Raw genomic sequence first — 56069 nt, forward strand, 5'->3', positions numbered from 1 at the left:
GGCGGCGGACAAGATCCCCAAGGCCAAGGCGGACGCCTGGGCCGCGGTCCGGGGCATGCTCGTGGTGGGCGTGGTCGTGCTGATCTTCTTCGCGGTGGTCGTGAACGCGCTCCGGTACGGCTGAGCGCCCCGGCCGGGAACGGGCCGGGGCGGCGCGTGTCACGGCTGTCCGGCGATCCCGTTCCGCCGGATCACGTCGCGGTACCACAGGGCGCTGTCCTTGAGGGTCCGCCGCTGGGTGGCGAAGTCGACGTGCACGATCCCGAACCTCGGGCGGTAGCCCTCGGCCCACTCGAAGTTGTCCAGCAGCGACCACACGAGATAGCCGCGCAGGTCCGCGCCGCCCTCGATCGCGGCGTGCACGGCGCGCAGGTGGCCGTCCAGGTAGGCGGTCCGGCGGGTGTCGCGGACCCGGCCGTCCTCCTCCACGGTGTCGTCGAAGGCCGCGCCGTTCTCGGTGACGATCAGGCCGACCTCGGGGTAGTCCGCCGCGAGCCGGAGCAGGAGCCGGGAGAGCCCGGTCGGCACGATCGGCCAGCCCATCGCGGTCAGCGGCCCCTCGGCCGGGCAGAACCGCACGTCCTCGGTGCCCGGCCAGGCCGGGTTCGCCGGCTCGCCGGGGCCCGACTCCACCACGCAGGGGTTGTAGTAGTTGATCCCGACCAGGTCGATCGGCTGGCGGATGGTCTCCAGGTCGCCGTCGGCGAGGTGCGCGAGCCCGCCGTGCCGTTCGGCGATCCGGAGCACCTCGGCGGGGTACTCCCCGCGCAGCACCGGGTCGAGGAACTGCCGGGTGAGCAGCGTGTCCACCCGGTGCACCGCCTCGGCGTCCGCCTCGGTGACCGGGGCCGAGGGGTCGTCCACCTGCGCGGGTGTCAGGACCGGCGCGGAGTTGATCACCAGGGCGATCTCCCGGGCCCCGGCCGCGCGCAGCGCCCGCGCCGCCAGGCCGTGGCCGAGCAGCAGGTGGTGGGCGGCGCGGAAGGCGGCGGCCGGGTCCTGCTCGCCGGGTGCGTGCACGCCGGAGGCGTAGCCGAGGAAGGCCGAGACCCACGGCTCGTTCAGCGTGGTCCAGTGCGCGACGCGGTCGCCCAGCCGGGCGTGCACGAGCTCGGCGTACTCGGCGAACCGGTACGCGGTGTCGCGGTCGGCCCAGCCGCCGCGCTCCTGCAGCGCCTGCGGCAGGTCCCAGTGGTAGAGCGTGGTGTACGGCGTGATCCCGGCCGCGAGCAGATCGTCGACGAGCCGGTCGTAGAAGGCGAGTCCCCGCGGGTCGGCCGGGCCCGTGCCGTCGGCCTGGATCCGGGGCCAGGCCACCGAGAAGCGGTAGGCGTGCAGCCCCAGGTCGGCCATGAGCCGCACGTCCTCGGCATGGCGGTGGTAGTGGTCGCAGGCGACGTCGCCGGTGTCGCCGCCGGCCACCTTGCCGGGCGTGTGGGAGAAGACGTCCCAGATGGACGGCCCGCGGCCGTCCTCGGCCACCGCGCCCTCGATCTGGTAGGAGGCCGTCGCGGCGCCCCAGACGAAGCCCGCGGGGAAGTCCGCCCGCCCTTCGGTGAGGTGGGACGGCGCGGTCCCCCGCGCGTTGACGATGGTCATCCCTTGACGGCTCCTTGCATGATTCCTCCGATGATCTGTTTGCCGAGCAGGCTGAAGACCACGACCAGCGGCAGCGTGCCGAGCGCGGTGCCGGCCAGGCCGAGCACGTAGTCGTTGACGTAGCCGGCGGCCAGCGTGGACAGGGCCACCTGGACCGTCGGGTTCTCCGGGGTCAGGACGACCAGCGGCCAGAAGTAGTCGTTCCAGGCCGACATGAAGGTGAGCATGCCGAGGACGGCCGCGGCGGGGCGGGCGACGGGGATCACCACGTGCCAGAACAGGCCCCAGGTGGTGCAGCCGTCGACCCGGCCGGCCTCCAGCAGCTCGGTCGGCAGGGCCCGCGACAGGTACTGCGTCATGAAGAAGACGCCGAACGCGCTGACCAGCGCGGGCACGATCAGCGCGTACAGCGTGCCGGTCCACTCCAGCTTCACCATGAGCATGTAGAGCGGGATGATGCCGAGCTGGGTCGGGACCGTCATGGTCGCCACGGTGAGCAGCAGCAGCGCGTTCCTGCCGCGGAAGCGCAGCTTGGCGAAGGCGAACCCGGCCAGGGTGGAGAAGAACATCACCGCCAGGGCGATGGACCCGGCCACGATGACGGAGTTGGTGATCGCCAGGGCGAAGGGCACGGTGTCGAAGACGCGGGCGACGTTGGCGAAGAAGTTCCCGCCCGGCAGCAGCGGGGGCGGGACCTCCGCCAGCGCCGCGTTGTCGCGGGAGGCCACCACGACGCTGTAGTAGAGCGGGAGCGCGGAGAAGAACGCCACCGCCAGCAGCGTGAGGTAGGTGAGCCGGCGGGCGCCGTCGAGGCGGCGCCGGCCCGTGCCGGCTCGGGTGGGCGCCCCGGGCGCCGGGGGTGCGGCGGACATCGGCCGGGCGGTCACGTGAGGCTTCCCTTCGCGCGGCGGGTGAGCAGGTAGTTGACGCCGGCGATCACGATGATGAAGAGGAACATCATCCAGGAGATGGCCGAGGCGTAACCGAAGTCGAGCCGGGTGAAGTTCTCGTAGATGAACAGCGCGAGCGTCTGGTACTGCCGGTCCACGCCGCCGGTGACCATGTAGGAGCCGAACAGCAGCGGCTCGGCCATGACCTGCATGGCGCCGATGGTCGAGGTGATGACGACGAAGACGATCGTCGGCCGGATCATCGGGATGGTGATCTTCCGGAGCTGGGTGAGCCCGCTCGCGCCGTCGAGGGTGGCCGCCTCGTACAGCTCGCGCGGCACGGCCTGCATCGCGGCCAGGAAGATCAGCGCGTTGTACCCCGTCCACCGCCACATGATCATGATGGAGATGGCGGCGTGCGAGCTGGCCACGCCCTCGTTCCAGGCGACGCCTCCCACGCCGAACCAGGAGAGCATCCAGTTGATCATGCCGAAGTCCCGGCCGAACAGCTGGCTGAAGATGACCACCACCGCGACCACGCTGGTCACGTTGGGCAGCAGCAGCGTGACGCGCAGGAAGGTCTGCGCCCGCAGCGGCCGGTTGAGCAGGTGGGCCAGCCAGATGGCCAGCAGCAGCTGCGGGACCGTGGACAGCACCCCGATGGACAGGGTGTTGAAGGCGGCGTTCCAGAAGTAGTCGTCGGCGAGCAGCGTCCTGAAGTTCTCCAGGCCGATGAAGGCGTGCTCGTCCTCCAGCAGCGTCCACTCGTGCAGGCTCACCCAGGCGGTGTAGGCCAGGGGGAAGAGCCCGAAGGCGGAGAACAGCAGGAAGAAGGGGGCCACGTAGGCGTAGGGCGAGGCCTTGGTGTCGAGCTGGTGGACCAGGTGGCGGCGGACGCCGCGGCGGGCCCGCACCGGTCTGCCCGGTGGGGCGGCCGCCGGGCGGTCCGGTGCGCGCGTGGCCATGAGGGCTCCTCTCGGAGGCTCGGGTAGGGGTTACTTGATCTTCTCGACGTCCTTGAGCGCCTGGGCCCAGGCCTCGTCGGGCTTCTGCTTGCCCTGCTCGACGCGCTGGAGGCCGTCGCCGAACGCCTTGAGGATGTCGCCGGCCTTGGGGCCGACCTTCTGCGGCTTGAGCGCCTTGGCCGCGTCGGTGAAGATCTTGCCGATGGGGGCGTTGCCGAAGTACGGGTTGACGAACTCGGCGACGGCGGGGTCGTCGTACAGCTCGGGCAGCGAGGGCAGCGCGCTGGCCTCCTTGAAGAGCGTGATCTGGCTCTCCTTGTTCGTCAGCAGGTCGATCAGCTCGGCGGCCTCCTTGGGGTGCTTGCCCTGCTTGGGCAGCATCAGGTGGGTGCCGCCCTGGTTGCCGCCGCCGCCGGGCACCGCGGCGATGTCCCAGGCGCCCTCACCGGGCTTCTGGTCCTTGATCGTGCCGGTCTTCCAGGCCGGGCAGACCATGGTGGCGAAGCTGCCCTTGACGATGCCGGTGTTCCACGGCGGGGTGAAGGCGGCGAGCTTGGCGGACAGGCCCGCGTCGATCATCTTGACGGACAGGTCGAAGGCCTTCTTCACCTCCGGGTTGGTCCCGGCGATGACGTTGTACTGCTCGTCGTAGTAGCCGGTCGGGGCCTGGTCGACGATGGCGCGGAAGTGCTCGCCGGGACCGTCGGTGAACTTGGCGCCGGGCACGTTCGCGGCGGCGAACTTCTTGCCCGCCTCGATGTACTGCTCCCAGGTCGGCCAGAGCGCCGAGACCTCCTCGCGCTCGGTGGGCAGGCCGGCCTTCTTGAACAGGTCGGGGCGGTAGCACATGGCCAGGCCGCCGACGTCGGTGCCCAGGCCCATGAGGGCGGAGCCGTCGTTGGAGACGCCCTGCTGCCACTTCCAGTCGAGGTACTCGCCCTGCCGCTTGTCGAGGCCGAACTGCTTGAGGTCGTGGAACTTGCCGGGGTTGGGGGTGAAGGCGCCGATGTAGCCGCCCTCGACGGCGACGACGTCCGCCGCCCCGGCGCCGGTGGCCAGCTGGGTGATGAGGTTGGTGTGGTGGTCGTTGAACTGCGCGCGCCGCTCCACGATCTCCACGTTGGGGTGGGTCTTCTTGAACTCCTCGTACAGCGGCGCGTAGTGGAAGTCGCTGAACAGCGCGACGGTCAGCTTGATCTTCTCGGCCGGCGCGCCGGAGCCGCCCGCGGAGGTGGTGCCGGCGTCGGTGCCACCGCTGCCGCAGGCGGCCGCGCTCACGGTCAGGGCGATCGCGGCGAGCATCGGTGCGAGGGGGCGGAGCTTGCCCATGGAACCCTCCCAGGGTCCTTATAAATGATCATGAAGAGAGCGCTCCCTGGAGAGGGTGTTCTCTTATGGGCCCGCTGTCAACGGTTCGGCGTATAACGATCGTCGTTACAGGGGGTGCCGGAGATTTCTGGTTGAGAGAGCGCTCCCTGAACTGTTTTCCGTATAAGACCAGGCAGGCCGCCGCATGGGGGAACGTCGAGGCCTCGCGGGAGCGCTCCCACGGCCACGCGGATCACTTTCGGAAGAGCGCGGACCGTCGGGAGGGCTGATCGCCGACCTTGACAGTGCCTCGGAAAAGGGGGGACGCTCTGCTGTGAGAGCGCTCCCCGATTCGTTGTCCCCGACCGGGAGGGGTCGTGCGCCCGCCCTGACCGGGGGCGCCGTTCCGCGCCGGTGCCCGGGGGTATCACCGTTGGCATGACCAGAGAAACGGACGAATTAGCTCATTTCAACCCATTCGATCTGTTCGACGCCGAGGCGGAGCGGCTGGACCTCCACTTCTCCCGTCTCGGAGCCGAGGCCTGGGACCGGGCCTCCCGGTGCCGGGGCTGGTCGGTGCGCGACGTCCTGGCCCACCTGGCGGGGGAGGAGCTCTACAACCACGCCTGCCTGGACGACGACGTCGGAGGGTTCTTCGCGATGCTCGCCCGCGAGGACGTCGAAGGCGGCCTGGAGGGCTTCAACGACTGGTGCGTGCGCCGCCGCCGCGGCCTGCCGGTGGAGGACGTGCTCGCCGAGTGGCGGCACCGCAACGGGGAGACGCGCCGCCGCATGCGCGCGCTCGGTCGCGACGCGGTGCTGCCGACCGCGGCCGGGCCGTACCCGGTGGGGCTGCAGGCCTTCCACTGCGCCTCCGAGTACGCCACCCACGCCGACGACGTGCGGGCGCCCGTGGGGGAGGACGAGGCCGACCGCCGGATCTGGTGGCGGGCCGAGGTGGGCGTGTTCGCGCTCGCCGAGCGGGACCCTGCGGTCCAGGTCGAGGTGACCGCCGAACGGATCTGGGTGTGCGCCCACGGGGTGAGCGCCCAGGTGCCGGCACGGGTCTTCGTCGAGGCGACGGTCGGCCGGCTGCCGGACGACCATCCGCTCGACCGGGTGCTGGAGGACGCGCTCGACCGCGAGCTCCGCTCCGAGCTGCGTTGCCTGGCGTGAGTCGGGGTGCGTTGCCTGGCGTGGGTCCGGGGCGCTTTGTCGAGTCTTGTCCCGCTTCGGTGGGTGGCCGGGAGGCCAGCGGGAACGAGAACGATTCCGACGACCGATCACGCGCCGGGGGATCCCGGCGGCGAGGAGGCATCCCATGGCACTCGTCGAACGAGAATGCGTCCGGCAGTTGCTGGAGTCGCCCGACCCCGACGCGGTCCTGGTCTTCGTCCGCGGGGACTGCATGGTCGTGTCCGAGGAGCGGATCGACGACGAGCACCGCAGGCTGGTCGTCGCCCGCCGCCGCGACCTGGACCGCTTCCTCGGCGGCGGCACGATCACCGAGCAGCAGGTGGACCTGCTGGCCGAGCGGCTCGACAACGCCGTCCGGGACCTCGGCGCCTGAGGACGGCGGGGGCCCGGGGGACGACCACCCCGGGGCGGGCGGGGGTGCCGACGGGGGTCCCGAAGCGCGGCGCCCGAGGGCCGGGGCGGCGGGGGAACCCGGGGGCGGCCGGCTCAGCCCGCCGTGGGCGGGGAGGCCGCCGGGGCGATCCGGCCGAGCAGGAACTCCTCCACCACGAGGGTGGCCGCGCCGAGCGCCACCGCGTCGGGGCCGAGGCGGCCCAGCACGATGGAGGCGGTCTCGTACGGCTGCGCGAGGGAGTTCTCGGCCGCGGCCCGCCTGATCCTGGTGAGCCGGTGGCGGCCCAGCAGGAGCCCGGCCCAGCCGCCGATGACGATGCGCTCGGGATTGAACAGGTTGATCAGGTTGGCCAGGCCCGCCCCGAGGTAGTCGGCGGTCTCGTCGATGACGGGGTGGTCCGAGGCGATGAGCCCGGCCAGGGCCGCCTGCTCGTCGACGGTCCCGGCGGGCAGCCCGGCGCGTGCCAGGACGCCTTCGGCCCCGATGTAGGCCTCCAGGCAGCCGCGCCCTCCGCAGCGGCAGGCCCGCCCCCGGAACTCGATCTTGGTGTGCCCCCACTCGCCGGCGCTGCTGTTGGCGCCGCGGTAGGTGATGCCGTCGGTGATGATGCCGGCCCCGGCTCCGGAGCCGACCAGCGCGACGATGGTGTGCCGGGTCCCGCGCCCGGCGCCGAACCAGAGCTCGGCCTGGCCCATCGTCTTGGCGCCGTTGTCGACGTAGAGGGGCAGGGAGGTGCCCGCGCGCAGGAGCGTGCCCAGGGGGACCGCCTCCCAGCCGAAGGTCTGCGCGTGGATGAGCGCCTCCGGCCCGCTCTGCACGATGCCGGGCACGCCGATGCCCACGCCGAGGACCCGGCCGGGGTCGACGCCGCTGCCGGCCAGGACGGCGTCGATGCCGGACAGGATGCACCCGGCGACCAGCCCGGCGTCGTGCCGGGCCGGGTGCAGGGGGTGGTCGGCCTTGGCCCGCTCGTTCATGTCCAGGTCGAACAGCTCGACCCGCACGTGGGTCTCACCGACGTCCACCCCGATGGCGTAGCCGAACTCCGGGTCGACGCGGAGCAGCACCCGGGGGCGTCCGCCGTCGGACTCGACCAGGCCGGCCTCGACGACGACGCCGTCGGCGATGAGGTCGCCGGTCACGTTGCTGACCGAGGCGGCGCTCAGGCCGGTCAGGGCGGTGAGCTCGTGGCGGCTGGTCGGCCCGGCGAAGTAGAGCGTCCGCAGCAGCACCGCCCGGTTCCCCCTGCGGAGGTCGCGTACCGTCCTGCGTTCGGGCCTGACCATGGTCTTCCTTCCCCCGGAGCTGCGGCCATGGTAGATCAGGCCGTGCGGCGATCCGCCCGGCGCACCCGGCAAAGGAGCCCGCCGACCTGGTGCGGATCGGGGGAGCCGTGATCACCCAACCGTGTCACCTCTCCCCTCCCGGGTAGGTAACCGGCGTTCCCCGCCGTGTCACGCGGATCCGGACCCGGGACGGCAGGACACGGCGGGCGTCGGGCCCGTCCCGGGCGGGGAGATTCGGGGGATCGATCCATGAGCCACGACACCAGAACCGGCCGGGAGCGGCCGGGAACCGGTACGGCGGGCGCGCCGGGCCGGGTGACGGCCTCGGACTACTCGGGTCCGGGCGTGGAGGCCGAGCTCGACCCGCGCCGCACGGCGGCCGGGGCCGGGCACGGCGGGCCCGCGCCCGGTCCGGACGGCCACGGGGAGCACACCACCCTCTACACCGCGCGGGCGTCGTCCGCGGGCGGCCGGGGCGGGCGGGTGACGACGGACGACGGGCTGCTCGACCTCGAGATGCGGGCCCCCCGCGAGCTCGGCGGTCCCGGCGGCGCCCCCAACCCCGAGCAGCTCCTGGCCGCGGCGTACGCGACCTGCTTCCACAGCTCCCTCGAACTGGTCGCCGGCCGGGGCGGCGCGGACACCGGCGGCGCCAGCGTCGACGCGGCCGTGGCGCTGCGCAAGCGCGGCAAGAGCGACGACTACGTGATCGGCGTCGAGGTGACGGTCCGGATGCCGCGGGTCGACCGGGAGACCGCCGGGCGCCTCGCCGCGCAGGCGCACCGGCACTGCCCGTATTCCAAGGCGCTGCTGGGCTCGGCGGAGGTCGCGGTGCGCGTCGCCTGACCCCGGTCCGGCCCCGGGCGGCCCCGCGCCAATCTTGTCCCAGGAAACGCCCCGGGAACGGGGCGGGCGGAGAGCTCGCGGCCGGATCCGGGTAGTCAACCCCCGGCACGGCGACGTCCCCGGCGGTGCCCGCCGGGGACGTCGCCGCAGTCCACATCCACGGCAGGATCGACGGCGGGGGAGAAGCCCATGCGGCAACGCAACACGGTCGTGCGCGCCGTGCACGACATCGGCACGGCCATCTGGTTCGGGGGCGCGCTGATGGGCGCCATCGGTTTGAACGGCGCCGCCTCCGAGGTGAGCGACAGGCGCGAGCGCACGAGGGTGGCGAACGCCGGCTGGAACCGGTGGACGCCGGTCAACGCCGCGGGCGTCGTGATGAACCTCGTCGGTTCGGCCGGTCTGCTGGCGGCCAACAGGGGCCGGGTGGCGGCCCAGCGGGGAGTGGCCGCCAACTCGCTGGCCAAGGCGGTCGTGACCGGCGCGGCGCTGGCCGCGACGGTCTACAGCAGGAGGCTCGGCGCCGAGCTCGACCGGGCCGGCGACGTGCCCGCGGAGGGCGCGGTGAAGCCGGACGAGGACACCCCCGTCGAGATCGCCCGGGTGCAGCGGCGGCTGCGCGTCATGCAGTGGGTGGTCCCCGGCCTCACCGGCGCGCTGGTCGTCCTGACCTCCCTGCACGGCGAGCAGCAGCGGCCCGCCGAGGTGCTCCGGGGCGTGGTGCGCGGCGCCTTCTCCCACTGAGCGGCGCCTTCCCACTGAGCGGCGCCTTCCCACTGAGCGGCGCCTTCCCCTGGGCGGGGGCGGGGCAGGTCGGCGAGCCGGGCGCGCGCCGCGGCGCCGTTCGCGCCGTAGGACGCGGCGAACGGGGCGGGGACGTCGATGCCGGAGGTCGGCCGTCCCCGCGCTCTCCCGGCGACGGAGAACGCCCGCCGGCCGCTCAGGGGCGGCAGACCGGCTTGCGGACCTCGGCGGGCAGTTCGGAGGAGGGCAGCCCGGAGGCGGGCAGCCCGGAGACGGTGGTGACGGGCCCGGAGGAGGCGGGGGAACGCGGCGTGCAGGGACGGTCGGGAAGCGCGAGGGTGAGGATCACCAGGACGGCCGTCAGGATGAACGTGGCGGCGACGACGCAGACGAACTCCCGGCGACTGGTGGTGTAGCCGAAGCGGTGACACACGCCCCTGGCGGGCCGCGACGCGTTCAGGGCGTCCATCCGGCAGGCGAAGGCCCGGTCCTGACTGCGGAGCGACTGCTCGATCCCCGCCAGGATCTGGCTCTCCCGCCGGGACAGGCTCACGATGCGCCGCCGGTGCGCGGGAGGCCGGCCCGGCGGGGCGCCGGGACGATCGGGTTGACGTTGCTCAGAGGTGACATGGCCGTCCAAGAGAGGAGGGGGAGCACCTACTGGCTGTTTCCTCCAGCCACTCAGGACGGATTCCCCGCCATGCCGTGATCACGCGGTACCCCTGCGGAGATCGCAGAACTTTGGCACCCGAACGCCAACGAAGACCGGAATCTCACCTTTTCGTGGCTTTTATCTTGATACATCCCGCTTACACGGGGCCGTCCGTCACGGGGCCGTCCGTCACGGGGCCGTCCGTCACGGGGCCGTCCGTCACGGGGCCGTCCGTCCGTCACGGGGCCGTCCGTCACGGGGCCGTCCGCGTCGCTCCCCGTGGAGCCGGGGAACGGCGCGGGCGGCGCGGGCCGTACTCACTCGGGCTCCACCCGCATGGCGGCCTCCTCGGCGGTGTAGCCGCCGCCGTCCGGGCCGACCTCCTCGCCGATCAGGTCGGCCTCGATGTCGGAGCGCCCGCCCTGGTCCGGGTCGACCAGCCGACCCGCGGGCCGGGGTTCGTCCCACACGGCGCCCGACGGCTCCTCCGGCTGCGCCGGGTGGCCGGGATCGAGGCCGGCGTCCGGCGCGTACCCGGTGTCGAGGTCGGCGCCCGGCCCCAGGCCGCTCTCGGCGCCCACCCCGCCGTCGAGGTCGTCCGGGACCTCCGGATCCATGGGCCGTCCTCCGGCGCCCTCGGACGGGTCGGCCCCGAACGCCGCCTGCTCCTCGGGCTCCTCGCGGGCCAGGCGGCCCTCCAGCGGCTCGCCCCGGACCTGCTCCTCGAACGTGGTCCCGAAGTCGTCGACCGCGACGGGGCGGTCGCCGGGAAGCGGCGCCTCCTGCGGATCCACCGCCCACTGCTGCTGCGGAGTGCCGTCCTGCAGGTCCGGGATGCCCTCGTCCTCGAACCGCGACCGCGGGTCGTGCTCCGGAATGTGCTCGCTCACCGCGACTCCTTCCTGCTGTTTCCCCTGCCGTCTCCCGCTGCCCCGCCCGTCCCGGCGGTAACGGGCGGGTGGCGTCAGATCTCCTCGGCGGGCTCGGTCGGGTCCAGCTGGCGCGGTTGGGACTCGGCGGCCACCTTGGGGTGGTGCAGGTCGAAGGCGGGCCGCTCGGACCGGATGGTGGGGATGGAGGTGAAGTTGTGCCGCGGCGGCGGGCAGGAGGTGGCCCACTCCAGTGAGTTGCCGTAGCCCCAGGGATCGTCCACGGTCACCCGTGGCGCGTATGTGGCGGTGTGCCAGACGTTGTAGACGAACGGGAGGGTGGACAGGCCCAGGAGGAGGGCGCCGACGGAGGAGACGACGTTCAGTTCGGTGAAGCCGTCGACGGTGCTGTAGTCGGCGTAGCGGCGCGGGAAGCCCTCCACCCCCAGCCAGTGCTGGACCAGGAAGGTGGAGTGGAAACCGATGAACAGCGTCCAGAAGTGCCACTTGCCGAGCGCGTCGTTGAGCATGCGCCCGGTCATCTTCGGCCACCAGAAGTAGAAGCCGGCGAACATCGCGAAGACCACGGTGCCGAAGACGACGTAGTGGAAGTGCGCCACCACGAAGTAGGAGTCGTGGACGTGGAAGTCCAGCGGCGGGGAGGCCAGGATGACGCCGGTCAGGCCGCCGAACAGGAAGGTGACCAGGAAGCCGATCGCGAACAGCATCGGCGACCGCAGCACGATGTGCCCCCGCCACATGGTGCCGACCCAGTTGAAGAACTTCACGCCGGTCGGGACCGCGATGAGGAACGTCATGAACGAGAAGAACGGCAGCAGCACCTGGCCGGTGGGGAACATGTGGTGGGCCCAGACGGCCATGGACAGGCCGCCGATGGCGATCGTCGCACCGACCAGGCCGACGTAACCGAAGATCGGCTTGCGGCTGAAGACCGGGATGACCTCGGTGATGATCCCGAAGAACGGCAGCGCGATGACGTACACCTCGGGGTGACCGAAGAACCAGAACAGGTGCTGCCACAGGATCGGCCCGCCCGACACCGGGTCGAAGACGTGGGTGCCGAGCTTGCGGTCGGCGAACAGGGCGAGCAGGGTGGCGGCCAGCACCGGGAAGACCATCAGCACCAGCATCGAGGTGAGCAGCGTGTTCCAGGTGAAGATCGCCATCCGGAACATCGTCAGCCCCGGCGCGCGCATGCAGATGATCGTGGTGATGAAGTTGACCGAGCCGAGGATCGTGCCCAGGCCGGCCATGGTGAGACCGGCGATCCACAGGTCGGCTCCGACCTGCGGAGTGAAGGTGCTGGTCGACAGCGTCGTGTAGGCCGTCCAGCCGAAGTCGGCGGCCCCGCCGGTGGTGAAGAAGCCGCTGACCGCGATGAGCCCGCCGAGCAGGAACAGCCAGTAGCTGACCATGTTCAGCCGGGGGAAGGCCACGTCGGGTGAGCCGATCTGCAGCGGCATGACCACGTTGGCGAACCCGGCGAACAGCGGGGTGGCGAACAGCAGCAGCATGACCGCGCCGTGCATGGTGAACAGCTGGTTGTACAGCTGCTGGTGCACGATCTGCATGCCCGGCTGGGCGAGCTCGGCACGGATGACGAGCGCCATGACCCCGCCGATCAGGAAGAACGCGAACGAGGTGATCAGATAGAGGTAGCCGATCACCTTGTGGTCGGTGGAGGTCAGCCAGTGCACGACGACGGCGCCCCTGCCGCGCTTGGCCGGGGCCGGCGGCGAGGTGAGCGGCTCTCCGGAGGGCTGTCTGTAGGTCGTCATCACTCGTCTCCACGTGGTCGGTGCCTCACCGGGGACCGGGGGAACACCGCCCCTCCGTCGCTCAGTGTGATCAACTAATTACCCCATGGAGTCACACCGAATCTCATCCCCCCTCATTCGGGACGGTCTGGACGGGTTCGGCGGGCCGCTCCGGGGCACACCTCCCGCGTCGAGGAGACCGACCGGGAGGGACCATGCCGCGACCTGATGAGGACAAGCCGCTCGCCGACCGCAGGGAGCACCCCGAGGTGCACGACGAGCCGGACATCGCCGGGGAGGCCGCGCCGTCCGCGACGGACCCGGCCAACCAGCCCGAGGATGACCCGGACCGCCGGGTCTACGGGCAGGACGAGGGATACGAGAAGCCGACCGAGGTGTGACGCCCGCCTTCCCGGCGGGACCGGGAAGGTGGGCGCAAAGGCCTCTCGGAGGTGGATCTCCCACTTACGGGACCGAGGTAATCAAACGGGCATCATGCGGAAAAGCCTTGTTCGGTGCGGTCGCGCCGCCCGTGCGCGTACCGCTCCGTTTGCGACCTTGTCGGTGGGAGAGTCCCGCCGCGGCGCCGGCCGGGGGCCACCGCGTCCGGCGACCCGTCGCCGGACGGGCCTCCGACGCCGGTCCGCGGGTGCAGAGAGGAAACCGCCGATGAGCACCGTCCAGGAGACCGATGTCGTCGCCGTGCTGACGCACGACCACCGCGAGGTCGAGCAGATGTTCACCGAGCTGGAGCGGCTGAGCCCGAGCGACACGGAGCGGCGCCGCCAGCTGACCGAGAAGGTCATCATCGAGCTGGTCCGCCACTCGGTCGCCGAGGAGGCGTACCTGTACCCGGCCGTCCGCAGGGCCGTGCCCGGCGGCGACCAGCTCGCCGACCGGGAGCTGGCCGAGCACGCCGAGGCCGAGAAGACCATGAAGAGGCTGGAGCAGACCGACGTCGCCGACCCCGGCCACGCGACCCTGCTGAAGCAGCTGATGACGGAGATCCGGACCCACATCCGGGAGGAGGAGGACGAGCTCTTCCCCCGGCTGCGCGCGCACAGCGATGTCTCCCAGCTCGCCGAGCTGGGGCGGAAGGTCCAGGCGATCAAGAAGATCGCCCCCACCCGCCCGCACCCGGGCGCGCCGGACAGGCCCCCGGCCAACATGATGGTGGGGCCGCTGACCGGGCTGGTCGACCGGATGCGCGACGCGATCACCGGCCGCGGGAAGGACTAGCGTCTCCGGCCGGGCGCGGCCTGCGCACCGCGCCCGGCCGCCGCGTCCGGCCGAACCGCGACGGGCGCGGCCGAACCGCGACGGGCGGGTCCGGTGGCCCTTCCGGCGCTCAGTCGTCGGAGGGCTCCTCCACGTCGTCGGGCGAGTCCGCCCCCGGCGCGTGCGGATCCACCCACACCCCGCCCTCGGGATCTCCCTCGGGCTGGGCGTCCGGCGACTGGGAGAGCGGGCTCTGCAGGTCACGGCTGCCGCCGGCGGACAGGGTCTCGGCGTTCTCCGTGGTGTCCCGGTCGGACATTCTCAGCTCCGGCATGGCGTCCCCCGTACGAGTCGATCGGTACGGCCGGGCGGACCCGGCCGCTGTCATTCCCCAGATCGGGATGTCAAATTCGGACATACCCCACCAATTCGGGACCATGCGCCGCTCTGGGGGGCGATCGAAGCGTGCGGTTCCGCCGAGGGCCGGGCGGCCCCGGCCGGACACCGCCCCGGCCCCGCCGAGGTGTGGATCACGGTGCCCCGGCGGAGCGCCCCGGGCCGGTTGGTACAGTGGACGGCGGTGCGCCGGGAAGTCTGGTCGGCAACGTCCGACCCGTCCCCGAAGAAACCGGAGCGCCCCATGACCGACCCCGCCCCTTCGCGTCCGTCCGCCTTGCTGGGCCGGGGATCGTGGGGCGAGGCCCGCCGCATCGCGGACATCCTGCGCAAGGAGACCGTCGGCGGCGCGCTGCTGCTGGCCGGCGCGACGGCGGCGATGATCTGGGCCAACTCCCCGTGGGCGGACGCCTACGAGACGCTGCGCGACGTCCGCGTCGGACCGGAGGCGCTGCACCTGAACCTGAGCCTGGCCGCCTGGGCGGGCGACGGCCTGCTGGCCGTCTTCTTCTTCGTGGCCGGGCTGGAGCTCAAACGCGAGTTCGTCGCCGGTGACCTGCGCGACGTGCGGCGGGCCGCGGTCCCGATCGCGGCCGCGCTCGGCGGGGTGATCGTCCCGGCCCTGCTGTACCTGCTCATCACCCGGGGCGTCGAGGGCGCGGGCCCGGGGTGGGCGATCCCCACCGCCACCGACATCGCCTTCGCGCTGGCGGTGCTGGCGGTCGTCGGCCGGTTCCTGCCGGCGGCGCTGCGCACCTTCCTGCTCACCCTGGCGGTGGTCGACGACCTGGTGGCCATCGTCATCATCGCGCTGTTCTACACCGAGCGACTGGCGCCGGTCCCGCTGCTGGCGGCGCTGGTGCCGCTGGGTCTCTTCACCGCGCTGGTGCAGCGCCGGGTGCGCTCGTGGTGGCTGCTGCTGCCGCTGGCCGTGACCGCCTGGGCGCTGGTGCACGCCTCGGGGGTGCACGCCACCGTCGCCGGGGTGCTGCTGGGCTTCGCCGTCCCGGTCCTGCGCAGCGACGAGGCCGGCGGTCCGGAGGCCGGGCCGGGCCTGGCCGAGCACTTCGAGCACCGGTTCCGCCCGCTCTCGGCCGGGGTGGCGGTCCCGGTGTTCGCGTTCCTGTCGGCGGGGGTGCCGCTGGGCGGGCTGGACGGCCTGCGGAGCGCCTTCGGCGACCCGGTCGTGCTGGGGGTCGCGGCGGGCCTGGTGGCGGGCAAGCCGATCGGGATCATGGCCGCGACGTGGGCGACGGCCCGCTTCGCCCGCGCGGACCTGGACGAGGGCCTGGCCTGGGTGGACATGGCGGGGTTGTCGGTGCTGGCGGGGATCGGCTTCACCGTCTCGCTGCTGATCGGCGAGCTGGCCTTCGGCGCCGGCGGCGACGAGCACGTCAAGGTGGCGGTGCTGGCCGGTTCGGTGACCGCGGCGCTCCTGGCGACGGTGATCCTGCGCCTGCGCAACCGCGTCTACCGGCGCATCCACGAGATCGAGACGGCCGACCTCGACCACGACGGCGTGCCGGACGTCTACGAGACCGGTCGACCCGGATGAGACCGGCCGGTCCGGCGCGGTCGGCGGTCGGCTCGGATGAGACCGGCCGGTCCGGCGCGGTCGGCGGTCGGCTCGGACGGGACCGGGCAGCCCGGCGCGGTCGGCCCGGTGCGGTCGGAGCGGCGGCCCCCGGCCTGACCGGTCAGCCCCCGGTGGCCGGCCGGTCGACGGCGCCGGGGGACAGGACGTGGTCGACGACCATGACGGCCGCGCCGATCACCCCCGCCCGGTCGCCCAGCTCGCTGGCGGTGATGGTCAGGTGCTGGGTCGCCAGGGGGAGCGACCTGCTGTAGATGACCTCGCGGAGCCCCGCCAGGACCTGCTCCCCGGCCTCGGCGAGGTCGCCGCCGATCACGATGACCGAGGGGTTGAAGAAGTTCACGATCGAGGCGAGGACGTCGCCGATCTCGCGTCCCGCCTGGCGGATGAGCTGGACGGCCTGGGTGTTGCCGCCCCGCACCAGGCGGACCACGTCACGGCTGTCGGCGGCCTGCACGCCCTCGGCGCGCAGGCGGGCGGCCATCGCCGCGCCCCCGGCGACGGCCTCCAGGCAGCCGGCGTTGCCGCACCGGCAGACGGTGTCGAGGGCCGAGGCGACCCGGATGTGGCCGATGTCCCCGGCGGCGCCCTGAGCGCCGCGGTGCAGGCGGCGGTCGCTGATGATGCCGCAGCCGATGCCCGTGCCGATCTTGACGAAGATGAGGTGATCGGCCTCAGGGCGGGCGGCCCAGTGCTCGCCGAGGGCCATGATGTTCACGTCGTTGTCGGCGAGCACGGGCACGCCCAGCCGCCCGCCGAGCCACTCGGGCACGGGGAAACCGTCCCAGCCCGGCATTATCGGAGGGTTGACCGGCCGGCCCGAGCCGTGCTCGACCGGGCCGGGCAGCCCGACGCCGATGCCGCAGACCTCGGCCGTCGAGTGCCCGGTCTCGGCGAGCATCTCCTCGAAGGTCCGCTGGAGCCAGGCGAGCGTCGGCTCGGGTCCCCGGTCGACCGGCAGCTCGGCCGCCCGCTCGGTCAGCACCTCGGTCGCCAGGTCGGTGACCGCCACCCGGGCGTGCGTGGCGCCCAGATCGGCGGCCAGGACGACGCGGGCGGAGCGGTTGAAGGTGAAGGCGACGGCGGGGCGCCCGCCCGAGGAGACCGCCTCCTCGGTGGGGACGATCCACTGCTGGCCGACGAGCGCGTCGAGGCGCTGCGCCAGGGTGGACCGGGCCAGGCCGGTGAGCTGGACCAGCTCGGCCCGCGTGCGGGCCCGCCCGTCGCGCAGGATGCTCAGGAGCGCCCCCGCGCCGGGGATCGGGCCGCCCTCCTCGCTGGGCACGCGCACAGCCAACCCCCTCGATCCCGCCCTGCCGGAGCGACTTGCGTCCGTGGCACCCCCTCATTATGCCCACATCCCGACTACCTTCGGCCGACCTCCGCCATAAGGGGGCGGGTGACACCGCGCCACCGGATCGGTTGAACGGCCCGATCACTCGTCCCGGCCCCGGCCGTGCGCCCTGCCGGGCCGTGCGCCCTGCCGGGTCTCCGGCCGCGGCACCGGCGGGGGCGCCCGGTCACGGGAGCGCGGGAGCCTCCTCCTCGGCCAGTACGGAGGACGGGATCAGGGCGATCGCGCTGATCCCGCCGTAGGGGGAGGGCCGCAGGGTGACCTGGACGCCGTGCCGGGAGGCGAGCATCGCGACCACGAACAGGCCGAGCCGGTCGCTGTCGGCCAGGTCGAACTCCGGCCGCTCGGCCAGGCGGCGGTTGAGCCCGGCCAGCTCCGCGTCCGGGATGCCCAGGCCGCGGTCCTCCACCTCGACGGCCAGCCCGGCCGCCGCCCACTCGGTCCGCACGATCACCCGGGTCTGCGGCGGGGAGAACACCGTCGCGTTCTCCACCAGCTCCGCGATCAGGTGGGTGAGGTCGGCCACGGCCGCGCCGGTCAGCGCGGCCCGGGGCGCGGGCAGCACCCGCACCCGGGCGTAGTCCTCGACCTCCGCCACGGCCGCGCGCAGCACGTCCACCACCGGGACCGGCTTGCGCCAGCCCCGGCCCGGCGCCGCGCCGGACAGGATGATCAGGTTCTCCGCGTGGCGGCGCATCCTCGTGGTCAGGTGGTCCAGGCGGTAGAGGTCGGCGAGCGTCTCCGGCTGCTCCTCCCTGCGCTGCATCGCCTCCAGCTGGGTGAGCTGGCGGTGCAGCAGCGACTGGTTGCGCCGGGCCAGGCTGACGAAGACCTGGCTGACGCCCTTGCGGAGCCCGGCCTGGTCCGCCGCCGCCTCGTAGGCGGTGTGCCGGACGGTGTCGAGCGCCTGCCCGATGTCGCGGATCTCCGGCGTGCCGCCGAGCGGGGGCAGCGGCTCCTCGGGGACGTCCTGGCCCCGCCGGAGCCGCTCCACGAGCTGCGGCATCCGCACCTCCGCCAACTGGACGGCCATCTGGCGCAGCTCGCCCAGCTCGGCGGCGAGCCGCGCGGCGAACCGGTGCGCCAGCACCACCGACAGGACCAGCAGGATCAGGCCGAGCCCGCCCGCGACCGCGATCTGGACCAGGACGGCGACCGCGGCGGGGACGACCCGGGCCGTCAGCAGCGCGACCACCTCGGTCTGCTGGCGCTCCACCTTGACCCAGAGCTGCTCCACCGGCGACAGGTCCGCCGGCAGGGTGCGGGAGGTCAGCGTCCGCGACTCCAGGTCGAGGAACGCCTGGTAGGACGGGGAGGCCCCGAGCGCGTCGTACGGCCCGCGCAGCTCGGCGTCGAGCCGGGCCAGGGCCTGCCGGTACACCAGCCGGCGCCGCGCCGCCATCTCGGCGAACGCGGCGTGCTCGGCGTCGGTCAGCCGCTCCCCGGCTCCGACGGCCGACAGCAGCGCCCGCTCCCTGGCCAGGATCTCCTTGGCCTCGCCGAGCCCGGTGACCGAGCGGGCCTGCTGGTAGATCGAGATGTCGGGGACCAGGATCATCCGGTCGTACATGCGGAACATCGCGTCGATGACGGCGTCGTACTCGCGGATCACCCGGGTGGCGTCCGCGCCGCGGGAGTCGACCAGGGTGCGGGTGGCGGGCAGCCGGTCCAGCGTGGCGAAGAGCGAGACGAGCCGGATGCGCATGTCGTCGCCGACCGCGTCCCGGGTGTCCGCCGACAGGGCGGTCCTGCGGAAGGCGGCGATGGCCCGGTCGGACTCCAGCCGCTGCTGGACGACCGTCTCCAGGTCGGACCTGTCGTGCAGGTAGCGGGCGGAGTGCAGCCGCTCGTTCTGCAGCTCGATGACCGCCTTCTCCGAAGGCGTGGCCACGCTCTCGACCAGCGTGTTGATCTCCAGGAGCCGTATCCCGTCCCCGGTGGTCAGAGCCGCGGCGAAGCCCCAGAGCAGGACGAGGGAGACGATCGGCACCAGCAGGAGGGCGGTGATCCGGAAGCGGATCGGCCGACCGGGATTGTCCATACGTCGCCTCGGGGGGGATTTCGTGATGAAATGCGCGATCAGAGATCGCTGCTGAGGCTACACCTCCTGCGGCCGGTCGGTCAGATCCCACCCGCGTTCCCCACCTTCGGAGGCACCCCGTGCGGCTACCGCGCACCCCGTCCGGCTGGTCCATCGCCGTCTTCGGCCTGCTGGCCTTCCTGCTCGGCCTGCTCGGGCTCGTCTCGCCCGGCACGACGCTGGAGATGCTCGGCTTCGAGGTGCTCCGGACGCGCGCGCCCGGCGACTACACCCTCGTCTACATGGCCGCCTCGTCGATGGCGGCGGTGAACATGGGCGTCTACTACATGCTCGCCTCGGCGGTGGACTTCCGCCCCTTCTTCTTCTGGACGGTCCCGTTCCGCCTGGTCACCTTCACCGTCTTCACCGCCCTGGTGGTCACCGGCGAGGCCCCGGCGAAGTTCCTCGGCGTGGGCCTGTGGGAGGGCGCGGGCGCGCTGATCACCGGGGCGGCACTGTGGTGGGAGAGCCGCCGGACGCCGGCGGCGCAGGCCGCCTGAAGAAGGCCGCGATCGCGACGGGGTCCACCGGACCGGCGAGCAGGGCGAGCATCTCGTCCCTGCGCGCCGGATCCACCTTGAACGGGTGGCCGAACACGCGCGGGCCGGTCCCGTCGTGCAGCAGCCGGGTCAGCATCAGGTCGCCGGGCAGGGCCTGCGCGGGAAGGAGCTCGTCGGTCAGGGTCACCTCGCCGGTGCCGTCGGTCAGGGTGATCTCCCGCCCGGCGACGCCGAGGACCTCCCAGAGCCGCAGCGGGGTCCGCCGCCACGACTCCAGCAGCGCGACCTCGTCCTCGCGCAGCCACTCGCCCCGCGCGTCCAGGAACTCGCCGACCACGTCGCGCTCGAACAGCGCCAGGTCGGCCAGGGCGTGCTCGGCCACCCGCACGCTCCGGGCCACCAGCTCGCCGACCAGGTGGCGGCGGGCCGGCCGGTAGAGGTAGACGGTCAGTTGCCGGAACAGGTGCGCGGCCCGTGCGGGCAGCCCCTGCCCGGGGTCGGTGCGGCAGGCGGCGTACTCCTCGGCGTCCCGTCTGGCCGGTTCGAGCCCGGGGTCGAGGGAGAGGGCCTCCTCGACGAGGCCGGCCGCCTCGAACGAGCGGCCCTCGCCCTCCGCGGACCGGGCGGCCAGCAGCAGCGCGGCCGGCTCGGTCCGGGGCAGGGCCTTGAGGAGGCCGGGAGGCAGGGGTTCCCGCTCCACCTCGTCGGCGACCCGGGCCAGGACCTCCGCCGACCGCGACAGGGAGGCGATCACCTCGGACAGGTCCGCGCCCTCGCTCAGGGATGGGAACTCGCTCATCCCTCCATTCTCGTACGCCCGCCGTACGGCTCCGCCCGTCCGCCCGCCACCGCCCGCGAGGCCGGCCGTGGCGGGCCGCGCCCCGCCGTGACCCGCCGTACGGCTCCGCCCGTCCGCCGCGGCCTCGCACGTGAAGCGGCGCCGCCGCCCCCCAGGACAGGAGGGGGACGGCGGCGCCGTTCGGGGGGGTGCCGCGCCGGGCGGCGCGGGGCCGCGGCGGTGCCGGTGAGCCGCCCGTGAGCGGCCCGTGAGCGGTCCGGGCACCGCCGCGTTCGCGCTACGGCGTCGTCAGGCCGACGGTGAAGGCGCCGGTGCCGCTGTAGGCGTGGATCCGGACCCGGTAGGTGCCCGAGGTGCCGTTGTAGGTGAAGGACTCGTCAGGGCCGGAGCCGGTCCCGCTGGCCACGTTCACCCAGGAGGAACCGCTCTGCTTCTGCAGGTAGAGGTCGAAGTCGGTGCCGTTCGGGCCGTCCAGGCAGAGCCGGTGGGTGCCCGAGGCGGCGGTGAAGGAGGCGCTGTAGAGGTTCTGGCCGGAGGTGGTGGCCGAGCCGCTGAGGGTCCGGGTGTAGCCGGTGCAGCCGGTGGGCGGCGGGGGCTCGGTGCCGCCGCCGGTGGCCAGGGTCAGGCCGTAGGCCGAGAGGATCTCGTTGACCGGCTGGTGGTAGGTGGTGCCGCCGGAGGTGCAGTTGCCGGAGCCGCCGGAGGTGACGCCCTGGGCCTGGTCGCCGGAGATGTACGAGCCGCCGGAGTCGCCGGGCTCGGCGCACACGCTGGTGCGGGTCACCCCGGAGATGGTGCCCTCGGGGTAGGTGACGCTGGTGTTGTGCTGGCCGATGGTGCCGCAGTGGTACCCGGTGGTGGAGCCGGCGCGGCAGATGGAGGAGCCGACCGCCCGCTGCGTGGAGCCGCGGACCGGCAGGATGCCGGAGTTGTAGGCGTTCACGACGCCGGTCGGGGTCCACTGGCTGTTGACCTCGACCCAGGCGTAGTCGTTGCCCGGGAAGGACGAGCCGCGGAAGGTGCCCTGCGCGACCCGGTTGTGGCCCTGGGTGGCGGTGCCGACGTCGCCGCAGTGGCCGGCGGTGACGAAACCGCCCTGGCTGCCGGCCTTGGTCACCGAGAAGCCGACCGAGCAGCGGCCGCCCATGTAGTAGGCGTCGCCGCCGCGCACGTCGTAGAGCGGCTGGGGCTGCTCGGCGGTCCGCTCGACGCGGACCAGCGAGGCGTCGACGCCGCTGGCGTCCACGAAGGCCTGCGCCTCGGCGGTGTCGCGGGCCAGGACCACGACGCTGTTGTCCTGGACGTCGACGTACCAGGAGGCGATCGACTTGGGCGAGCCCTCGGCCTTGGCGTCGAGCCCGGCCTTGGCGGCGTCGAGCGTCGCGAGCGAGTGCCGGACCAGCTTGGCCTGCGCACCCGTCGTGAGGATGGCGGAGATCTGGGCGGAGTCGCTGGTCGCCACGACGAACTCGGCGGTGGGCCCGGTCACCCACGCTCCGCCGAACTTCTCGCCGAGCCGGGCGGCGAGCACCGGCTCGACCTTGGCCGCGGCGGCCTCGTTGACCAGCCGGGTCCTGGCCTGGTCGGCGTTGATGCCGAGGTCGCGGGCCAGGGCGTCGACCAGGCCGGGTGCGGGCGCGGGGGCCTTGGCGGCCATCGCCTTGGCGTCGGTGTACAGGGCGGTGGAGGCGTCGCCGGGCCCGGCCTTGCCCGGGGTGAAGGCGTCGTCCGGTCCGGCGTGGGCGAGGGCGGGGGTGGCCACCAGCGCGAGGGCGAGCGCGAAGCCCGCCGTCACGGCACTTCGTCGGAGCATGTGATCTCTCCTCATGTTCGGGGGGTGCGCCGTCAACGTAACGGCGGGCGCATGAGGCGCGGATCTACCAGTTCGCCCCTACCGCCGCGTTATGGGCGGGGGGAGGGCGGAGGAGAGGGGGCGGGCGTCGAGGTCCTGCGGCGCGGTGCCGAAGCGCGGGTCGCCCGCCAGCCAGGACGCGTACCGCGTGCTCCGCCGTACGGCGTCGGCGTGGGCCGACCGCGCGTGCTCGGTGATCACCGGGGCGACCCGGGCGACGGGCGACTCCGGGTGCCAGCCGAGCAGCTGCCGCCAGCGCAGCGGGGCGCCCGCGAGCGGGAGCAGTCCCAGCCCGGCGGCGGGCTGGAAGGTCGCCTGGCACAGCGCGACGGCGCGGCCGACCGTGGCCAGGTGCATGCACGTGGCCACATCGGTCTCGTAGACGGTCTTCGGGGTGAAACCCGCGCGGGCGCAGGCCGCCGCGAAGCAGTCGCCGAAGCAGCCGTCGCCGGGCGTGGCCGTCCACTGCTCGTCGGCCAGCTCGCCCAGCTCGGCCTCCTTCCTGCCCATCAGCCGGTGCTCCTCGCTGAGCAGCACGAAGACCGGATCCACGGCGATGGTCGTCCAGACGACGGGCCCGTCCACCGGCGGCGGGCTCTCCCCGCAGGCGCCGATGATCGCGAAGTCCAGCCGCCCGGTGGTGAGCATCGTGTTCAGCTCCCTGGCCGACCAGGAGGTGTGGGTCGTCACCGGTGTCGACGGCCACGCCGTCGTGAGCCGGTCGACCAGCCCTCCGAGGATCGGCCCGTTGGTGGCGCCGAGCCGGTAGCGGGGGATCTCCCCGCAGGCGTTGGCGAAGCGCACGGCCTCTTCCTGGAGCTCCCTGGCGGCGGGCAGCAGCACCCGCGCCCGGGCCAGCACCAGCTCTCCGAGGGGCGTGGGCCTGGCGCCGTTGTGGTCGCGGTCGAAGAGAGATCCTCCCAGCACCCGCTCTATCCGTTTGAGCTGCGCGGTCAGCGCGGGCTGGGCCAGCCCGAGATGGGTGGCCGCCTTGGTGACGCTCCCGGCCTCGGCGACCGCGCGCACGATCCTGAGGTGTCGGAGCTCGAGATCCATACCGGGAAGGTAAGGCCCCGACGGTATGGCTGCAATGCGAACAAGTCATGAAATCTGACTCAATTTCGTGGAATCGTTCCAATGGCGTATGCCGTACCGGAGGTGAGGACGGGCCTGGACGGGGTAAGCGGATGCCATGACGATGGGAATCGATCCTAAGGACCTGTCAGAGGACGACCTGATCCGCGAGCTGCGCCGGCTGCACGCCACCCGGACGGACACGTTCCTGCACGGTTCGGCCGACGCGCTCGCCAACCACAGCACCCGGACCGAGGAGCTGGAGGAGGAGTACCTGCGCCGCCACCCCGAGCGCCAGGTCGACCCCGAACGGCTGCGCGAGGGCGCCCGGCAGCGCTGAGACCGGCCCGGCCGGGAGACCGGCGGGCCCCACCGAGCCCCACCGAGGAGGTACGGCCGTGCGAGACGATCCCCATGACGTGCAGACCCTGTCGACCGACGACATGACCGTCTACGAGGCGGTGGCCTACCTCGCCGTGGACGACCGCGTCGCCGAGACCGCGGACGTCGCCCGGGTGGCGGCCCTGCCCGAGGAGGCCGTACGGCGCAGCCTCGCCGTCCTGGCCGAGAAGGGCTGGATCGAGCCCCGGGGCGGGGCCCACGTCCTCGGTCCCCACGACTGGTCGGTGGAACGCTGAGCTCCGGCGGGCGCCACATGACCGCCCCGCCGGTTCCGCGGCCCCGTCCGCCCGTCTCAGATCCTGGACAGGATGCGGTCGCTGACGAAGCACAGCATGGTGAACTCCCTGGCCCGCCGGTAGGCGAAGTCGGACAGCCCGTCGCTGTCGGCGGCGTACAGGTCGAGGTCGAACTCCAGCAGCCGCTCGGCCACCGACGCGTGCACCTCCAGCACGTCGTCCGGCCAGGCCGCGTACGTCTCGCCGTCGACCCAGCGGGCCGAGAACGACTCGAACAGGATGCCGTCGACCAGGCCCGCGAGCTGCGGGAGCAGGGCGAAACCGCGATCGGCCGGCCTGACCGGCCTGGAGAACACGCCGATCCTCCACCGGGAGGCGACGAGGCTCCACGAGGAGCGTCCGGCCGTGATCGGCGACTGCGGTTCGTGCCGACCGCATCAGGGCCGACCGCATCAGGGCCGACCGCATCAGGGCCGACCGCATCAGGGCCGACCGCGTCAGGGTCGGCGCCGAAACGCCCGGGGCGGCCGTCGCCGTGAGCGGCGACCGGCTCCGACCGGCTCCGGCGCGGACCCTAGGCGCCCCGCCGGACGAGTCGCCCGGCCTGCTCGCCGACGGGGGCGGCGCCGGGGCGGTTGTCGATCTCGGCGTGCGGGACGACCGGCGGATCGTCCACCCGGATCGCCCGCAGGTACTCCTCGAACCGGGCCAGTTTGCCGGCGTCCCTGGCCAGGCCGCGCCGCTCCAGGCGGGCGCGGAGGGTGGGGCCGTCGGAGCGCACCCAGACCAGGTGGACCGGGGACCCGCCCAGCTCGTCCACCCACCGGGACCACAGGTGCGCGTCGTGGACCTGCGAGGTGAAGGGGCCGTCGAGCATGACCGGGCAGCCGTGCGAGCGGATCTGCCGGGCGAGCGCGGTCAGCCCGGCGTACTCGTGGCGCTTGACGTGCTCGTCGTACCAGGGGCCCTCGCGCTCCCCGGCGTCGCGGCCGTGGGCGCTCAGCGTGGCCGCGACGAAACCGCCGTAGGCGGTGTCCTTGTCGAGCAGCGCGGGCACCGGGTCCAGCCGGGCCAGCAGGGCCGCCGCCACCGTCGACTTGCCGGCGCCGGGCGGACCGCTGACGATCCACAGCGTCCCCGGCGTGCCCGGCGTCCCCGGCGTGCCCGGCGTCCCCGGGGACCTCTGCGGGCCCGGGGGACGCGGCGGGGTCAGCGCCACACCTTCCGCACGGCCTCGGCGACGGCCGGGGCCTGGGCGAGGCCGGCGTCGAAGGCCGGGCGCCACAGGGACGGGTCGAGGACGTTGGAGCCGAAGACGGCGACGGCCGTCTCGTCGGGGACGATGTGGGCGATCTCCGCGTCGCCGAGCCGGGCGAGCTCGGCCGTGAAGCGGGCCCTCGGGGCGAGGTGCGCCATCGGCTCCACGACCACCACGGCCGAGCAGCCCTCCGCCAGGTCGGCGTTGGTCGCCGAGCGGACCCCGCCGTCCATGTAGCGGCGGCCGTCGATCTCCACCGGCGGGAAGACGCACGGCACGGCGCAGCTGGAGGCGACCGCCGCGACCAGGGGCACTCCGGAGGCGCGCTCCCAGACGACGAACTCGCCGGTCTCCGCGTCGACCGCGGTGATCAGCAGCCGCCGCTCCGGCCATTCCTTGACCGGCAGGCGCTCGCCGACGGTCTCGATCCTGGCCCCGGTGTCCCTGACCGAGAGCGCCAGCGCGCCCACCCGCCGCCGGGCCTCCCGCGGATCGAGGGACGGGTCGTACAGGATGCCGAAGGCGGCCATCACCGGTTCCATGTCGACCGCCGGGACGGTCGCCCTGGTCTCCGAACCCGCCTGGGAGGCGACCGCGCCCTCCAGGTCGGCGCCGGTGGAGACGAGCGCCCCCACCACCGATCCGGCGGACGTGCCGACCACCAGGTCGGCCTCTCCCAGGTCCACCCCCGCCCGGCGCAGGCCGGTGACGACCCCCGCCTCCCAGGCGATCCCCGCGACGCCTCCGCCGCCCAGCACCAGTGCTCTCGTCATGCGCCCATTCTTACCTGATTGCCCCGTGGGATCCCGATGGTTCCGCGATGCCCTCACCGTCCGCGACGCCCTCACCGTCCGCGATGCCCTCACCGTCTGTACGGCCCGGTCCGTCGCGGTCGTCGTGCGCCCGGAGGCGGACCTCAAGCTTCCTTGAGGTCGGCGTAGGATGGGGCGGTGTCCCAGACCACGGAGCTCACCGTCGGCCAGCTCTCCGCGCGCAGCGGGGTCGCGATCTCGGCCCTGCACTTCTACGAGGCCAAGGGGCTGATCCGCAGCCGCCGTACGGCGGGCAACCAGCGCCGCTACACCCGCGACACGCTGCGCAGGATCGCCTTCATCCGGGTCTCCCAGCGGGTCGGCATCCCGCTGAAGACGATCCAGCGCGCGCTCTCCGCGCTGCCGGACGGACGCACCCCGAACCGCGAGGACTGGGCCCGGCTCTCCGCGCTGTGGCAGGGCGAGCTGGACGACCGGATCCGGCAGCTCCAGCGGTTGCGGGACGGCCTGACCGACTGCATCGGCTGCGGCTGCCTGTCCCTCGACCGCTGCGCGCTGGCCAACCCGGACGACGTGCTGGGCACCCGGGGGCCGGGATCGCGGCTGATGGTCGCCCCCGCCGCGGGCTGCGCCGCGCCCGGGGCGGGCGCAGGGGCGGAGGCCGCCGGGGCGGGCGCCGGGGCGCAGGCCGGGACGGGCCCCGGGGTGTGCGGGATCCCGGGCGGGGGAGCGATCGCCGGGACGGTGTGAAAATTACATCGGCCCCGCGGCCCCACCTCCCCTTTGTTGGTTTGATGCTCAAACTAATTGACGGTGCCCCGACGGCCGTGTGACCCTCTGGGCGCTCATGCACGCGCATCACGGGCGGTCGGAGGTCAGGTTCCCGCTCTCTGATCGTGCATGGCGGTTCGTCCATCGCTCCGTGGAGGGAAGCCGTACATGCGAAGAAGACTGGTCGGCGTGCTCGCCGCCTCGGCGCTGGCGTGCGCCGTGGCGGGCGCGGCCGCCACGGGCGCGGCGGCGCAGACCGCCCCGGCCGGCGCCGCGGCGAGCGCCGCCCCGGCCGCCGAGGCCAACGACTGGAAGAACGTCCGGATCGACGGCGGCGGGTTCGTCCCGGGCATCGTCTTCAACCAGAAGGAGAAGAACCTCGTCTACGCCCGCACCGACATCGGCGGGGCGTACCGGTGGGAGCAGTCCGGCAAGCGCTGGACCCCGCTGCTCGACTGGGTCGGCTGGGACAAGTGGGGCTACAACGGCGTGGTCAGCCTCGCCACCGACCCCGTGGAGACGAACCGCGTCTACGTCGCGGCCGGGATGTACACCAACGACTGGGACCCCAACAAGGGCGCGATCCTGCGCTCGGCCGACAAGGGCGAGACCTGGCAGGCCACCGAGCTGCCGTTCAAGCTCGGCGGCAACATGCCGGGCCGGGGGATGGGCGAGCGGCTGGCCGTCGACCCCAACGACAACAGGATCCTCTACCTCGGCGCGCCCGACGGCAACGGCCTGTGGCGCAGCACCGACAAGGGCGTCACCTGGGCCAAGGTCGCGAGCTTCCCCAACCCGGGGAACTACGCCGCCGACCCCGGCGACCCCAACGGCTACCTGAGCCACCGGCCCGGCGTGGTCTGGGTGACCTTCGACCCGACCTCGGCGACGGCGGGGAAGGCCACCCAGAAGATCTACGTCGGCGTGGCCGACAAGGAGAACACGGTCTACGGCTCCTCCGACGGCGGCGCCACCTGGACCCGCCTCGCCGGGCAGCCGACCGGCCACATCGCCCACAAAGGCGTGCTCGACCACACCAGCGGCACCCTGTACATCGCCACCAGCGACACCGGCGGGCCGTACGACGGGGCCAAGGGCGACGTGTGGAAGCTGGACACCAAGACCGGCGCGTGGACGCGGATCAGCCCGATCCCGTCCAGCTCCGCCGACGACTACTTCGGCTACAGCGGCCTCACCATCGACCGCCGGAACCCCGGCACGATCATGGTCGCCACCCAGGTCTCCTGGTGGCCCGACGCGATCTTCTTCCGCTCGACCGACGCCGGCGCGACCTGGACCCGGATCTGGGACTGGAGCTCCTACCCCAACCGGACCAAGCGCTACACCATGGACATCTCCTCCGCGCCGTGGCTGACCTTCGGGGCCAACCCGCAGCCGCCGGAGGAGGCGCCCAAGCTCGGCTGGATGAACGAGTCGGTGGAGATCGACCCGTTCGACTCCGACCGGATGATGTACGGCACCGGCGCCACGATCTACGGCACCGAGGACCTGACGAAGTGGGACACCGGCGGCACGTTCACCATCAAGCCGATGGTCGAGGGGCTGGAGGAGACCGCGGTCCTCGACCTGATCAGTCCGCCCAGCGGCGCGCCCCTGGTCAGCGCGCTCGGCGACATCGGCGGCTTCCGCCACACCGACCTGGCCAAGGTCCCGGCGATGATGTTCACCGCCCCGACCTTCACCTCGACCACCGGCCTCGACTACGCCGAGACCAGCCCGAACATCATGGTCCGGGCGGGCAACTTCACCGACGCCGACCGGCCCAATGACAGCCACGTGGCCTTCTCCACCGACGGCGGCGCCAACTGGTTCCAGGGCACCGAGCCCGGCGGGATCAACGAGGGCGGCACCGTCGCCGCGGCCGCCGACGGCTCCCGGTTCGTCTGGGCGCCCAAGGGCGTGGCCGTCCACCACGCGGTCGGCTACGGCAACAACTGGACCGCCTCCGCCGGCATCCCGACCGGGGCCGTGGTCGAGTCCGACCGGGTCAACGCCAGGAGGTTCTACGGCTTCAGCGCCGGGAAGTTCTACGCCAGCACCGACGGCGGCGCCACCTTCACCGCCACCGCCGCGACCGGCCTGCCCGCCGAGGGCAACGTCAAGTTCAAGGCCGTGCCCGGCAGGGAGGGCCACCTCTGGCTCGCCGGCGGCGACGCCGCCAAGGGTGCGTCCGGCATCTGGCGCTCCACCGACGGCGGCGCCTCCTTCACCAGGCTTCCCGGGATCACCTCCGCGGTGAACGTCGGCTTCGGCAAGGCCGCCGAGGGCCGCGGCTACCAGGCGCTCTACGCGGTCGCCACGATCGGCGGCGTGACCGGCGTCTTCCGCTCCGACGACACCGGCGCCACCTGGGTCCGGGTCAACGACGACCGCCACCAGTACGGCAACATGGGCGAGGCCCTGACCGGCGACCCCCGGATCTACGGCCGCGTCTACCTGGGCACCAACGGCCGCGGCATCGTCTACGCCGACACCGGCGGCGGCACCACGCCCCCGGACGACGACACCACCGACCCGTCCAAGCCGGGCAGGCCGACCGCCTCGGCGATCACCTCGACCGGCGCCACGCTCACCTGGACGCCCTCGACGGACGACGTCGGGGTCGAGGGCTACGACGTCTACCGGGAGGCCGGAGCGACGGACGTCAAGGTCGGCTCGTCCTCCTCGGCGTCGTTCGCGCTGACCGGGCTGACGGCCGACACCTCCTCCACCTACTACGTGGTGGCCCGTGACGCCGCCGGCAACACCTCGGCGGCCTCCGACCCGGTGACCTTCACGACCGCCCCCGGCGGCTCCACCGACGGCGGCTGCACCGCGGCCTACAAGGTCGCCCATTCCTGGCCCGGCGGCTTCCAGGGCGAGGTGACGGTCAAGAACACCGGCACCACCGCGATCACCGGCTGGACGGTGAAGTGGACCTTCCCCGACGGACAGAAGATCACCCAGCTCTGGAGCGGCGTGCACACCCAGACCGGGGCGGACGTCACCGTCGAGAACGCGGGCTGGAACGGCGGCCTGAACGCGGGCGCCTCCACCGCGTTCGGCTTCGGCGGCAGCTGGACCGGCGCCAACGGCGTCCCGGCCGCCGTCACCTGCACCGCGGGCTGACCTCCGCGGGCTGACCCCCGCGGGGGTCACCCCCGTGAGGCGACCCCGCGAGGGGAGATCCCGGCCGTACGGCGTGCCCGCCGTACGGCCGGTTCCGCTCGGTGGGACGATCTTCCGGCCCCGCGCCCTCCGGGGGCACGAGGCCGGACTCGTCCGCGGGGATGAGCGCAGCCCGGGCGCGCGGACCTATCCTGGAACGAAACCGACTGTCCGGGAGAGCGTGTGGCCATCTCAGACGGGGTGCGGGGCACCCAGGACGGCACCGGGCGACCGTCCGGGGCCGGTGACGCGGCAACGGCGGGGGCGGAGGATGCGACCATGCCCGAGACCGGGAGCGCCGGACCGGCGGGGAGCGGGCGGCGGCCGTCCGGGGCCGGCGGCGGATCCGCAGGGGCGGGACGCCCCTCCGGGCCGGGCGACGGCGGGCCCGCGCAGGCCGCGCAGGCGTCCGAGGCGGGCGACGCCGAGGCGCTGAAGGCCGAGGCGGCCGGGCGCTCGCCCATCCGCTCGGGCCTGCACGGCCGGCTGGACGCCGTCAGGGCCACCCGCGCCGGCCGCCTCACCCTGAAGATCGTCATCGGCACGCTCGGCGGCGTGCTGGTCGTCGCCGGGCTCGTCATGGTCCCGTTCCCCGGCCCCGGCTGGGCGGTCGTCTTCGCCGGCCTGGCGGTGCTGGCCCTGGAGTTCCACTGGGCCCACCGGCTGCTGGAGTTCGGCAAGCGGACCCTGGCGGCCTGGATGGTCTGGCTCGGCCGGCAGAACGTCGCGGTCAAGGGCCTGGTGATCCTGGCCGCCGCCGCGACGGCCACCGCCATCGTCTACTTCGGCGTCAAGCTCAGCTTCGGGGTCGACCTGGTCCTGGAGGCCCAGAAGCTCCTCATCCGCTGACCGGCGGGTCAGGGCGGCCGGCGGGCCCGGCCGCCTCGGCCGCTCCGCCGGATCCCGCGGCCCGTTTCCGGGGGACGGATCAGGCCGGCGGGGCGAGCGTGTGCAGGTGCGCCTCGACGAGACCGTCCCCTCCGTCCTCCGACGGCAGGGTGACCAGCCGGACCAGGGCGAACCCGTTCCCCCTGGCGACCGCGCAGGAGGCGGGGTTGGCCGCGGCGTGCCGCAGGTCCAGACGGGACAGCCCCACGCAGCCGAACGACCACCGGGCGACCGCGCCGAGCGCGTGGCCGGCCACGCCGCGCCCGCGGGACTCGGGCAGCACCCAGTAGCCGACCTCGCCGGTCCCGTCGCCGCGGGTCCGCACCCTGATGTGGCCGAGCACCTCGCCGGTGGTCGAGTCCGCGACGGCGAAGGAGGCCGCCGAGCCGTCGGCCCAGCCCTCGATCCGGTCGGCGAGCCAGGTCCTCGCGTCGGGGGCGCCGCGGGCGGCGGTCGCCCAGCGGCGGATCCCGGGGTCGCGCAGGGCCCGGTCCACCACGTCGGCGTCGTCGAGGCGCCACGGTCGCAGGTGGAGCATGCCCGCGGTGATCTCCATGGGTTCCACGCCGGGTGAGCCTACCCGGTGGGCGGTCCCCGGTCCGCGCGGCGGCCCGCGTGGAGCGGACGGTACGGCGGGGCGCCCGGCGCCGGGGTCCCCGCGGAGGGCGGCGGACGCGCCCTTGTCGGGCCAACCGATTCGTTATAGATCTCGAACCATGAGGATCTCCCGGCCTAGGCTGCGGCCGTGCCCCTGACTCACGGGATTCACCGCCTGCTCCGCGGCGCCGTCATCGCGGCCGCGCTGACCGCGCCGGCTCCGCTCGTCGCGCACGCGCACACGGCCGCGCCGGTGGACATCAAGCTGCCCGGCACCTCGGCGACCGTGCGGGAGGACTCCGCCGACCCCGCGCGGGTGACCTCCTACACGCTCAAGGGCGCCGCCTACCTGCGCCGGGGCGCGGGGTTCACCCGCAGGACGGGCGACGCGGAGGTCACCGTCGCGCCGAAGGGCGCCAGGGCGCTGGCGGTCGCGGCGGCCTACGGCTCCGGATACGACTCGGTGGTCCTCCTCGACGTCGCGTCGGGCAGGGGCACCCGGATCCGGACCGTGCGCAAGCCCCTGGTCGCGAACTCCGCGCGCTGGTCCCGCGACGCGGGCAAGGCCGTCCTGACCGTCCGGAAGAGGTCCGGGTCGGCCTGGGCGACGACGGGGTTCGTGATCGTCGACGCGGGCGCCGGATCGGCGCGGGCGGTGACCGTGCCCGGGGTGGACGCGGCGGCGACCTTCCGGTGGAGCCCCGACGGCACCGAGCTCGTGGCGGGTCACCGGGGCGGCACCCGCTTCTACGGGCAGGACGGATCGACCCGGCGCACGCTGACCGGGACGGGCACGCCGGTCGGCGGGGAGGACGCCTTCTCGCCGTCGGGCCGCGCTCTGGCGACCTGGTGCCCGGCCTCCTACACCGAGCACGTCTGCGTCTGGAACCGGAGCACGGGCAAGGTCGCCGCCCGGGTGGCCATCCGGCCGCAGAGCGTCTGGGGCTGGTGGGACGAGAGGCACCTCATCGCGGTCCTGGCCTCCGGCGGGACCCGCCGCGTGGTGCTGAGCGACCTGACGGGCAGGACCGTCCGGACGCTGGCCGTCTTCTCCGCCGCCGACTGGAACAAGAGGATCTATCTCGGCTACACCCGCAAGTGAGCCGCGCCCGGCGGCCCGGCGGGGCGCCGCTCAGAGGTAGAGGCCGGTCCCGTTGTCGGTCTGCGGGGTGGCGATGGCGTGCAGGTCGCGCTCGCGCATGACCAGGTAGGTCTGACCGTGGACCTCGACCTCGTACTGGTCCTCGGGGTTGAACAGGACCTTGTCGCCGACCTTCACCGCGCGGGCATTCGCGCCGACGCCGCAGACCTCGCCCCAGACGAGGCGGTTGGCGATCTTCACGGTCGCCGGGATCACGATGCCCGCGGTGCTGCGCCGCTCCTCGGACTCCTGCTCGACCTTGACCATGACGCGGTCGTGGAGCATCTGGATCTCGAACTTCGGGTCAGCCACAGCAGCAGTTTATGGGACGGGCGGAGCCGCACCGGCTGATCGCCGCCGCCACCGGACGCCGGGGGCCGCGCCGCGGGCCGCCACGGGGCCGGTCCGACGGCCGCGACGGGCCGCCACGGGCCGGTTCCGACGGCCGCGCCGTGGGGAGCCCCGGGGAGGGGACGCCGGGTAGGCTCATCGCGCATGACGGACCTTTCCCCCGATTCCGCCCGGCTGGTCGACGACTTCCTCGACTGGTACCTCGACGCGCACCCCGTCCGCGCCGCCCTCGCGGGTGCGCCCGGGTACGACCGCACCCTCGGCGACTTCACCGAGGCCGGCATCACCGCCCGGGACGCGCAGGCGCGGCGCCGGCTGGAGCGGCTGGAGGCCGTGGCGGGTACGGCGGGCGGCGGGTTCGAGGACCGGATCGACCGGGAGCTGGTCGTCTCCGTCCTGCGCGGGTCGGTCGCCCAGGAGGCCTGGCCGGCCTGGCGGCGCGACCCCTCCTTCTACGTCGGGCCGGTCTTCGCCTCGATGTTCAGCCCCTTCCTGCACCGGCTGGCCTCCGAGGCCGAGCTGGTGGACGCCGCGGTGGCGCGGCTGGCCGAGGTGCCGGGCGTGCTGGCGGCCTGCCGTACGAACCTGGACCGGGGGCTGGCGGCGCCGCTGCTGGTCGAGCGGGGACTCGGCCAGGCGCGGACCGGCCGGCACTTCCTCACCGTGACCGTGCCCGGCCTGGTCGGCGACGAGCGGCTGCGCGCCCGGCTGGCCGAGGCGGCCGAGCCCGCGGCGGCGGCCTTCGACGCGCTGGCGGAGTTCCTCGGCGGCTTCGCGGCGGAGGGCGACTGGCGGATGGGCGAGGAGCTCTACTCCCGGCTGCTGCGCGAGCGGGAGATGCTCGGCTACGGCGCGGCCGAGCTGCGCGAGCGCGGGCGGGCCGCCTACGACGAGCTCGACGCGGAGATGCGCGAGGTCGCCGGGCGGCTGCCGGGCGGCTCCGGCGACTGGCACGCGGCGATCACCGCGCTCCAGGACGACCACGCGCCGACGCTGGAGGACATGCGGGCCGAGTACGAGGCCGAGACCGAGCGGGCCCGCCGGTTCGTGCGCGAGCGCGGCCTGGTGACCTTCGCCGAGGGCGAGGAGTGCCGGGTGGTGCCGTCGCCGGAGTTCCAGCGGCCGGTCCTGTCCGTCGCCTCCTACCTGTCGCCGCCGCCGCTGTCGGCCTCCCGGACCGGGCACTTCTTCGTGCCGTTCACGCCGGACTCCTTCACCGCCGAGCAGGTCCGCCAGCGGCTGCGCACCAACGCCCGCGCCCAGATGCCCTCCATCGCGGTGCACGAGGCCTACCCGGGCCACCACTGGCACCTGTCGTGGGCGGCGGGCAACCCGCGCCGGGTCCGCAAGCTCTTCGGCACGCCGTACTTCACCGAGGGCTGGGCCCTGTACGCGGAGAAGGCCATGCGCGAGCAGGGCTACTTCGCCGAGCCCGCCCAGGAACTCGCCCACCTGGAGTTCCGGCTCTTCCGGGCGGCCCGCATCATCGTCGACACCTCGCTGCACTGCGGTGACATGAGCATCGAGGAGGCCGAGCTCTTCATGACCACGAAGTCCTCGCTCACCCCGGGCACCGCCAAGGGCGAGGTCGACCGCTACTGCGCCTGGCCCACGCAGGCGCCGTCCTACCTGACGGGGGCGCTGGAGATCGACCGGATCCGCGCCGACCACCTGGCCGCGGGCCGCGGCGACCTGCGCTCCTTCCACGACACCCTGGCCCGCTCCGGCAGCCTCCCTCTGGGCCTGGCCCGCCGGGTGGCCCTGGAAGGCGAGGACCGGGACGGGTCCCGCGGTCCGGTGTGAGCCGCGCGGCGGCGCCGCCTACCGGGACGGGCGGACCGCGGGGACCGGGGCGCGGTGGGCGGCGTGGGAGGCCGAGCTCGCCAGCAGCCCCGCCGCGACCAGGGCCGTGACCACGGCGGACCAGACCACCGCGCGGCCCATGCGCAGGCCGTACCCGGTGAGGGCCCAGGCCAGGCCGAGCAGCCAGCGCCGGGCCGGGCCGCTGGTGATCCGGCGCATCTCCAGGGCCGCGAAGTGGAAGTCGGCCGCGGTCGCCCGATCGTCCACGGCGGTGCGCAGGCGCGAGTACAGCACCGCCAGCCGGTGCGGGGTCGGCGGCGGTCCGTCTCCGGCGTGCGCCCAGCCCCGCCAGGCGTGCTCGTCGGCCAGCGCGCGGCGCGGGGCCCACCAGCGCAGCGGCGGCCACCGCCAGGCGAACTGCACCCCGTGCGGGGTCCGGGCGAACGTGCAGCCGGTCAGGCGCAGCCCCTCCGGGCGGCGCACGTCGGCCAGGCGGCAGGCGCTGAGGTCCACCCCGTCCAGGTGCAGCGAGGCGGCGTCGACGCCGGACAGGGAGGTCACCCGGGACGAGCCCCGCCCGGTGAGCGTGGCCGGGCCGCGCAGCGACGCACCCTCCACGGAGGCGTGGGCGTTCCTCAGGCGGACGGTCAGCGGGCCGGCCACGGAGATCCGGCGCAGGTCCACCGCGCAGCCCTCGGCCGACAGCACCAGGCGGGCGCCCGCCCGGGCGTCGGTGAGGGCGAGCCGCCGGCGTGTCGCGGCCGGCGTCAGGTAGGCCGCGGCGGCGAACCGCACCGCCTCGAACCCGGCCCGCCCGGTGAAATCCGTCCGGCGGAAGGAGACGGCCCGGCCGAACCGGCAGCCGCGGAAGGCGGCGTCCCCGCCGAAGCGGGTGTCGTCGAAGGTGGTGAATCCCTGCAGGTCGGCGCTCTCGAAGGACGCGGTCCCGCGGAAACCGGCGGAGCTGAGCAGGGCGTCGCTGCCGACGGTCATCCGGTCGAAGGCGGCGTGCCCGCCCACGGCGGCCCGGTGCAGGGAGAGCTCCCGGACGAACCGGGCCTCCCGGAAGGAGGCGTTGCCGGCGAAGCGCGCGCCGAGGAACGAGGCCAGGTGGTGGAAGACGGAGCGGTCGAAGGTCGCGTCCCCGAGGAAGACGACGTCGTTGAAGACGGCGGGGGCGTCGAAGACGGCCCGGTCGAAGCGGGCCCGGCCCGGTCTGCGGCCGGTGGCCGTCAGGATCCGCTCCAGCAGCGGGCCCCCGACGACGGTGCCCCGCAGGTCCACCGCCGAACCCGGGCGCAGGGCGCGGACGACCTCGTCGAGTTCGCCGGGGTCGAGGTGGGCGAGGCAGCGTCCGCGAGGCCGCCGCGCCACTCCTGCACAGTCCGGGAAAGCGCAGGTGACCCAGCCCATGTCCAGAGTTCTCATAATCGAGTGATACGCCTTTTCCCCCGCGCGGGCGAGGGCCGTTGCGCGAACGGGGCGATACGGGCGGATCGTCCCCCGAGGGGTGAGCGACCGGCGGACGGCCGTCAGGCGTCCGGAACGGCCGGTGACCGGCGCGAGGCGGGCGGGCGGGCGCGAGGGCGGACGGCGGGCGGGTGGCGGACGGCGGACCGCGGCGGACCGCGGCGGCGGGCAGGCGGCGGCGGGCGGCGGGTGGGTGGCGGACGGCGGACCGCGGCGGACCGCGGCGGCGGGCGGGCGGCGGCGGGCGGCGGCGGGCAGGGTCCGAGTCCGAAAAGCTACCTGGAGGTAACCGAAGTCACACGAGGACATTTCACAATCGGTGACGCGTCACCTGTGCGATGAAAGGTCGTCCTCCGTGCGGATCGCTCCGTTCGCCCGCCTGTCCCGCCCGCTCCGCTGTGCGGCCCGGTTCCTGTCCGTGCTCGTCGCCGTGGCGCTCCTCCTCGCCGGGGCGGCGACCTGGACGGTCCGCCGGTCGTTCCCGCAGCTGTCCGGCGAGGTGCGGCTCCCCGGCCTGGTCGCCGCGGTGACCGTGCACCGCGACGGGTACGGCATCCCGCACATCTACGCCGACACCGCCGCCGACCTGCTGAAGGCGCAGGGCTACGTGCACGCCCAGGACCGCTTCTGGGAGATGGACTTCCGCCGTAAGACCACCGCGGGCCGCCTGTCGGAGGTGTTCGGCGCCTCGACCCTGGAGGTCGACAAGGTGGTCCGCACCCTCGGCTGGCGGCGCACCGCCGAGGCGGAGCTCCCCCTGCTGCTCCCGGAGACCCGCCGGGCCCTGGCGGACTACGCGGCCGGGGTGAACGCCTGGATGGCCCGGCACGACGGCTTCGCCGCCAGGAGCCTGGAGTACGGCGTGCTCAAGCTCACCAACGGCGGCTACGAGCCCGAGCCCTGGACCCCGGCCGACTCCCTGGCCTGGCTCAAGGCCATGGCCTGGGACCTGCGCTCCAACATGGAGTCCGAGATCGACCGGGCGCTGGTGGCGGCCCGGCTCCCCGCCGAGCGGGCCGAGCGGCTCCACCCCGGCTACCCCTTCGACCGGCACCGGCCGATCGTGACCGCCGCCGCGCCCGCCGAGGGGCCTGCCGAGAGGTCCGCCGAGGAACCGGCCGGGGAGCCCGCAGGCGGCCGGCCGGTCGCGGCGGCCGCCGCGGCCGAGGCGCTGGAGCAGGCCGCGGCGCTGGTGGACGCCGCGCCCTCCCTCTTCGGCACCGCCGGCGGCGACCCCGCCGGGATCGGCTCCAACTCCTGGGTGGTGGGCGGGGCGCACACCGCGACCGGCAAGCCGCTGCTCGCCAACGACCCGCACCTCGGCCCCCGGATGCCGTCGATCTGGTACCAGGCCGGGCTGCACTGCCGTACCACGAGCGCGGCCTGTCCCTACGACGTGGCCGGGTACACCTTCGCGGGCCTGCCCGGCGTCGTCATCGGCCACAACGACAAGATCGCCTGGGGCTTCACCAACCTCGGCCCCGACGCCACCGACCTGTACCTGGAGCGCGTCAAGGGCGACACCGTCGAGGTGGCGGGTGAATGGAAGCCGGTCCAGACGCGCACCGAGCAGATCAAGGTGGCCGGAGGCGAGACGGTCGAGCTGCAGGTCCGCACCACCGGGCACGGCCCGATCGTCTCCGGCGTGCTCGGTGACGCCCGCGAGGCCGTGCCCGGGGCCGCGGCCCGCCTGGGCGAGAAGGCCGAGGGCCTGGAGGTGGCGCTGCGCTGGACCGCGCTCGACCCCGGCCGGACCGCCGACGCCATCCTGCTGCTGAACCGGGCGCAGGACTTCGCGGAGTTCCGCCGGGGCGCGTCCTTCTTCGAGGCCCCCGCGCAGAACCTGATCTACGCCGACACCGCCGGGAACATCGGCTACCAGGCCCCCGGGAAGATCCCGGTCCGCTCACAGGGCGACGGGACGATGCCCGTGCCCGGCTGGACCGGAGAGCACGAGTGGACCGGGTTCATCCCGTTCGAGAAGCTCCCGTCCGTCTACAACCCGCCCGAGGGCTCCATCGTCACCGCCAACAACGCGGTCGTGCGCCCGAGCGAGGAGCTGTTCCTGACCTCCGACTGGTCGTACGGCTACCGCTCCCAGCGGATCGCAGAGCGGATCGAACAGGAGAAGGCCAAGGGAAAGATCACCGCGGGGGCGATGCGCGCCCTGCTGATGGACGACCGCAACAACCTCGCGCCGGTCCTCGTCCCGCACCTGCTCCGCCTCGGCGCCCCCAACGGCACGCTCACCGGCTGGGACTTCGGCCAGGGCCGGGACTCGGCCGGGGCCGCCTACTTCAACGCCGTCTGGAAGCACCTGCTCGCCCGGGTCTTCGAGGACGAGCTGTCCGGCCCGGTACGGCCCGGCGGCGGCGACCGGTGGTACGAGGTGGTCCGCGACCTGCTGGACGAGCCCGATGACCCCTTCTGGGACGACGTGCGCACCTCCGGGACCACCGAGCGCCGCGACGACATGCTCAGGGCGGCCATGGCCGACGCCGACGCCGAGCTGCGCGAGCGGCTGGGCGGAGACCCGGCGGAGTGGGCCTGGGGCGACCTGCACACCCTGGACCTGACCCACGAGACCTTCGGCACGAGCGGCATCGCGCCGGTCGAGTGGCTGTTCAACCGGGGACCGCTGCGCACGTCCGGCGGCAAGGACACGGTGAACGCCACCGGCTGGGACGCCACCGCCGGTTACCAGGTCGACTGGGTGCCGTCGATGCGCATGGTCGTGGACCTGGCCGACCTGGACCGCTCGGAGTGGATCAACCTGACCGGTGCGTCCGGCCACGCCTTCCACGCCAACTACGACGACCAGGCCGAGCTCTGGGCCGACGGGAGGTTCACCCCGATGCGCTTCACCGAGCCCGCCGTACGGCAGGCCGCCGCCGACACCCTCACGCTCGTCCCCTGACCGGCGCCCGGCCGCACCCGGGGCCCGGAGACCGGGCCCCGGGCGCGGCGATCCGGGAGCGGTTCGGGCCGCCGTCCGGCGGGCGCGGCGATCCGGGACCAGGCTGTGGCGGCCGGTGCGGGGGATCAGGCCGTGGCGCCGGTGCGGGCGCGGCGGCGGGCCTCCGGGACGATCATCGGGGTGCCGCTCTGCGGGTCGGCGATGATCTCGCAGCGCAGGTCGAAGACGTCGTGGACCAGCTGGGCGGTGACGATCTCGGTGGGATCGCCCTCGGCCACGATCCGGCCCGCGCGCATCACGATCAGGTGGGTGGCGTAGCGGCAGGCCTGGTTCAGGTCGTGCAGCACCGCGACCAGGGTGCGGCCCTGCTCGTGCAGGTCGGCGCAGAGGTCGAGGACCTCGACCTGGTGGGCGATGTCGAGGAAGGTCGTCGGCTCGTCCAGCAGCAGGATCGAGGTCTCCTGGGCCAGCGCCATGGCCAGCCAGACGCGCTGGCGCTGGCCGCCGGAGAGCTCGTCCACGCACCGGTCGGCCAGGTCGGCCACGCCGGTGGCCTCCATGGCCGAGCCGACCGCGGTCTCGTCCTGCCTCGACCACTGCCGCATCAGCCGCTGGTGCGGGTAGCGGCCCCGGCCGACCAGGTCGGCGACGGTGATGCCGTCGGGCACGATCGAGCTCTGCGGCAGCAGGCCGAGCCGGCGGGCGACCTCCTTGGACGGCAGCGAGGTGATCAGGGAGCCGTCGAGGTGGACCGTCCCGGCGCGGGGCCTGAGCATGCGGGCCAGCGCCCGCAGCGTCGTGGACTTGCCGCACGCGTTCGGCCCGATGATCACGGTGAAGGAGCCGTCCGGGATCGCCACGTCCAGGCCGTCGGCGACCACGCGGTCGTCGTAGGAGAGCGTCAGTCCGGTGCCCTGCAGTCTCAACGTCGTTCCTTCCGGAGCATGTACACCAGGTACGTGCCGCCGATCGCGGCGGTCATGATCCCCACGGGGAGCTGGACCGGGGCCAGCAGGCGCTGCGCGGCGAGGTCGGCCGTCACCAGCAGGACCGCGCCCGTCAGCGCGGAGGCGAGCATGGTGACCCCGGGGGAGCGGGTGAGTCGCCGGGCGAGCTGCGGGGCCGCCATGGCGACGAAGACCACCGGGCCGGTGGCGGCGGTGGCCACCCCGCACAGCAGCACGCCCGCGGTGACCGCGGCGGCGCGCACCGGCTCGACCCGGATGCCGACGGCCTTGGCCGCGTCGTCGCCCATCTCCATCATCCGCAGCGGGCGGGAGACCAGGGCGCAGACCGGCAGCAGCAGCGCCAGCGCGCAGGCGACGGGGAGCGCGTGCTCCCAGCCGCGCCCGCCCAGGCTGCCGGTGAGCCAGGCCCCCGCGGTGGCGGCGTCGTTGATGTTGGCCCGGGTCAGCAGGTACCAGTCGGCGGAGGTGAGCAGCGCGCTGATCCCGATGCCGACGAGGATCAGCCGGTGGGCCTGCACGCCGTTGCGGAAGGAGAGCGCGTAGACCAGCAGCGCACAGGCCACGCAGCCGAGCAGCGAGCCGCCCGCGATCTGCCAGGCGGAGCCGCCCAGGACGACCGCGACGATGCCGCCGGTCGCCGCGCCCGCGGTGAACCCGATGAAGTCGGGGCTGCCGAGCGGGTTGCGGGTGATGCTCTGGAAGATCGCCCCGCTCAGCCCGAACGCCGCGCCGACCAGCAGGCCGGTCACGACCCGGGGGGCGCGCAGCTTCCAGACGATGAGCTCGGCGGCCGGGGTGCCCCGGCCGAAGACCGAGCCCACGATGTCGGGGACGGGCACGGTGAACTCGCCGGTCGACAGGGCGACCAGGCTGACGGCGACGCCCACGGCGGCGAGCGCGAGGCAGACGGCCGGGCCGCGCGGGGACAGCCGCAGCGACCAGGAGGCGAGGCGCAGGACGGTCATGGCGCGGCGGGCTCCGAGAGAGGGGGAGATGGTCGTCATAGGGCGGCGAGCCTCCTGCGCCGGGCGAGGACGATGAACACCGGAACCCCGACGACGGCCCACATGAGGCCGACCTGGATCTCGGCCGGGGACACGACGATCCGGCCGAGGACGTCGGCGCCGAGCAGGAGCACCGGGGTGAACACGGCGGTGTACGGCAGCAGCCAGCGCTGGTCGGAGCCGGTGAGCAGGCGCACGCCGTGCGGCACGACCAGCCCGACGAACCAGATCGGCCCGGCGGCGGCGGTCGCCGAGCCGCAGAGCAGGGTGACGGCGACGGCGGTCAGCGCGCGGGTGCGGCCGACGCCCACGCCCAGGGCGCGGCCCGCGTCGTCACCGAGCGCCAGGGCGTTGAGCGGCCCGGCCAGCGCCAGGCCCAGGGCCAGCCCGGCGGCCAGGAACGGCGCGAGCCGCACGGCGACGTCGGGGGTCGGCCCGGCCAGGGAGCCGGTCAGCCAGAACCGCATCCGGTCGAAGGTCGCGCTGTCGATCCGCAGGATCGCCGAGGACGCGGCGTTGAAGACCATGCCCAGGGCCACGCCCGCCAGCGCCAGCCGTACCGGGGTGGAGCCGGCGCGGCCCGCCGAGCCCAGCGCGTAGACCAGCACGGCGGCCCCGGCGGCCCCGGCGAAGGCGAACCAGACGTAGAGGGCGGGGTCGGAGATCCCCAGCAGGCCGAGGGCGGCGGCGACGCCGAGCGCGGCGCCGCTGTTGACGCCGAGCAGGCCGGGGTCGGCGAGGGGGTTGCGGGTCAGGCTCTGCATGAGCGCCCCGGCCAGGCCGAGGGCGGCGCCGACGCCGAGCCCGAGGACGGTGCGCGGCACGCGCAGCTCCCGGATCACGGTGTGGTCGGCCGAGCCGTCCGGAGCGGTCAGCGCGTCGAGGACCGTGGAGAGCGGGACGGAGCGGGATCCCACCGCGATGCTGACCGCCGCCAGCAGCGCCAGCACCCCGGCCCCGGACAGCAGCCCCGCGGCCAGCAGGACGGAGCGCCGCGCCTGCCCGGCCCGTGCGTCGCCCGCGGCGACCGTGACCCCATCGGCCGTGCTCACCCGACCCCCTTTTCGCGCTCTTGCTTAGGCAAGGCTAATCTCAACCGGAAGTAATAAGGTGAGCCTATCCTTTGGAGAGGGAAAAATGTCCCTGCCTGTCCTGTCCCGGCGAGGCGTCCTGGCCGTCGGCCTCGGTGCAGCCCTGTTCGCCCTCGCCGCCTGCGGAGGCCAGGCGGAGACCACGGCCCCCGCCGCGGGCGCCGCCTCCCCCGCCGCGACGGAGGCCGGTCCGTGGACCTTCACCGACGACCGCGGCAAGAAGATCGAAGCGCCCAGGCGCCCGACCCGGATCGTCGCCCAGGTGGGCGCCGCCGCCGCGCTCTGGGACTTCGGCGTCCGGCCCATCGCGGTCTTCGGCCCGCACAAGCTGAAGGACGGCAGCAAGGACCCCCAGGTCGGCCCGGTCGACATCACCAAGGTCGAGTCGCTCGGCAACGTCTGGGACGAGTTCAACGTCGAGAAGTACATCTCGCTCCAGCCCGAACTGCTCGTCAGCGGCATGTACACCTCCGACAAGGACACGCTCTGGTACGTCCCGGAGAAGTCCGCCGCCACCATCGAGCAGGCCGCCCCCACGCTCGGCGTGCGGCTGGTCGGCAAGACCCTGCCCGAGGTGATCGGCCGGTACGGCGAGGTGGCCGCCGCGCTCGGCGCCGACCTGAACGCCCCCGACGTGACGGCGGCCAAGGCGAAGTTCGAGGCGGCGGGCGCGGCGCTGCCCACGCCCGAGGCGAAGAAGCTGAAGATCATGGTCATGGCGGGCGGCCCCGACTCGCTGTGGATCGCCAACCCCGCCGACCACGTGGACGTGCGCCACTTCAAGGAGCTGGGCCTGGACGTCGTCGTGCCGGAGAAGGTCGACGAGACGGGCTTCTGGCAGACGCTGAGCTGGGAGAACGCCGACACCTACGCGGCGGACGTGATCCTCGTCGACTCCCGCACCCAGTCGATGAAGGTCGAGGAGATGATGAAGAAGCCGACCTTCGCCGAGCTGCCCGCGGTCAAGGCCGGCCAGGTCTACCCGTGGCGCGCCGAGGAGCGCTACAGCTACCAGGGCTACGCGTCGGTGCTGGAGGAGCTCGCCGCGAACCTCGCCAAGGCGAAGGAGCTCTGACGCCGAACCCCGCCAGGGCGAAGGAGCTCTGACGCCGGCCGGGGCGCCTACGCGTAGGAGCCCCGGACCTCGATGATGTCGGACAGCGGGAACTCCAGGTAGTCCCCGGCCTCCTCGCACCACGCGTCGAGCACGCCGCTGCGCAGCTCGCCGTGGCTGATGGTGGCGGTCAGCCCGTCGGCCAGCGTGATCGCCGCCCGTACGCCCCGGTCCACCACGAAGCCGAGCAGGGACTGCTGGGCGGTCGGCAGCCGGGAGGCCATGCGGCCGATGACCGCCCAGGTGCGGCCCGGCGGCTGACCGCCCTCGCCGCCGGTGGCCAGCAGCCGCCGGGCGTGCTCCCGGGGGTCGGGCGCGGGTTCCGTCAGCGGGGGGACCTGCTGTTCCAGCTCGGCCACCTGCCCGCCGGGCAGCAGGATCAGCCGGCCGCCGTCCCGCGGCTCCTCGATCCGGGTCCGGCGCACGGTGATCTCCCCGGTGTCCTCGACCGGCACCGGGGCGTAGCCGTTCTCGCGCAGCGCGGCCAGGGTCCGTTCGGCCGGCGCCGCGCTGGCCAGCACGGTGGGCGCGAGCAGGCGCAGGCCGAGCCGGGACAGCCGCCGGTGGGCGGCGATCTCGGCCAGCAGCGCCGGGTCGGCGGCCTGCACGATGCACGCCACCGTGGTCACGGTGACCTCCCCGTGCCGCCTGGCCACGTCGCGCACGAGGTAGTCCAGGGGCTGCGGGACCACCCCCACCTCGGCGAGGTCGGCCAGCAGGCCGTCGGCGGTGTGGCCGGCGTCCAGCGCGCCGCGCACGCTCGCCGGGGTGAACCGCCAGACCGAGGCCGTGCCGCGCGACTCGCGCTCGGCGGCCCGGTCCAGCAGCGCCGCCAGCTCCGTCGAGGGCGGCCCGGTCACCACCGCCGTCAGGTCCGCACCGAACAGGGCGCTGCGCCGCACGCTGGCCATGGCGCGGGTGGAGCACTCCACCAACCCCGGATCGTGCTCCACGGCCGGGCGGAACCCGTCTCCCTCGTCGCCCGCGTCGGCGTCCAGCACGGCCAGCGCGCGGCCCAGGTCGGTGACGGCGTCGTGGGCGGCGTCGCGGACGGTGAGCCCGAGCAACCGGGCCTCCTCCAGCACCGCCGGGGCGCACTCGGCCAGCAGCGCCGGGTCCAGGAGCGGGGCGTGCCAGTGGACGAGGCGGACCAGGCCGCCGGTGTCGGCGCAGGCCGTACTCGCCGGGAGGCGGGCCAGCACGCCGAGCACCGCCCGGCGGATCCGGGCCACCGCGGCCCCGGCGGGGTCGTCGCCGAGCACCGTGCCGTACTTGCCGCGGGTCCGGCGCAGCGACGAGCGCTCCATCCGCCACCACGCCGCCAGCAGCACCCGGAGCCGGGCCGGGGCGTCGTCCAGCCGCCAGCGGTCGAACCGGTCGGTGGGCACCAGCCCGCCGGCCGGCTCGTCCCAGGCCAGCAGGCGGGCCACCGCGCACACCTCCAGCAGCAGCCGGGTCTCGTCCTCGTCGCAGCCGGTCTCCCTGGCCACCCGGCGGACCTCCCGCACGCCGACCCCGCCGGCCTTGAGCAGCGGCAGCGGGGCCTTGGCGGTGTTCTCCAGCATCGCGGCGCAGCGTTCGACCACGTGCGGGGCCGCCAGGGTCATCAGGTGGTCGACGGTCTCGGGATCGACCGGCAGCGTGGCGAGGTCGGGGGGCTCGGGGGTGAAGGGCGGCCGGTAGTCGGGACCGCGCAGCGCGAGCGCCACCTCCCGGGGCATCTCGGCCACGTTCCAGCTGGTCCGGAAGAGCAGGCCGTGGTCGGCGGCCCACTTCTCCGGCGAGCCGGGCACCACGAACCGGCCGCCGTCGACGTCGCGGACCGGCCCGTCCCAGGCGAAGCCCTCCAGCAGCCGGGCGGCGCCCTCCGGCGCGCGGGCGAGGAGGGCGGTGACCCGCCCGGCGTCGGACAGCACCCCGGCGATGGCGGCGGCCGTGCGCCGCTTGGAACCGGAGGGCAGGCCGAGCGAGCGCGCCAGCGAGCGCAGGGCGTCCGCGCTGACCGTCCAGGAGTCGAGGTAGTGGGCGAGCGGCTCGCCGAGCCCGCAGGGGGCCGTCCACCAGCGGGCGAGCGCGCCGACGATCCGGATCCGGCCCTCGCCGTCCGGCCAGGCCAGGGCGTGGTCGGCCAGCAGGTCGAGCCAGGGGGCCGGGGCCTCCTCGGGCACCCGCAGGAAGCGGGCCAGCTCCGCGGCGTCGACCCGGTCGCCGAGGGCCAGGGCGGCCTCCACGACCTCCAGCGCGGGCAGCGGCAGGGTGCGCAGCGCCTCCATCACGGCGAAGCCGTTGCCCAGCCGCTGGGCCAGCGTGCCCAGGCGGCGCGGCCACGGAGGAGCGATGGCGTCCGGCCGGTTGGCCAGGATCCGGGCGAGCCGCTCCTCGTCGAGGGTTTTCAACCAGCCGAGCAGGTGATCGTCCATCTCGCAGCTCTCTTATGGAATCGTGCGTGGGGGACTCTCCGGGAGCCGTCGGGGAGGGCGGGAGGCCGCTCCCGTCAGGGAGTGCAGGAGGCACCAACGGTAATGCAGAGGGCATTCCCGTAGGGGCTGCACCACGCAGAATGCGACAAGCTTGGCCGAACGAACGCGGTGCGGCGGGGCGGGGGAGGGGCCGGTCCCGGGGCCGGCGGCGGGGGAAGCGCCGGGCCCGGGACCGGCGGGCGCCAGGTGAGGGGAAGAGGCGGCGCCTTTTCCGGGGAAGGCTTCGGGGCGTCCGGCGGGACGCGGTGCGGGGACGGGCGGGGGCAGGGGTCGTCGGGGGCCGGGGTCGTGCGGGCCGTCCGGAGCCGTCAGGCCCGCAGGACCGCCCAGACGATTTTGCCGTACGGAGCGAGCGGTGCCCAGCCCCAGCGGACGCTCAGTGACTCGACGATGTGCAGCCCCAGCCCGCCGACGTCGAGCGGGGAGGGGTCGCGGAGGGTGGGGGACCCGGCGCCCGGGTCGTTGAGCGCGCACACGACCATGCGGTCCCGGCGGATCAGTGAGAGCCGGACCGGTTCCCTGGTGCGGTCCGCGGCCAGCCGGAGGCCGTGCCTGATGGCGTTGGTGGCCAGCTCGGAGACGACGATCCCCATGTTCTCGCCGAGGTCCTCCAGCCGCCAGCCGGAGAGCGTCCCGGCGGCGAAGCACCGCGCGGCGTGCACGGACTCGGGGTGCGGGGGCAGCACGAAGGTGGCGTCGGCCGCCGGAGGCGCGGACGGCGACGGGGGAGCCGTCAGGAGGTCGCGCGCCGGATCGGGCCACCAGCCGACGGGGGGCCACCAGTCGAGCGCCGTCCAGGCGGGGCGCGGAGGCGCGATGTGGGCGGACTGCACGCAGATCATGATGGCCTGAACTCCCGTGCATGTGCAAGAGCGGATGCACGTGCACCAGGTGATTGCAACCGCTACGGTTACCCCTGTTTCGGTAGTCCGGAAGGAAAGGGGATCTTGTCTGCGGCCGGGGACTCCCGGGCCGCGAAGTGACACACTGTCGATCAGGAAGCGAGCAAGGAGCACCACGTGTCCATCGATCCGCCGGGTACCGGTTCCACTGTTCGGCGCATCATGCTCGGCGCGAGCCTGCGCCGGCTGCGGGAGGAGAAGGGGCTCACCCGCGAGGTGGCGGGATTCCACATCCGCGCCTCCGAGTCCAAGATCAGCCGCATGGAGCTGGGGCGCGTCGGATTCAAGACGCGCGACGTGGAGGACCTGCTCACCCTGTACGGCGTGCTCGACAACGCGGAGCGGCGCGGCCTGCTGGAGATGGTCCGCGAGGCGAACACCCCCGGATGGTGGCACAAGTACGGCGACCTGCTGCCGAACTGGTTCGCCACCTACGTGGGGCTGGAGGAGGCGGCGAACGTGATCCGCACCTACGAGGTGCAGTTCGTTCCCGGGCTCCTGCAGACGTCGGCCTACGCGCGCACCGTGATCCGGCTGGGCTACCCGGACGTTCCGGACGCCGAGATCGAGCGCCGCGTGCACATGCGCATGCAGCGGCAGGAGCGCCTGACGAAGAAGGACGGGCCCCGGCTGTGGGCCGTCATCGACGAGGCGGCGCTGAAACGGCCGATCGGAGGCCGGGAGGTCATGGGCGAGCAGCTCCGGCACCTGCTGGAGGTGGCCACGCTCCCCACCATCACCATCCAGGTGATGCCCTTCCGGTTCGGCATGCACGCGGCCGAGGGCGGCGCGTTCAGCATCCTGCGATTCCCCCAGTCCGACCTGTCGGACGTCGTCTATGTCGAGCAGCTCTGGGGTGCCCTCTACCTGGACAAACGTGAGGACGTCGACCCCTACCTCACGGCCATGGAGCAGCTGTGCGTGGAGAGCACCACGCCCGGGGGCACCGCCGAGATCCTCGGCGACCTTCTCAGAGAGATGTAAATGGAGCAGACCTACAACGGCATGCCGGCCACGGACCTGGCCGGGGCGCGCTGGCGGAAGAGCCGCCACAGCAACTCGACGGGCAACTGCGTCGAGCTCGCCGAACTGCCGGACGGCAGCGTCGCGGTCCGCAACTCCCGGTTCCCCGACGGTCCCGCCCTGATCTACACCCGCGACGAGATCCGCGCGCTGGTGCTCGGCGTCAAGGACGGAGAGTTCGACGGCCTGCTGGTGTAACGCCGTTTTTACCTCCGGGCGCGCGGGTTAACCTGCGCGCGCCGGTGGTGTAACACCGGGAGCCGGGCGCCTGGGCAGAGTTCGAGCCACACTGAACCTTGGGGGCTCGAACATGATCGACCAGATGACCCTGTACCCCGTGGCCGACGACGTGCTGTTCGCACCGGGCGGCCGCGTCGTGATCCGCACCTACGGCGTCGCCCCGGCGGCCGAGCGGGACGGCGCGCGCACCCCGGTGGCCTACCGCACCTGGGTCACCGGAGTGCGCGACCAGCCGCGCTTCTGGCACTGGGGTCACTTCGAGGACGCCTGCCACGGCCACCGGAAGGTCGTGGAGTGGCTGACCGGCCGCGGTCCGCTGCCCGCCGCCGCGGCGGCCTGAGCGGCGCGCCGTACGGCGGGCGTCCTGCCGGCCGGACCGTTACGGCGGGCGTCCCGCCGGCCGGACCGGTGGTGCCCGGCCGGATCCGGGGGCGGCGGCCCGCGACGGGGCGCCGGATCCGGGGGCGGCGGCCCGCGACGGGGCGCCGGATCCGGGGGCGGCGGCCCGCGACGGGGCGCGCCCCGGTCAGGCGGAGGGCCCGACCGGGGCGTTCCAGGTGAGGACCACCGGCCGGCCGTGCTCGAAGCCGAGACGGGAGTAGGTGCCGGTGTCCAGGCGCAGGAAGCGGCCCTCCGCGGGGTCCTGGTCGAGCCAGCGGGCGGCCAGGATCCGCAGGTAGTGGCCGTGGGCGACCAGCACCACGGCGCCCTCGGCCCGCCGGGCGCGGGCGATGACCCGGTCGGCGCGGGCGCCGACCTGGGCGATGCTCTCACCCGGGTGCGCGGCGTCGCCGGGGATCACCCCGTCGCGCCACAGGTACCAGTCGGGGCGGGTCTCGCGGACCGACACGGTGGTGACGCCCTCGTAGCCGCCGTAGTCCCACTCCCACATGTCCGGGTCGGTCTCGTAGCGCTCCAGCCCGGCGAGCTCGGCCGTCCGCCGCGCCCGCAGGGCCGGGCTGACCAGCACCAGGCCGAAGCCCCCGCCGGCGACCAGCGGGGCGAGCGCCCGCGCCTGCTCCTCGCCCCTGGCGGTGAGGGGGATGTCGGTGCGCCCGGTGTGCCGCCTGTCCCGGCTCCACTCGGTCTCGCCGTGCCGCAGCAGAATCATCTCGTCCATGATGGGATCCATCATGCCGGTACGGCCCGCGCCCGCCCGCCGCCGCCCCGCCGCCGCGCCCGGGGCGGGCGCGCACCCCGCGGCGCGGGATCGTGTGGGGGGATTGATACCGTTCGTCCGACGCGCAGTGTGGAGCGAAGTCCGGTGCGAGTCCGGCGCTGTCCCGCAACTGTCATGGCCCCACGGGGCCGAGCCAGGTCGCCTCCCGCCGCGCCGACGCCGTCGACCCCCGTGGAAAGGGGTGATCCGTCGCAGTTCTCGCGGGTCCTCGTTTCCCGCAAGTGAAAGGACCCCCCGTGAGGCCCGTACGTACCGCCTTGGCGGGCGCCCTGCTGAGCGCACTGGCCCTGGCCGGCTGCGGCCAGAGCCCGGCCGCGCCCGCCGCCGGCGCCTCCCCGGCGGAGTCCGCCCCCGCCCCCTCCGCGAAGGCCTTCCCCGCCACGATCGAGGCGGGCAACGGCTCCGTCACCGTCACCGCCCGGCCCGAGCGGATCGTCTCCCTGTCGCCCACCGCGACCGAGACCCTGTTCGCCGTCGGCGCCGGTCCCCAGGTGGTCGCGGTGGACGACCAGTCCACCCACCCGGCCGAGGCGCCCAAGACCGATCTGTCCGGCTTCAAGCCGAACGCCGAGGCGATCGTCGCGCAGAAGCCCGACCTGGTCGTGCTCGCCACCGACACCGACGGCATCGTCGCCAAGCTGGGCAAGGTCGGCGTCCCGGTGCTGCTGGAGCCCGCCGCCGCCACGCTCGACGAGGCCTACGACCAGATCACCGACCTCGGCGCGGCCACCGGCAACGCGGCCGGGGCCGAGAAGGTCGTGGCCGGGATGAAGAAGAGGATCGACGAGGTCGTGGCCGCGGCCCCCAAGGACAAGAAGCTCACCTATTACCACGAGCTGGACACCACGCCCTACTCGGTGACCTCCACCACCTTCGTCGGCCAGGTCTACGCCCTGTTCGGTCTGACCAACATCGCCGACAAGGCCCCCGACCTGGCCGGCGGCTACCCCAAGCTCTCGGCGGAGTTCGTCGCCCAGGCCGACCCCGACCTGATCTTCCTCGCCGACACCAAGTGCTGCGGCCAGTCCGCCGCGACCCTGGCCAAGCGGCCCGGCTGGGCCGGGCTCTCCGCCGTCACCGGCGACCGGGTCGTCGCCCTCGACGACGACGTCGCCTCCCGCTGGGGCCCGCGCGTCGCCGACCTCGTCCAGCGGGTCGGCGAGGCCGTGAGCAAGGCCGCGTCCGAGTAGGTGACCGGCCCCTCCCGCCTGGACCCCGGCTCCTTGCGTCCGGGTCTCAGCCCCTCCGGCACGAGGTCCGGTCTCTCCCGCCGGGGTCCCGGCCCCTCCCGCCTGAGGCCCGGCGCGCTCGCCCTCGCGCTCGGCGCCCTGCTCGCGAGCATGGTCGCCGGGCTGCTGGCCGGGGCCGCGGACATCGCCCCCGGCGGGATCGCGCTGCAACTGCTCGACTGGCTGCCGCTCGTCTCCGCCGACTCCGGCCTGACCCCCGTCGAACGGAACCTGCTGCTGGAGCTGCGGCTGCCCCGGGTCCTGCTCGGGGCGCTCGTCGGCGGCCTGCTCGCCGTCGCCGGGGCCGCTTACCAGGGCGCATTCCGCAACCCGCTCGCCGACCCCTACCTGCTGGGCGCCGCCGCGGGCGCCGGGCTCACCACCACCGCGGCGATCGTGTTCCTGAAGGGGGACGGTGACGCCCTCGTCATCCCGGTCGCGGCCTTCACCGGGGCCGTCGGCGGCGTCCTGCTCGCCTACGCCCTGGGCAACGTCGCCGGCCGGGGCGGCGGGACCGCCACCCTGGTGCTGGCCGGGGTCGCCGTCTCGTCCTTCCTGACCGCCGTCCAGACGTTCGTCCAGCAGATCGGCGTCGACGAGCTGGAGCGCATCTACGCCTGGATCCTCGGCGACGTCGGCGGCGGCTGGGAGCGGATCACCCTGGTCGTCCCCTACGCCGCGGTCTCGGTGGGGGTCCTGCTGCTGCACGGGCGGCTGCTCGACGTGCTCTCGGTCGGCGACGACGAGGCCGCCGGCCTCGGCCTGCACGCCGCCCGGGTACGGCTCGCCGTCCTGCTCGCCGCCTCCCTGGCCACCGCCGCGGCCGTCGCGGTCAGCGGGCTGATCGGCTTCGTCGGCATCGTCGTCCCGCACGTCGTCCGCCGCCTGGCCGGAGGGTCCTACCGGATCGTGCTCCCGCTCTCCCTGCTCGGCGGCGGGGCCTTCCTCGTCCTGGCCGACGTGCTCGCCCGGACCGTCCTGGCCCCGGCGGAACTGCCCATCGGCGTGGTCACCGCCTTCGTCGGCGCGCCGTTCTTCGTCGCCGTGCTGCGCATGACCCGGCAGGTGGGCACATGAGCCGGATCCTGGCCCGCGACCTGGAGGTGGCCCTCGACGGCAGGACCGTGCTGTCCGGCGTCGGCCTGGCGGTGGGCCGCGGCGGCTGGCTCGCCGTGATCGGCGCCAACGGCGCGGGCAAGTCCACCCTGCTCAAGGCCCTGGCCGGGGTGCTGCCCTGCTCGGGCGAGGTGCTCGTCGACGACGTCCCCCTCCGGCGGCTCAAGCCCCGGGAGCGGGCCCGGCTGATCGCCTACGCCCCCCAGTCCCCGGTCCTCCCCGCCGACATGACCGTGTTCGACTACGCCCTGCTGGGCCGCACGCCGTACATCCCCCACCTGGGCCGGGAGAGCCGCGCCGACCGGGAGGCGACGGCGTCGGTGCTGGAGCGGCTCGGCCTGGAGCCGTTCGCCTCCCGGCGGCTCGGCCGGCTGTCCGGCGGCGAGCGCCAGCGGGTGGTGCTGGCCAGGGCGCTGGTCCAGCAGGCGCCGGTCCTGCTGCTCGACGAGCCCACCACCGCCCTCGACCTGGGCCGCCAGCAGCAGGTCCTGGAACTGGTGGACCGGCTCCGGCGGGCCGACGGGCTGACCGTGGTCACGACCCTGCACGACCTGGGCGTGGCCGGGCAGTACGCCGACACGATGACGCTGCTCTCCCACGGTAGGGTGGCGGCCTCGGGAGCCCCCGCGGACGTGCTCACCGAGAAGCTGATCGACGAGCACTTCGGCGCCCGCGTCCGGATCGAGACCGGTCCCGGCGGCAGGCCCGGAGTCCACCTGGAGCGCCCCCATGACATCGAGCCCCCCGCTTCCGGGCCGTGAACCGGTCCTGCCCGCGCCGCGGTCTCCGCGACCGGGCGACGCCGGACCCGCAGAGGGCGGCGCCGGACCGGGAGGCGTCGGACCGGGGGGCGTCGGACCGGGGGGCGTCGGACCGGGGGGCGTCGGACCGGGGGGCGTCGGACCGGGCGGTGCGGGGCCGGGCGTCGGACCGCTGGCTCCGGGACGGGGCCGCCTGGCGCGGGGGTCCTTCGAACTGAGCCGCCGCCGCGAGGACGGGGTCCTGCTGGCCTCCCTGCTGTGGCGGCCCGGCCCCGGCTGGCGGGCGATCTCCTCGGCCATGGTCGGCGGCGGCATCGGGCCGGTCGAGTGGGTGCTGAACGCCCAGGTGCCCGGCGGCTACGCGCGCATGGACCCGGTGGACCACCTGCGGGAGATGGCCCCGCCCGGCCCCGGCGTCGGCATGCTCACCGCCGCCGCGGTGGACCGCTTCACCCGGGCCGCCGACGGAGGAGCGGAGGCCGTGGCCACGGTGGGCCTGCGCATCCCCACCTGGGCCGCCGCCCCCGAGGGGGTCCCCGACCCCGAGCTCGCCCCCCCGCACCGGCCGGGGACGATCAACATCCTCGTCGCCGTCCCGGTCCCGGTGAGCGACGCCGCCCTGGTCAACCTGGTCATGACGGTGACCGAGGCCAAGACCCAGGCCCTCATCGAGGAGGGCTTCGGCTGCACCGGCACCGCCTCCGACGCGGTCTGCGTCGCCGTACCCGAGACCGGGCCGGGCGGCGACGGTCCCGGGGAGCCGTTCGGCGGCCCCCGCTCCGTCTGGGGCGCCCGCGCCGCCCGCGCCGTGCACCGGGCCGTACGGCGGGGCGCCCGCGACTGGGCGGGGCGTGACGGGACGCGTACATGAAGTGAGGAAATTCCGGGAAGTAGCATGTCGGCGCAGGCGGGACTCTCCATACGCGGACGGGTGACGATGATGGCAACGACGGAGCCGGTGACGGAGCCGAAGGGCGAGCGGACGGTTCTCCAGGGAAGGCCGCCGTTCACGGTCGACGACCTGCTGCAGTTCCCCGACGACGGGAACCGCTACGAGCTCTTCAACGGGAGTCTGCTGGTGAGTCCCTCACCCATTCCTCTGCACCAGCGTGTGATCGCACGCCTTCTGCGGATCCTGGAGGACGCCGCACCGCTGGAATTCGAGCCGCTGCCGGAGGTCAACCTCCGGGTGGGGCCCCGCGACTTCTTCATTCCCGACCTCGTCGTGGTGCCGGCGGAGGCCGCTGACAATACGGAGCTGATGTTCCGGCCGGAGGACGTCCTGCTGGCGGTCGAGGTGGTCAGTCCCAGCACCCAGGGCAGGGACCGGCAGCTGAAGCGGTCCGCCTACGCGGACGCGGGCATCCCCGTCTACTGGCGGATCGAGCTCGACGAGGGGCCGTCCCTGCACGTCCACGAGCTCGCGGGCGACGAGTACAAGCCCGCCGAGAAGCACGAGGCGGGGGAGACCGCCGCCCTGGTCGCCCCGTTCGAGGTCTCCTTCGACCCCGCCGCACTGCTCCGCCGCCGCGGCTGACCGGCGGGGCGGGCCGCGGATCGTTTCCCGATCGATCCGCCGCCGGCGCAGCGCTCTATTGACTTCCGGCGATAGGTTGCCACCCTGGTCCTATCCCCTTAATGGAGTGGTGATGCGGCGGCTCGGAACGGCACTGGCACTCCTCGGCGGCCTGGCGCTCGCGGTCGCCGCGATGCCCGCCGCCCTGGCGCACGAACACCCCAGCGGGATCACCGATCTGGTGACCCCCGCGGTGGTGCGCGTCGAGGCGACGGCGAAGGCGGACATCACCCTGCTCGACCACCTCGGCGAGCTGGTCCACGTCGAGCGGAGCTACGAGGTGCCGATCGGCAGCGGCACCGGGACCGTGGTCAACCCCGAGGGCGCGGTCGTCACCCTGACCCGCGTGGTGAAGACCGACAAGGACATCGCGGTGTACGCCGCCAACCGGATCTTCGCCGAGCACCACAAGGTGAAGATCCCCGGCGATTTCGAGCGGCACAAGCTCTCCGACGACAAGCTCGACCACCACCTGCAGGAGTGCTACCCGCCGAAGAGCGCCACGGCGACCTGCATCGTCGACGTCACCACCGAGATCCGGATCTTCCCCAACATCGCCCCCGCCGACGCCGAGGGGTTCCGGGCCGAGGTCGCCCGCGCCGGGGACGAACCCGACGGCCCGGCGGTGCTGGTGCCGACCGGGCGCGCCGACGGCGGGGCGGGACTGCCCACCGCGCCGCTGGCCGCCAAGGTGCCCGACAAGGAGGGCTCACCGGTCGCGGTCGCCGGGTTCACCGGGCGGCCCGCGGCGGACCGGCCGGAGACCGTGGAGATCGCGCACCTGCAGGCCGGCGGCGGCGGAGGGTCCGGGGACGGCGGCCGGCGGTTCAAGGACCCGGAGGGCAAGGCCGACGAACCGGTGAAGCTGGGCGCCCTCGTCGACAAGGGGCTGCTCGGCGGCCCGGTGATCGAGGACAAGAAGGGCGAGGTCGTCGGACTGCTCGTGGGCGGCGGCAAGGAGGCCCGGATGATCGGCGTCCGGGAGATCGCCACGGCGCTGGCCGAGGCGAAGGTGCCGGCCCGGCGCGGCCCGATCGACGCGGCGTTCGAGCAGGCGCTGACCCGCTTCCACACCAGGTACTACGGCGACGCCGTCCCGGCCTTCCAGCGCGTCCTGGAGCTGTATCCCGGCCACGTCGTGGCCGCCGCGCACCTGAAGACCTCGCAGGCCAAGCGCGGCACCGCCGAGGACGAGGGCACGAAGCGGGCCGCCGCCGGCGAGCGCGCGGGCACGGGCGCGGGGATGCCGCTCTGGCCGTTCGTGGCCGGCGGCGCCGTGCTGGTGGCCGCGGTGGCGGCCGGGGCGCTGCTGCTGTGGCGGCGCGGGGCCGCGCAGGCCCCGGACCCGGCGGAGGCCGGGACCGTCGAGACGGGCGCGCCGGTCCCCGAGCCGCCCATCGCCATCCCGCGCAGGCCCCCGGTCGACGAGGGGGCCAACCCCACGGTCGTGGTCGGGCGGTCCTTCCCGGCCCTGCCGAAGATCGTTCCCGGGGACGCGCCCACCGGGTCCGGCGGGCCGTCCACCGGTTCCGGCGGGCCCGTGCTGGTCGCCCGCGGCCCCGGACGGCCGGACGGGACCGCGCCGAACGGCGGTGACACCGGCCCGGGGACGGCGGGAACCGGGACGAACCCGGGCGCGGCCGTCCAGAAGTACTGCACCGCCTGCGGGATGCGGCTGGGCCACGCCCACCGGTTCTGCGGCTTCTGCGGCCACCCGGCCGAGGCGTGACGGCGCCGGTGAACGAGAGAGCGCTCATCGGCCAGGAGGTGGCCGGCTACCACGTCGAGGACGTCATCGGCAAGGGCGGCATGGCCGTGGTCTACCTCGCGGTGGACTCGCGGCTCAACCGCCGGGTCGCCCTGAAGGTCCTCAACCCGCTGCTCGGCGAGGACGACCGGTTCCGCCAGCGCTTCATCCTGGAGTCGCGGACGGTCGCCAGCATCGACCACCCCAACATCATCCCGATCTACGAGGCGGACGCCGCCGCCGACGGCACCCTCTACATCGCGATGCGCTACGTCGACGGCCCCGACCTGCGCCGCCTGTTCTACGACCGGGGGCCGCTCCCGGTCAGCCAGGTCAACCGGATCTTCGCACAGGTCGCCGCCGCGCTGGACACCTCGCACGCGCACGACCTGATCCACCGCGACGTCAAACCCGCCAACATCCTGGTCGCCGGGCACACCGAGGGCGAGCACGTCTACCTCACCGACT

General features: G+C 74.0%; 53 protein-coding genes, 1 pseudogene and 1 riboswitch (2 of these 55 cut by a window edge). Of the genes and pseudogenes, 28 read left to right on the forward strand and 26 right to left on the reverse strand.

Features of this window, described 5'->3' with window-relative positions; all coding sequences use genetic code 11:
- A protein-coding gene (locus tag HS045_RS18325) for a hypothetical protein (protein WP_196452526.1) crosses the window boundary here: on the forward strand, positions 1-124 show its 3' end. Its footprint begins 131 nt before the window's first position; the window shows 124 of its 255 coding nt (coding positions 132-255); the start codon falls outside the window, past its left edge; it ends in the stop codon at positions 122-124.
- A gap of 35 nt (positions 125-159) precedes the next feature.
- On the opposite strand, the gene HS045_RS18330 is transcribed toward HS045_RS18325, so the two are convergent.
- Genes HS045_RS18330 through HS045_RS18345 form a run of 4 tightly spaced genes read right to left on the reverse strand, consistent with a single transcriptional unit; the run spans position 160 to position 4783 of the window.
- The gene (locus tag HS045_RS18330; RefSeq protein WP_196452527.1) at positions 160-1599 is read right to left on the reverse strand and encodes a GH1 family beta-glucosidase; all 1440 of its coding nucleotides are present in this window, start codon (positions 1597-1599) and stop codon (positions 160-162) included.
- Entirely contained in the window at positions 1596-2471 is an 876-nt protein-coding gene (locus HS045_RS18335) for a carbohydrate ABC transporter permease (protein ID WP_230884429.1), read from the reverse strand. Before HS045_RS18335 ends, HS045_RS18330 begins: the two co-directional genes overlap by 4 nt.
- Positions 2472-2482: 11 nt before the next feature.
- Positions 2483-3454: a carbohydrate ABC transporter permease gene (locus HS045_RS18340; protein ID WP_196452528.1), complete on the reverse strand. Its 972-nt coding sequence runs from the start codon at positions 3452-3454 to the stop codon at positions 2483-2485.
- 30 nt (positions 3455-3484) lie between these two features.
- Positions 3485-4783: an ABC transporter substrate-binding protein gene (locus tag HS045_RS18345; protein ID WP_196452529.1), complete on the reverse strand. Its 1299-nt coding sequence runs from the start codon at positions 4781-4783 to the stop codon at positions 3485-3487.
- Between the two features lie 417 nt (positions 4784-5200).
- Between HS045_RS18345 and HS045_RS18350 the strand changes: the two genes are divergently transcribed.
- Both HS045_RS18350 and HS045_RS18355 read left to right on the forward strand, forming a co-directional pair.
- Positions 5201-5938, forward strand: coding sequence for a maleylpyruvate isomerase family mycothiol-dependent enzyme (locus HS045_RS18350; RefSeq protein WP_196452530.1), 738 nt, complete (start codon positions 5201-5203; stop codon positions 5936-5938).
- A gap of 145 nt (positions 5939-6083) precedes the next feature.
- Positions 6084-6332: a hypothetical protein gene (locus tag HS045_RS18355; protein WP_196452531.1), complete on the forward strand. Its 249-nt coding sequence runs from the start codon at positions 6084-6086 to the stop codon at positions 6330-6332.
- A gap of 113 nt (positions 6333-6445) precedes the next feature.
- Here HS045_RS18355 and HS045_RS18360 read toward each other — a convergent pair whose 3' ends face one another.
- The gene (locus HS045_RS18360; protein ID WP_196452532.1) at positions 6446-7639 is read right to left on the reverse strand and encodes an ROK family protein; all 1194 of its coding nucleotides are present in this window, start codon (positions 7637-7639) and stop codon (positions 6446-6448) included.
- Between the two features lie 249 nt (positions 7640-7888).
- On the opposite strand from HS045_RS18360, the gene HS045_RS18365 reads away from it, so the two are divergent.
- Together HS045_RS18365 and HS045_RS18370 are read left to right on the forward strand one after the other, a co-directional pair.
- Complete coding sequence (locus tag HS045_RS18365) at positions 7889-8485, forward strand: Ohr family peroxiredoxin (RefSeq protein ID WP_196452533.1); 597 nt, start codon at positions 7889-7891, stop codon at positions 8483-8485.
- A 189-nt stretch (positions 8486-8674) separates the two neighbouring features.
- A complete protein-coding gene (locus HS045_RS18370) occupies positions 8675-9229 on the forward strand; it encodes a hypothetical protein (RefSeq protein WP_196452534.1) in 555 nt (184 codons plus the stop codon).
- Between the two features lie 196 nt (positions 9230-9425).
- On the opposite strand, the gene HS045_RS18375 is transcribed toward HS045_RS18370, so the two are convergent.
- The 3 genes from HS045_RS18375 to ctaD all read right to left on the reverse strand — a co-directional run bounded on the left by HS045_RS18375 (position 9426) and on the right by ctaD (position 12549).
- Positions 9426-9782 (reverse strand): DUF3040 domain-containing protein, encoded by a 357-nt coding sequence (locus HS045_RS18375; RefSeq protein ID WP_196452535.1) that lies wholly within the window; start codon positions 9780-9782, stop codon positions 9426-9428.
- A gap of 416 nt (positions 9783-10198) precedes the next feature.
- Positions 10199-10771 carry a DUF5709 domain-containing protein gene (locus HS045_RS36210; RefSeq protein WP_196452536.1) on the reverse strand — a complete coding sequence of 191 codons (573 nt, stop codon included), beginning with the start codon at positions 10769-10771 and terminating at the stop codon, positions 10199-10201.
- A 74-nt stretch (positions 10772-10845) separates the two neighbouring features.
- Positions 10846-12549, reverse strand: a complete 1704-nt coding sequence (gene ctaD, locus HS045_RS18385; RefSeq protein ID WP_196452537.1) for a cytochrome c oxidase subunit I — start codon at positions 12547-12549, stop codon at positions 10846-10848.
- A 194-nt stretch (positions 12550-12743) separates the two neighbouring features.
- Here ctaD and HS045_RS18390 point away from each other — a divergent pair, with 194 nt between their 5' ends.
- Both HS045_RS18390 and HS045_RS18395 read left to right on the forward strand, forming a co-directional pair.
- Entirely contained in the window at positions 12744-12929 is a 186-nt protein-coding gene (locus tag HS045_RS18390; protein ID WP_196452538.1) for a hypothetical protein, read from the forward strand.
- A 268-nt stretch (positions 12930-13197) separates the two neighbouring features.
- The gene (locus HS045_RS18395; protein ID WP_196452539.1) at positions 13198-13767 is read left to right on the forward strand and encodes a hemerythrin domain-containing protein; all 570 of its coding nucleotides are present in this window, start codon (positions 13198-13200) and stop codon (positions 13765-13767) included.
- Positions 13768-13876: 109 nt separating this feature from the next.
- Here the strand turns inward: HS045_RS18395 and HS045_RS18400 are convergent, their stop codons facing one another.
- A complete protein-coding gene (locus HS045_RS18400; protein ID WP_196452540.1) occupies positions 13877-14080 on the reverse strand; it encodes a hypothetical protein in 204 nt (67 codons plus the stop codon).
- Between the two features lie 306 nt (positions 14081-14386).
- Between HS045_RS18400 and nhaA the strand changes: the two genes are divergently transcribed.
- Complete coding sequence (gene nhaA, locus HS045_RS18405; protein ID WP_196452541.1) at positions 14387-15697, forward strand: Na+/H+ antiporter NhaA; 1311 nt, start codon at positions 14387-14389, stop codon at positions 15695-15697.
- 142 nt (positions 15698-15839) lie between these two features.
- Here nhaA and HS045_RS18410 read toward each other — a convergent pair whose 3' ends face one another.
- Both HS045_RS18410 and HS045_RS18415 read right to left on the reverse strand, forming a co-directional pair.
- The gene (locus tag HS045_RS18410; protein WP_196452542.1) at positions 15840-17027 is read right to left on the reverse strand and encodes an ROK family protein; all 1188 of its coding nucleotides are present in this window, start codon (positions 17025-17027) and stop codon (positions 15840-15842) included.
- Between the two features lie 229 nt (positions 17028-17256).
- Positions 17257-19131 (reverse strand): nitrate- and nitrite sensing domain-containing protein, encoded by a 1875-nt coding sequence (locus HS045_RS18415; protein ID WP_196452543.1) that lies wholly within the window; start codon positions 19129-19131, stop codon positions 17257-17259.
- A gap of 119 nt (positions 19132-19250) precedes the next feature.
- On the opposite strand from HS045_RS18415, the gene HS045_RS18420 reads away from it, so the two are divergent.
- Positions 19251-19670, forward strand: a complete 420-nt coding sequence (locus HS045_RS18420; protein WP_307827582.1) for a hypothetical protein — start codon at positions 19251-19253, stop codon at positions 19668-19670.
- Here the strand turns inward: HS045_RS18420 and HS045_RS18425 are convergent.
- The 3 genes from HS045_RS18425 to HS045_RS18435 all read right to left on the reverse strand — a co-directional run bounded on the left by HS045_RS18425 (position 19612) and on the right by HS045_RS18435 (position 23377).
- A complete protein-coding gene (locus tag HS045_RS18425; protein ID WP_196452544.1) occupies positions 19612-20469 on the reverse strand; it encodes a hypothetical protein in 858 nt (285 codons plus the stop codon). The genes HS045_RS18420 and HS045_RS18425 overlap by 59 nt on opposite strands.
- Before the next feature lie 277 nt (positions 20470-20746).
- Positions 20747-22282, reverse strand: coding sequence for a S1 family peptidase (locus HS045_RS18430; RefSeq protein ID WP_196452545.1), 1536 nt, complete (start codon positions 22280-22282; stop codon positions 20747-20749).
- A gap of 78 nt (positions 22283-22360) precedes the next feature.
- Positions 22361-23377, reverse strand: a complete 1017-nt coding sequence (locus HS045_RS18435) for a LysR family transcriptional regulator (RefSeq protein WP_196452546.1) — start codon at positions 23375-23377, stop codon at positions 22361-22363.
- Positions 23378-23519: 142 nt separating this feature from the next.
- On the opposite strand from HS045_RS18435, the gene HS045_RS18440 reads away from it, so the two are divergent.
- On the forward strand, positions 23520-23735 hold the full coding sequence (locus HS045_RS18440) for a DUF6158 family protein (protein ID WP_230884094.1): 216 nt from the start codon (positions 23520-23522) through the stop codon (positions 23733-23735).
- A gap of 58 nt (positions 23736-23793) precedes the next feature.
- Positions 23794-24033, forward strand: a complete 240-nt coding sequence (locus HS045_RS18445; protein ID WP_196452548.1) for a hypothetical protein — start codon at positions 23794-23796, stop codon at positions 24031-24033.
- A 56-nt stretch (positions 24034-24089) separates the two neighbouring features.
- Here HS045_RS18445 and HS045_RS18450 read toward each other — a convergent pair whose 3' ends face one another.
- From HS045_RS18450 to HS045_RS18460, 3 genes are all read right to left on the reverse strand, one after another.
- Positions 24090-24389, reverse strand: a complete 300-nt coding sequence (locus tag HS045_RS18450; protein WP_196452549.1) for a hypothetical protein — start codon at positions 24387-24389, stop codon at positions 24090-24092.
- A gap of 218 nt (positions 24390-24607) precedes the next feature.
- On the reverse strand, positions 24608-25165 hold the full coding sequence (locus HS045_RS18455; RefSeq protein ID WP_196452865.1) for an AAA family ATPase: 558 nt from the start codon (positions 25163-25165) through the stop codon (positions 24608-24610).
- A 77-nt stretch (positions 25166-25242) separates the two neighbouring features.
- Positions 25243-26064 (reverse strand): patatin-like phospholipase family protein, encoded by an 822-nt coding sequence (locus HS045_RS18460; protein ID WP_196452550.1) that lies wholly within the window; start codon positions 26062-26064, stop codon positions 25243-25245.
- Positions 26065-26241: 177 nt separating this feature from the next.
- On the opposite strand from HS045_RS18460, the pseudogene soxR reads away from it, so the two are divergent.
- The 3 genes and pseudogenes from soxR to HS045_RS18475 all read left to right on the forward strand — a co-directional run.
- Positions 26242-26685, forward strand: a pseudogene (gene soxR, locus HS045_RS18465) (redox-sensitive transcriptional activator SoxR); the annotation flags it as partial.
- Positions 26686-27003: 318 nt separating this feature from the next.
- Positions 27004-29964 (forward strand): cellulose binding domain-containing protein, encoded by a 2961-nt coding sequence (locus tag HS045_RS18470; protein WP_196452552.1) that lies wholly within the window; start codon positions 27004-27006, stop codon positions 29962-29964.
- A gap of 318 nt (positions 29965-30282) precedes the next feature.
- Complete coding sequence (locus tag HS045_RS18475; RefSeq protein ID WP_230884095.1) at positions 30283-30852, forward strand: TIGR02611 family protein; 570 nt, start codon at positions 30283-30285, stop codon at positions 30850-30852.
- A 79-nt stretch (positions 30853-30931) separates the two neighbouring features.
- On the opposite strand, the gene HS045_RS18480 is transcribed toward HS045_RS18475, so the two are convergent.
- Positions 30932-31447, reverse strand: coding sequence for a GNAT family N-acetyltransferase (locus tag HS045_RS18480; protein ID WP_230884434.1), 516 nt, complete (start codon positions 31445-31447; stop codon positions 30932-30934).
- Positions 31448-31636: 189 nt separating this feature from the next.
- Here HS045_RS18480 and HS045_RS18485 point away from each other — a divergent pair, with 189 nt between their 5' ends.
- Positions 31637-32590 carry a hypothetical protein gene (locus tag HS045_RS18485; RefSeq protein ID WP_196452554.1) on the forward strand — a complete coding sequence of 318 codons (954 nt, stop codon included), beginning with the start codon at positions 31637-31639 and terminating at the stop codon, positions 32588-32590.
- 30 nt (positions 32591-32620) lie between these two features.
- On the opposite strand, the gene HS045_RS18490 is transcribed toward HS045_RS18485, so the two are convergent.
- The gene (locus HS045_RS18490) at positions 32621-32941 is read right to left on the reverse strand and encodes a co-chaperone GroES (protein ID WP_068896762.1); all 321 of its coding nucleotides are present in this window, start codon (positions 32939-32941) and stop codon (positions 32621-32623) included.
- Between the two features lie 183 nt (positions 32942-33124).
- Between HS045_RS18490 and HS045_RS18495 the strand changes: the two genes are divergently transcribed.
- A complete protein-coding gene (locus HS045_RS18495; RefSeq protein WP_196452555.1) occupies positions 33125-34783 on the forward strand; it encodes a DUF885 domain-containing protein in 1659 nt (552 codons plus the stop codon).
- A gap of 18 nt (positions 34784-34801) precedes the next feature.
- Here HS045_RS18495 and HS045_RS18500 read toward each other — a convergent pair whose 3' ends face one another.
- Positions 34802-36157 carry a pentapeptide repeat-containing protein gene (locus tag HS045_RS18500; protein WP_196452556.1) on the reverse strand — a complete coding sequence of 452 codons (1356 nt, stop codon included), beginning with the start codon at positions 36155-36157 and terminating at the stop codon, positions 34802-34804.
- Between the two features lie 451 nt (positions 36158-36608).
- On the opposite strand from HS045_RS18500, the gene HS045_RS18505 reads away from it, so the two are divergent.
- A complete protein-coding gene (locus HS045_RS18505; RefSeq protein WP_196452557.1) occupies positions 36609-39170 on the forward strand; it encodes a penicillin acylase family protein in 2562 nt (853 codons plus the stop codon).
- Between the two features lie 125 nt (positions 39171-39295).
- Here the strand turns inward: HS045_RS18505 and HS045_RS18510 are convergent, their stop codons facing one another.
- The 3 genes from HS045_RS18510 to HS045_RS18520 are packed head-to-tail and all read right to left on the reverse strand — an operon-like array spanning position 39296 to position 42194.
- Complete coding sequence (locus tag HS045_RS18510) at positions 39296-40096, reverse strand: ABC transporter ATP-binding protein (RefSeq protein WP_196452558.1); 801 nt, start codon at positions 40094-40096, stop codon at positions 39296-39298.
- Positions 40093-41142 (reverse strand): iron chelate uptake ABC transporter family permease subunit, encoded by a 1050-nt coding sequence (locus HS045_RS18515; protein ID WP_230884096.1) that lies wholly within the window; start codon positions 41140-41142, stop codon positions 40093-40095. Before HS045_RS18515 ends, HS045_RS18510 begins: the two co-directional genes overlap by 4 nt.
- A complete protein-coding gene (locus HS045_RS18520) occupies positions 41139-42194 on the reverse strand; it encodes an iron ABC transporter permease (protein WP_196452559.1) in 1056 nt (351 codons plus the stop codon). The genes HS045_RS18515 and HS045_RS18520 overlap by 4 nt, the downstream gene beginning before the upstream one ends.
- 85 nt (positions 42195-42279) lie before the next feature.
- Here HS045_RS18520 and HS045_RS18525 point away from each other — a divergent pair, with 85 nt between their 5' ends.
- The gene (locus HS045_RS18525) at positions 42280-43308 is read left to right on the forward strand and encodes an ABC transporter substrate-binding protein (protein WP_196452560.1); all 1029 of its coding nucleotides are present in this window, start codon (positions 42280-42282) and stop codon (positions 43306-43308) included.
- A 47-nt stretch (positions 43309-43355) separates the two neighbouring features.
- Here HS045_RS18525 and HS045_RS35895 read toward each other — a convergent pair whose 3' ends face one another.
- Entirely contained in the window at positions 43356-45767 is a 2412-nt protein-coding gene (locus HS045_RS35895) for a helicase-associated domain-containing protein (RefSeq protein WP_196452561.1), read from the reverse strand.
- Positions 45768-46135: 368 nt separating this feature from the next.
- Positions 46136-46669, reverse strand: coding sequence for an ATP-binding protein (locus HS045_RS18535; protein ID WP_196452562.1), 534 nt, complete (start codon positions 46667-46669; stop codon positions 46136-46138).
- Between the two features lie 177 nt (positions 46670-46846).
- On the opposite strand from HS045_RS18535, the gene HS045_RS18540 reads away from it, so the two are divergent.
- The 3 genes from HS045_RS18540 (at position 46847) to HS045_RS18550 (ending at position 48332) form a co-directional block, all read left to right on the forward strand.
- Entirely contained in the window at positions 46847-47713 is an 867-nt protein-coding gene (locus tag HS045_RS18540) for a helix-turn-helix domain-containing protein (protein ID WP_374191386.1), read from the forward strand.
- Positions 47714-47950 carry a DUF397 domain-containing protein gene (locus HS045_RS18545; RefSeq protein WP_196452563.1) on the forward strand — a complete coding sequence of 79 codons (237 nt, stop codon included), beginning with the start codon at positions 47714-47716 and terminating at the stop codon, positions 47948-47950.
- A gap of 124 nt (positions 47951-48074) precedes the next feature.
- On the forward strand, positions 48075-48332 hold the full coding sequence (locus tag HS045_RS18550) for a hypothetical protein (RefSeq protein WP_230884097.1): 258 nt from the start codon (positions 48075-48077) through the stop codon (positions 48330-48332).
- A 186-nt stretch (positions 48333-48518) separates the two neighbouring features.
- On the opposite strand, the gene HS045_RS18555 is transcribed toward HS045_RS18550, so the two are convergent.
- On the reverse strand, positions 48519-49112 hold the full coding sequence (locus tag HS045_RS18555; protein ID WP_196452565.1) for a histidine phosphatase family protein: 594 nt from the start codon (positions 49110-49112) through the stop codon (positions 48519-48521).
- Between the two features lie 139 nt (positions 49113-49251).
- Positions 49252-49310, forward strand: a riboswitch (cobalamin riboswitch).
- Between the two features lie 98 nt (positions 49311-49408).
- Between HS045_RS18555 and HS045_RS18560 the strand changes: the two genes are divergently transcribed.
- The 7 genes from HS045_RS18560 to HS045_RS18590 form a co-directional block, all read left to right on the forward strand.
- On the forward strand, positions 49409-50362 hold the full coding sequence (locus tag HS045_RS18560; RefSeq protein ID WP_196452566.1) for an ABC transporter substrate-binding protein: 954 nt from the start codon (positions 49409-49411) through the stop codon (positions 50360-50362).
- 150 nt (positions 50363-50512) lie between these two features.
- A complete protein-coding gene (locus HS045_RS18565; RefSeq protein WP_196452869.1) occupies positions 50513-51478 on the forward strand; it encodes an iron ABC transporter permease in 966 nt (321 codons plus the stop codon).
- A complete protein-coding gene (locus HS045_RS18570; RefSeq protein WP_196452567.1) occupies positions 51475-52278 on the forward strand; it encodes an ABC transporter ATP-binding protein in 804 nt (267 codons plus the stop codon). Before HS045_RS18565 ends, HS045_RS18570 begins: the two co-directional genes overlap by 4 nt.
- Positions 52279-52471: 193 nt before the next feature.
- Positions 52472-53149, forward strand: a complete 678-nt coding sequence (locus HS045_RS18575) for an adenosylcobinamide amidohydrolase (RefSeq protein ID WP_196452870.1) — start codon at positions 52472-52474, stop codon at positions 53147-53149.
- 87 nt (positions 53150-53236) lie between these two features.
- The gene (locus HS045_RS18580) at positions 53237-53815 is read left to right on the forward strand and encodes a Uma2 family endonuclease (protein ID WP_196452568.1); all 579 of its coding nucleotides are present in this window, start codon (positions 53237-53239) and stop codon (positions 53813-53815) included.
- A 112-nt stretch (positions 53816-53927) separates the two neighbouring features.
- Positions 53928-55583 (forward strand): hypothetical protein, encoded by a 1656-nt coding sequence (locus HS045_RS18585; protein WP_196452569.1) that lies wholly within the window; start codon positions 53928-53930, stop codon positions 55581-55583.
- 8 nt (positions 55584-55591) lie between these two features.
- Positions 55592-56069: the beginning of a serine/threonine-protein kinase gene (locus HS045_RS18590; RefSeq protein ID WP_307827583.1), read on the forward strand. Its footprint extends 1043 nt past the window's final position; only the first 478 of its 1521 coding nucleotides appear in the window; the start codon lies at positions 55592-55594; the stop codon falls past the right edge of the window.

It is taken from the genome of Planomonospora sp. ID82291, assembly GCF_015711645.1.
Taxonomy (GTDB): Bacteria; Actinomycetota; Actinomycetes; order Streptosporangiales; family Streptosporangiaceae; genus Planomonospora.

Bases quoted from the DNA above. Each gene is read 5' to 3' on its own strand.
- HS045_RS18350 (WP_196452530.1), top strand. From the start codon at position 5,201: ATGACCAGAGAAACGGACGAATTAGCTCATTTCAACCCATTCGATCTG.
- HS045_RS35895 (WP_196452561.1), bottom strand. From the start codon at position 45,767: ATGGACGATCACCTGCTCGGCTGGTTGAAAACCCTCGACGAGGAGCGG.
- HS045_RS18330 (WP_196452527.1), bottom strand. From the start codon at position 1,599: ATGACCATCGTCAACGCGCGGGGGACCGCGCCGTCCCACCTCACCGAA.
- HS045_RS18400 (WP_196452540.1), bottom strand. From the start codon at position 14,080: ATGCCGGAGCTGAGAATGTCCGACCGGGACACCACGGAGAACGCCGAG.
- HS045_RS18495 (WP_196452555.1), top strand. From the start codon at position 33,125: ATGACGGACCTTTCCCCCGATTCCGCCCGGCTGGTCGACGACTTCCTC.
- HS045_RS18475 (WP_230884095.1), top strand. From the start codon at position 30,283: ATGCCCGAGACCGGGAGCGCCGGACCGGCGGGGAGCGGGCGGCGGCCG.
- HS045_RS18360 (WP_196452532.1), bottom strand. From the start codon at position 7,639: ATGGTCAGGCCCGAACGCAGGACGGTACGCGACCTCCGCAGGGGGAAC.
- HS045_RS18390 (WP_196452538.1), top strand. From the start codon at position 12,744: ATGCCGCGACCTGATGAGGACAAGCCGCTCGCCGACCGCAGGGAGCAC.
- HS045_RS18335 (WP_230884429.1), bottom strand. From the start codon at position 2,471: ATGTCCGCCGCACCCCCGGCGCCCGGGGCGCCCACCCGAGCCGGCACG.
- HS045_RS18345 (WP_196452529.1), bottom strand. From the start codon at position 4,783: ATGGGCAAGCTCCGCCCCCTCGCACCGATGCTCGCCGCGATCGCCCTG.
- HS045_RS18550 (WP_230884097.1), top strand. From the start codon at position 48,075: ATGACCCTGTACCCCGTGGCCGACGACGTGCTGTTCGCACCGGGCGGC.
- HS045_RS18355 (WP_196452531.1), top strand. From the start codon at position 6,084: ATGGCACTCGTCGAACGAGAATGCGTCCGGCAGTTGCTGGAGTCGCCC.
- HS045_RS18555 (WP_196452565.1), bottom strand. From the start codon at position 49,112: ATGGACGAGATGATTCTGCTGCGGCACGGCGAGACCGAGTGGAGCCGG.
- HS045_RS18570 (WP_196452567.1), top strand. From the start codon at position 51,475: ATGAGCCGGATCCTGGCCCGCGACCTGGAGGTGGCCCTCGACGGCAGG.
- HS045_RS18545 (WP_196452563.1), top strand. From the start codon at position 47,714: ATGGAGCAGACCTACAACGGCATGCCGGCCACGGACCTGGCCGGGGCG.
- HS045_RS18425 (WP_196452544.1), bottom strand. From the start codon at position 20,469: ATGAGCGAGTTCCCATCCCTGAGCGAGGGCGCGGACCTGTCCGAGGTG.
- HS045_RS18340 (WP_196452528.1), bottom strand. From the start codon at position 3,454: ATGGCCACGCGCGCACCGGACCGCCCGGCGGCCGCCCCACCGGGCAGA.
- HS045_RS18440 (WP_230884094.1), top strand. From the start codon at position 23,520: ATGGGAATCGATCCTAAGGACCTGTCAGAGGACGACCTGATCCGCGAG.
- HS045_RS18515 (WP_230884096.1), bottom strand. From the start codon at position 41,142: ATGACGACCATCTCCCCCTCTCTCGGAGCCCGCCGCGCCATGACCGTC.
- HS045_RS18535 (WP_196452562.1), bottom strand. From the start codon at position 46,669: ATGATCTGCGTGCAGTCCGCCCACATCGCGCCTCCGCGCCCCGCCTGG.
- HS045_RS18435 (WP_196452546.1), bottom strand. From the start codon at position 23,377: ATGGATCTCGAGCTCCGACACCTCAGGATCGTGCGCGCGGTCGCCGAG.
- HS045_RS18365 (WP_196452533.1), top strand. From the start codon at position 7,889: ATGAGCCACGACACCAGAACCGGCCGGGAGCGGCCGGGAACCGGTACG.
- ctaD (WP_196452537.1), bottom strand. From the start codon at position 12,549: ATGACGACCTACAGACAGCCCTCCGGAGAGCCGCTCACCTCGCCGCCG.
- HS045_RS18565 (WP_196452869.1), top strand. From the start codon at position 50,513: ATGGTCGCCGGGCTGCTGGCCGGGGCCGCGGACATCGCCCCCGGCGGG.
- HS045_RS18430 (WP_196452545.1), bottom strand. From the start codon at position 22,282: ATGCTCCGACGAAGTGCCGTGACGGCGGGCTTCGCGCTCGCCCTCGCG.
- HS045_RS18415 (WP_196452543.1), bottom strand. From the start codon at position 19,131: ATGGACAATCCCGGTCGGCCGATCCGCTTCCGGATCACCGCCCTCCTG.
- nhaA (WP_196452541.1), top strand. From the start codon at position 14,387: ATGACCGACCCCGCCCCTTCGCGTCCGTCCGCCTTGCTGGGCCGGGGA.
- HS045_RS18480 (WP_230884434.1), bottom strand. From the start codon at position 31,447: ATGGAGATCACCGCGGGCATGCTCCACCTGCGACCGTGGCGCCTCGAC.
- HS045_RS18470 (WP_196452552.1), top strand. From the start codon at position 27,004: ATGCGAAGAAGACTGGTCGGCGTGCTCGCCGCCTCGGCGCTGGCGTGC.
- HS045_RS18395 (WP_196452539.1), top strand. From the start codon at position 13,198: ATGAGCACCGTCCAGGAGACCGATGTCGTCGCCGTGCTGACGCACGAC.
- HS045_RS18370 (WP_196452534.1), top strand. From the start codon at position 8,675: ATGCGGCAACGCAACACGGTCGTGCGCGCCGTGCACGACATCGGCACG.
- HS045_RS18525 (WP_196452560.1), top strand. From the start codon at position 42,280: ATGTCCCTGCCTGTCCTGTCCCGGCGAGGCGTCCTGGCCGTCGGCCTC.
- HS045_RS18585 (WP_196452569.1), top strand. From the start codon at position 53,928: ATGCGGCGGCTCGGAACGGCACTGGCACTCCTCGGCGGCCTGGCGCTC.
- HS045_RS18460 (WP_196452550.1), bottom strand. From the start codon at position 26,064: ATGACGAGAGCACTGGTGCTGGGCGGCGGAGGCGTCGCGGGGATCGCC.